Origin of the sequence: Bradyrhizobium sp. Gha, from assembly GCF_900113735.1 — a bacterium.
Classification (GTDB): domain Bacteria; phylum Pseudomonadota; class Alphaproteobacteria; order Rhizobiales; family Xanthobacteraceae; genus Bradyrhizobium.
In genome coordinates this window covers 1-57,671 of record NZ_FOQM01000023.1, presented here as the reverse complement: position 1 = coordinate 57,671, position 57,671 = coordinate 1, and the positions used below count along the sequence as shown (strand labels likewise).

Annotated in this window: 45 protein-coding genes and 9 pseudogenes; 28 read left to right on the top strand and 26 right to left on the bottom strand. The window is 61.6% G+C overall.

Going from position 1 to position 57,671, the window contains the following annotated elements; translation table 11 throughout:
• The first annotated feature begins 61 nt into the window (after positions 1-61).
• From BM222_RS24980 to BM222_RS24965, 4 genes are all read left to right on the top strand, one after another.
• Positions 62-613, top strand: a complete 552-nt coding sequence (locus BM222_RS24980; protein ID WP_177243444.1) for a carboxymuconolactone decarboxylase family protein — start codon at positions 62-64, stop codon at positions 611-613.
• Positions 614-655: 42 nt separating this feature from the next.
• Positions 656-1,240, top strand: coding sequence for a HutD/Ves family protein (locus BM222_RS24975; protein WP_177243452.1), 585 nt, complete (start codon positions 656-658; stop codon positions 1,238-1,240).
• Between the two features lie 106 nt (positions 1,241-1,346).
• Entirely contained in the window at positions 1,347-2,552 is a 1,206-nt protein-coding gene (locus BM222_RS24970; protein ID WP_177243443.1) for an adenylate/guanylate cyclase domain-containing protein, read from the top strand.
• A gap of 95 nt (positions 2,553-2,647) precedes the next feature.
• Complete coding sequence (locus tag BM222_RS24965; RefSeq protein ID WP_092233787.1) at positions 2,648-3,445, top strand: adenylate/guanylate cyclase domain-containing protein; 798 nt, start codon at positions 2,648-2,650, stop codon at positions 3,443-3,445.
• 101 nt (positions 3,446-3,546) lie between these two features.
• Here BM222_RS24965 and BM222_RS24960 read toward each other — a convergent pair whose 3' ends face one another.
• From BM222_RS24960 to BM222_RS24950, 3 genes are all read right to left on the bottom strand, one after another.
• Positions 3,547-3,873 (bottom strand): hypothetical protein, encoded by a 327-nt coding sequence (locus BM222_RS24960; RefSeq protein ID WP_092233597.1) that lies wholly within the window; start codon positions 3,871-3,873, stop codon positions 3,547-3,549.
• Positions 3,874-3,969: 96 nt separating this feature from the next.
• Positions 3,970-4,986, bottom strand: coding sequence for an alpha/beta hydrolase (locus tag BM222_RS24955; RefSeq protein WP_092233784.1), 1,017 nt, complete (start codon positions 4,984-4,986; stop codon positions 3,970-3,972).
• Positions 4,987-5,003: 17 nt separating this feature from the next.
• On the bottom strand, positions 5,004-5,918 hold the full coding sequence (locus tag BM222_RS24950; RefSeq protein ID WP_244547233.1) for an MBL fold metallo-hydrolase: 915 nt from the start codon (positions 5,916-5,918) through the stop codon (positions 5,004-5,006).
• Between the two features lie 241 nt (positions 5,919-6,159).
• Between BM222_RS24950 and BM222_RS24945 the strand changes: the two genes are divergently transcribed.
• Complete coding sequence (locus BM222_RS24945) at positions 6,160-7,107, top strand: LysR family transcriptional regulator (RefSeq protein WP_092233594.1); 948 nt, start codon at positions 6,160-6,162, stop codon at positions 7,105-7,107.
• 51 nt (positions 7,108-7,158) lie between these two features.
• On the opposite strand, the gene BM222_RS24940 is transcribed toward BM222_RS24945, so the two are convergent.
• Complete coding sequence (locus BM222_RS24940; RefSeq protein ID WP_092233592.1) at positions 7,159-8,187, bottom strand: hypothetical protein; 1,029 nt, start codon at positions 8,185-8,187, stop codon at positions 7,159-7,161.
• 253 nt (positions 8,188-8,440) lie between these two features.
• On the opposite strand from BM222_RS24940, the gene BM222_RS24935 reads away from it, so the two are divergent.
• The gene (locus BM222_RS24935; RefSeq protein ID WP_092233590.1) at positions 8,441-9,760 is read left to right on the top strand and encodes an O-antigen ligase family protein; all 1,320 of its coding nucleotides are present in this window, start codon (positions 8,441-8,443) and stop codon (positions 9,758-9,760) included.
• A 3-nt stretch (positions 9,761-9,763) separates the two neighbouring features.
• Here the strand turns inward: BM222_RS24935 and BM222_RS24930 are convergent, their stop codons facing one another.
• On the bottom strand, positions 9,764-10,255 hold the full coding sequence (locus BM222_RS24930; RefSeq protein WP_092233587.1) for a nuclear transport factor 2 family protein: 492 nt from the start codon (positions 10,253-10,255) through the stop codon (positions 9,764-9,766).
• Positions 10,256-10,325: 70 nt separating this feature from the next.
• Between BM222_RS24930 and BM222_RS43370 the strand changes: the two genes are divergently transcribed.
• Entirely contained in the window at positions 10,326-10,469 is a 144-nt protein-coding gene (locus tag BM222_RS43370; RefSeq protein ID WP_092233584.1) for a helix-turn-helix domain-containing protein, read from the top strand.
• A gap of 17 nt (positions 10,470-10,486) precedes the next feature.
• On the opposite strand, the gene BM222_RS24920 is transcribed toward BM222_RS43370, so the two are convergent.
• Together BM222_RS24920 and BM222_RS24915 are read right to left on the bottom strand one after the other, a co-directional pair.
• Complete coding sequence (locus tag BM222_RS24920; protein WP_092233579.1) at positions 10,487-11,335, bottom strand: IclR family transcriptional regulator; 849 nt, start codon at positions 11,333-11,335, stop codon at positions 10,487-10,489.
• Positions 11,332-11,730: an acyl-CoA thioesterase gene (locus BM222_RS24915; RefSeq protein ID WP_092233576.1), complete on the bottom strand. Its 399-nt coding sequence runs from the start codon at positions 11,728-11,730 to the stop codon at positions 11,332-11,334. Before BM222_RS24915 ends, BM222_RS24920 begins: the two co-directional genes overlap by 4 nt.
• A gap of 168 nt (positions 11,731-11,898) precedes the next feature.
• Here BM222_RS24915 and BM222_RS24910 point away from each other — a divergent pair, with 168 nt between their 5' ends.
• The 5 genes from BM222_RS24910 to BM222_RS24890 all read left to right on the top strand — a co-directional run bounded on the left by BM222_RS24910 (position 11,899) and on the right by BM222_RS24890 (position 17,942).
• Positions 11,899-13,050, top strand: a complete 1,152-nt coding sequence (locus BM222_RS24910; protein WP_092233573.1) for an FAD-dependent monooxygenase — start codon at positions 11,899-11,901, stop codon at positions 13,048-13,050.
• A gap of 13 nt (positions 13,051-13,063) precedes the next feature.
• Entirely contained in the window at positions 13,064-14,719 is a 1,656-nt protein-coding gene (locus BM222_RS24905) for a benzoate-CoA ligase family protein (RefSeq protein ID WP_283810260.1), read from the top strand.
• Between the two features lie 70 nt (positions 14,720-14,789).
• Positions 14,790-16,145, top strand: coding sequence for an MFS transporter (locus BM222_RS24900; RefSeq protein ID WP_092233569.1), 1,356 nt, complete (start codon positions 14,790-14,792; stop codon positions 16,143-16,145).
• A gap of 14 nt (positions 16,146-16,159) precedes the next feature.
• Positions 16,160-17,236, top strand: a complete 1,077-nt coding sequence (gene gtdA, locus BM222_RS24895) for a gentisate 1,2-dioxygenase (protein WP_244547232.1) — start codon at positions 16,160-16,162, stop codon at positions 17,234-17,236.
• On the top strand, positions 17,229-17,942 hold the full coding sequence (locus tag BM222_RS24890; protein ID WP_092233566.1) for a fumarylacetoacetate hydrolase family protein: 714 nt from the start codon (positions 17,229-17,231) through the stop codon (positions 17,940-17,942). Before gtdA ends, BM222_RS24890 begins: the two co-directional genes overlap by 8 nt.
• An 84-nt stretch (positions 17,943-18,026) precedes the next feature.
• On the opposite strand, the gene BM222_RS24885 is transcribed toward BM222_RS24890, so the two are convergent.
• The gene (locus BM222_RS24885) at positions 18,027-18,770 is read right to left on the bottom strand and encodes an outer membrane protein (RefSeq protein WP_092233563.1); all 744 of its coding nucleotides are present in this window, start codon (positions 18,768-18,770) and stop codon (positions 18,027-18,029) included.
• Positions 18,771-19,068: 298 nt separating this feature from the next.
• Between BM222_RS24885 and BM222_RS24880 the strand changes: the two genes are divergently transcribed.
• On the top strand, positions 19,069-19,353 hold the full coding sequence (locus BM222_RS24880) for a hypothetical protein (protein WP_092233560.1): 285 nt from the start codon (positions 19,069-19,071) through the stop codon (positions 19,351-19,353).
• Positions 19,354-19,905: 552 nt separating this feature from the next.
• Here BM222_RS24880 and BM222_RS24875 read toward each other — a convergent pair.
• On the bottom strand, positions 19,906-21,345 hold the full coding sequence (locus tag BM222_RS24875; protein WP_092233557.1) for a DUF1254 domain-containing protein: 1,440 nt from the start codon (positions 21,343-21,345) through the stop codon (positions 19,906-19,908).
• Positions 21,346-21,524: 179 nt separating this feature from the next.
• Positions 21,525-21,896, bottom strand: a complete 372-nt coding sequence (locus BM222_RS24870) for a hypothetical protein (protein ID WP_092233554.1) — start codon at positions 21,894-21,896, stop codon at positions 21,525-21,527.
• Between the two features lie 991 nt (positions 21,897-22,887).
• On the opposite strand from BM222_RS24870, the gene BM222_RS24860 reads away from it, so the two are divergent.
• The 4 genes from BM222_RS24860 (at position 22,888) to BM222_RS24845 (ending at position 28,847) form a co-directional block, all read left to right on the top strand.
• Positions 22,888-25,569, top strand: a complete 2,682-nt coding sequence (locus tag BM222_RS24860; protein WP_092233547.1) for an arylsulfatase — start codon at positions 22,888-22,890, stop codon at positions 25,567-25,569.
• A gap of 77 nt (positions 25,570-25,646) precedes the next feature.
• Entirely contained in the window at positions 25,647-25,925 is a 279-nt protein-coding gene (locus tag BM222_RS24855) for a hypothetical protein (RefSeq protein ID WP_177243441.1), read from the top strand.
• Positions 25,926-25,959: 34 nt separating this feature from the next.
• A complete protein-coding gene (locus BM222_RS24850) occupies positions 25,960-26,412 on the top strand; it encodes a DUF2721 domain-containing protein (protein ID WP_092233544.1) in 453 nt (150 codons plus the stop codon).
• 329 nt (positions 26,413-26,741) lie between these two features.
• On the top strand, positions 26,742-28,847 hold the full coding sequence (locus BM222_RS24845) for a tetratricopeptide repeat protein (protein WP_349509869.1): 2,106 nt from the start codon (positions 26,742-26,744) through the stop codon (positions 28,845-28,847).
• A gap of 207 nt (positions 28,848-29,054) precedes the next feature.
• Here BM222_RS24845 and BM222_RS24840 read toward each other — a convergent pair whose 3' ends face one another.
• Complete coding sequence (locus BM222_RS24840; RefSeq protein WP_092233541.1) at positions 29,055-29,873, bottom strand: alpha/beta fold hydrolase; 819 nt, start codon at positions 29,871-29,873, stop codon at positions 29,055-29,057.
• 230 nt (positions 29,874-30,103) lie between these two features.
• Positions 30,104-30,208, bottom strand: a pseudogene (locus tag BM222_RS43075) (alpha/beta hydrolase); the annotation flags it as partial.
• Positions 30,209-30,316: 108 nt separating this feature from the next.
• Between BM222_RS43075 and BM222_RS24835 the strand changes: the two are divergent.
• On the top strand, positions 30,317-31,243 hold the full coding sequence (locus tag BM222_RS24835) for a LysR substrate-binding domain-containing protein (RefSeq protein ID WP_092233538.1): 927 nt from the start codon (positions 30,317-30,319) through the stop codon (positions 31,241-31,243).
• A 139-nt stretch (positions 31,244-31,382) separates the two neighbouring features.
• Here the strand turns inward: BM222_RS24835 and BM222_RS24830 are convergent, their stop codons facing one another.
• Entirely contained in the window at positions 31,383-32,384 is a 1,002-nt protein-coding gene (locus BM222_RS24830; RefSeq protein WP_092233536.1) for an ABC transporter substrate-binding protein, read from the bottom strand.
• 270 nt (positions 32,385-32,654) lie between these two features.
• Positions 32,655-33,509, bottom strand: coding sequence for an ABC transporter substrate-binding protein (locus BM222_RS24825; RefSeq protein ID WP_177243440.1), 855 nt, complete (start codon positions 33,507-33,509; stop codon positions 32,655-32,657).
• 334 nt (positions 33,510-33,843) lie between these two features.
• Here BM222_RS24825 and BM222_RS24820 point away from each other — a divergent pair.
• Positions 33,844-34,325, top strand: a pseudogene (locus tag BM222_RS24820) (IS5 family transposase); the annotation flags it as partial.
• Positions 34,326-35,011: 686 nt separating this feature from the next.
• On the opposite strand, the gene BM222_RS40205 reads toward BM222_RS24820, so the two are convergent.
• Genes BM222_RS40205 through BM222_RS24810 form a run of 3 tightly spaced genes read right to left on the bottom strand, consistent with a single transcriptional unit; the run spans position 35,012 to position 37,048 of the window.
• Positions 35,012-35,347 (bottom strand): hypothetical protein, encoded by a 336-nt coding sequence (locus BM222_RS40205; RefSeq protein WP_143106032.1) that lies wholly within the window; start codon positions 35,345-35,347, stop codon positions 35,012-35,014.
• Positions 35,283-36,518 carry a ThiF family adenylyltransferase gene (locus BM222_RS24815; RefSeq protein WP_092233530.1) on the bottom strand — a complete coding sequence of 412 codons (1,236 nt, stop codon included), beginning with the start codon at positions 36,516-36,518 and terminating at the stop codon, positions 35,283-35,285. Before BM222_RS24815 ends, BM222_RS40205 begins: the two co-directional genes overlap by 65 nt.
• On the bottom strand, positions 36,515-37,048 hold the full coding sequence (locus tag BM222_RS24810) for a Mov34/MPN/PAD-1 family protein (RefSeq protein WP_092233527.1): 534 nt from the start codon (positions 37,046-37,048) through the stop codon (positions 36,515-36,517). Before BM222_RS24810 ends, BM222_RS24815 begins: the two co-directional genes overlap by 4 nt.
• 214 nt (positions 37,049-37,262) lie before the next feature.
• Here BM222_RS24810 and BM222_RS24805 point away from each other — a divergent pair.
• From BM222_RS24805 to BM222_RS24795, 3 genes and pseudogenes are all read left to right on the top strand, one after another.
• Positions 37,263-37,550, top strand: a pseudogene (locus BM222_RS24805) (DUF3363 domain-containing protein); the annotation flags it as partial.
• Between the two features lie 41 nt (positions 37,551-37,591).
• Positions 37,592-39,574, top strand: a complete 1,983-nt coding sequence (locus tag BM222_RS24800) for a conjugal transfer protein TraG (RefSeq protein WP_177243439.1) — start codon at positions 37,592-37,594, stop codon at positions 39,572-39,574.
• Between the two features lie 7 nt (positions 39,575-39,581).
• Positions 39,582-40,018 (top strand): annotated as a pseudogene (locus BM222_RS24795) (CopG family transcriptional regulator).
• 477 nt (positions 40,019-40,495) lie between these two features.
• Here the strand turns inward: BM222_RS24795 and BM222_RS42220 are convergent.
• From BM222_RS42220 to BM222_RS24765, 4 genes and pseudogenes are all read right to left on the bottom strand, one after another.
• Positions 40,496-40,788 (bottom strand): annotated as a pseudogene (locus tag BM222_RS42220) (ISL3 family transposase); the annotation flags it as partial.
• Positions 40,789-40,991: 203 nt separating this feature from the next.
• Positions 40,992-43,652 carry a hypothetical protein gene (locus BM222_RS24785; RefSeq protein WP_177243438.1) on the bottom strand — a complete coding sequence of 887 codons (2,661 nt, stop codon included), beginning with the start codon at positions 43,650-43,652 and terminating at the stop codon, positions 40,992-40,994.
• A gap of 484 nt (positions 43,653-44,136) precedes the next feature.
• Positions 44,137-44,409: pseudogene (locus BM222_RS24770) on the bottom strand (hypothetical protein); the annotation flags it as partial.
• A 46-nt stretch (positions 44,410-44,455) separates the two neighbouring features.
• Positions 44,456-44,851, bottom strand: a complete 396-nt coding sequence (locus BM222_RS24765) for a hypothetical protein (RefSeq protein ID WP_177243451.1) — start codon at positions 44,849-44,851, stop codon at positions 44,456-44,458.
• 141 nt (positions 44,852-44,992) lie between these two features.
• Between BM222_RS24765 and ku the strand changes: the two are divergent.
• The 3 genes and pseudogenes from ku to BM222_RS24750 all read left to right on the top strand — a co-directional run bounded on the left by ku (position 44,993) and on the right by BM222_RS24750 (position 47,177).
• Positions 44,993-45,926: pseudogene (gene ku / locus BM222_RS24760) on the top strand (non-homologous end joining protein Ku).
• A gap of 286 nt (positions 45,927-46,212) precedes the next feature.
• Positions 46,213-46,716, top strand: a complete 504-nt coding sequence (locus BM222_RS24755; RefSeq protein ID WP_092233516.1) for an NUDIX hydrolase — start codon at positions 46,213-46,215, stop codon at positions 46,714-46,716.
• Complete coding sequence (locus BM222_RS24750) at positions 46,713-47,177, top strand: metallophosphoesterase family protein (protein ID WP_092233513.1); 465 nt, start codon at positions 46,713-46,715, stop codon at positions 47,175-47,177. Before BM222_RS24755 ends, BM222_RS24750 begins: the two co-directional genes overlap by 4 nt.
• Before the next feature lie 74 nt (positions 47,178-47,251).
• Here the strand turns inward: BM222_RS24750 and ligD are convergent.
• Positions 47,252-48,196: pseudogene (gene ligD / locus BM222_RS24745) on the bottom strand (non-homologous end-joining DNA ligase).
• A 244-nt stretch (positions 48,197-48,440) separates the two neighbouring features.
• Between ligD and BM222_RS24740 the strand changes: the two are divergent.
• Positions 48,441-48,629, top strand: coding sequence for a DUF3606 domain-containing protein (locus tag BM222_RS24740; protein WP_092233510.1), 189 nt, complete (start codon positions 48,441-48,443; stop codon positions 48,627-48,629).
• A 25-nt stretch (positions 48,630-48,654) separates the two neighbouring features.
• Here BM222_RS24740 and BM222_RS24735 read toward each other — a convergent pair whose 3' ends face one another.
• The 4 genes from BM222_RS24735 to BM222_RS41260 form a co-directional block, all read right to left on the bottom strand.
• Complete coding sequence (locus BM222_RS24735) at positions 48,655-48,933, bottom strand: hypothetical protein (RefSeq protein WP_092233764.1); 279 nt, start codon at positions 48,931-48,933, stop codon at positions 48,655-48,657.
• Between the two features lie 1,467 nt (positions 48,934-50,400).
• Positions 50,401-51,564 (bottom strand): IS110 family RNA-guided transposase, encoded by a 1,164-nt coding sequence (locus tag BM222_RS24730; RefSeq protein ID WP_092233761.1) that lies wholly within the window; start codon positions 51,562-51,564, stop codon positions 50,401-50,403.
• Between the two features lie 183 nt (positions 51,565-51,747).
• On the bottom strand, positions 51,748-52,395 hold the full coding sequence (locus BM222_RS43070) for an HNH endonuclease (RefSeq protein WP_349509870.1): 648 nt from the start codon (positions 52,393-52,395) through the stop codon (positions 51,748-51,750).
• The gene (locus BM222_RS41260) at positions 52,364-52,855 is read right to left on the bottom strand and encodes an RNA-dependent RNA polymerase family protein (RefSeq protein WP_177243436.1); all 492 of its coding nucleotides are present in this window, start codon (positions 52,853-52,855) and stop codon (positions 52,364-52,366) included. Before BM222_RS41260 ends, BM222_RS43070 begins: the two co-directional genes overlap by 32 nt.
• Positions 52,856-54,439: 1,584 nt before the next feature.
• Between BM222_RS41260 and BM222_RS24715 the strand changes: the two genes are divergently transcribed.
• Together BM222_RS24715 and BM222_RS24710 are read left to right on the top strand one after the other, a co-directional pair.
• Positions 54,440-55,402 (top strand): ArdC family protein, encoded by a 963-nt coding sequence (locus tag BM222_RS24715; RefSeq protein ID WP_092233502.1) that lies wholly within the window; start codon positions 54,440-54,442, stop codon positions 55,400-55,402.
• Between the two features lie 96 nt (positions 55,403-55,498).
• Positions 55,499-57,379: pseudogene (locus BM222_RS24710) on the top strand (ParB/RepB/Spo0J family partition protein); the annotation flags it as partial.
• Positions 57,380-57,671: the final 292 nt, after the last annotated feature.

Genomic DNA, 57,671 nt, shown 5'->3' with positions numbered 1-57,671 from the left:
GACTAGCGAAACGATCGGTCGTTAGTCAACAGTCATGGCTGTCCACCCAAGGGAGAAAACCGTGGCAAGGCTGCCCCTGATTGATCCGGAGACGACGGGGGGCGACATCCGCGCCTCGTTCGACCGCATGCCGGTCAAGCTCAACATCTTTCGGATGATGGCCCATGCCGAGGCCAACATGATCCCCGCGATGCGTCTCGGCAATTCGATCCTGCACAAGCAGAAGCTCTCGGCCGTCAACCGCGAGCTTTTGATCTTGCAGGCCGCCCAGCTCGAAGGCGGCGCCTATGAGTGGCGCCAGCACGTCCCCATCGCGCTCGGCGTCGGCTGCACGCAGGCCCAGGTCGATGCGGTGGAACGCGGCGATTACGAGGCGGTCGCGCTGAACGAGGCGGAGCGAGCCTTGCTGAAATTCGGCCGCGAGGTGGTCGAGAACGTCCGCGTGCCCGACGCCATCTTCGCCGCTGCTCGCGCACATTTCAGCGATCAGGAGATCGTCGAATCCATCGTCACGCTCGGCTTCTACATGATGATGGCGCGCGTTACCGAGGCGACTGAAACCGATCTCGATCCCGCGGCCGGCATGAAGGTCTATGACAGCGGCAGGAAATAGCCGGCTGAGATGACGGAGGCATTCGTTCGCTTGGGCGTTCACATGAAGACCACGCTGCTGAAATCCGAAGACTACACCCGCTCGCCATGGAAGAACGGTGGCGGCATCTTGACCGACATCGCCGATGCGCACCGGCCCGGTACGACCGAGAAGGATTGGGACAGCCTGCTGTGGCGCTTTGCTGCCACGCCGATCGTGGCGCCGGGCCCGTTCTCCCACATGCCTGGTATCGATCGCCTGCAGATGGTGGTCCGCGGGCGCGGGCTGGTGCTGAAAGCGCCGGGGCAGCAATTCGACGAGCGCGAGCCGTTCACCACCGTCCGCTTCGCAGGCGAGATGGAGATCGTGACGGAGCTCGAAGCCGGCCCGGTCGAGGTCGTCAATCTGATGGCGCGGCGCGGTGCGGCGGAGATCGAGCTTTTGGCGCTCCGTGAGCCCTGCGAGCGGCCGCTCACCGCCGGCACGCATCTGGTCTATGCGGTATCAGGCGATTGCGGCATTCGTCTCAATAGCGAGGCATTTGTCATTCCCGGCGGCAACACGCTGAAGATCGAGCTCACCGCGGCGTCCAGGTTGACGCTCGTTTCGGGGCTGACTGTGCTGGGGTCGATCCGGCTGGTCGGCTAGACGACGATCCTTCGAGTGCGCACAATCCGTGCAACTGGCCAGGTTGACGCGGCCGATCCGGAACACGATATCTGCGGGGATCAAGATCGCCGCTGAAGGCCAGGATATGAACGCGCCAGACAGGATTCCCTCCGCCACGCAAGCCGCCGGCGTCGTCGATTGGCTGACCAACGGTACGCGCGACCAGCGCTTCATCGACAACATCTTTGCCGAGATGTGCATCCGCCTTCAGCAGGCCGGCATTCCCCTCAAGCGGGCGACGCTTCACGTCCAGATCCAGCATCCGCAATGGCTGGGGGCCCGCATCATGTGGTCCGATGGCATGCGCGAGGCCGAGATCGGGCGGGTCGACTTCGATGTGAGGGAGCGCTCGGAATATATCGGCAGCCCCGCCAACGAGCTGATCGATGGCGCCACCGAAGTGCGCGAGAATCTCGAACGCGATCCGGCGCTCGGCCGCAAGCATGCGCTCTATGACGAGATGCGGGCCAAGGGCCTCACCGACTACGTCGCCTGGCCGCTCTATCACACGCTCGGCAAGCGTCATCTCATCACGTTCGCGACCGACCGGCCCGGCGGTTTCGGCGATTCGCACCTCGCCGCTCTCAAGAGCGTGCTGCCGGTGCTGGCGCTGGTCAGCGAGATCCGCATCAAGAACCGCTTGGCGCGCACGCTGCTGGAGACCTATGTCGGATCCCATGCCGGCGAGCTGATTCTCGCCGGTGCCACACGGCGCGGCACCGGCACAACGGTAAGCGCCGCGATCATGATCTGTGACTTGCGTGATTTTACGAAGATTTCCGACAACTGGCCGCGCGACGACGTCATCGATCTTCTCAACGACTATTTCGATGCGATGTCTGACCCGATCGCGCGGCATGGCGGCGAGATCCTGAAGTTCATCGGCGATGGCCTGCTCGCGATCTTTCCGCTCAGTCAGCCCAATGCCTGCGCCAATCTCTTGCGCGCCGTCACCGAGGCCCGTCAGGCGATGGCCGCGCTGAACGAGCGCAACCAGGGCACCGGCCGTGCGCCTTTGAACTACGGCATCGGCGTCCATGTCGGCGACGTCATGTACGGCAATATCGGTTCGACCAGCCGGCTCGACTTCACCGTGATCGGTCCTGCCGTCAACATGGCCTCGCGGCTCGAGGCGCTCACCAAGCAGGTCGGCAAGCCGGTGCTGCTGTCGCGCGACTTTGCCGAGCTGGTCACGCCGGAGTTCGCGCTCGAGCGAGTCGGCCAGCACGCGGTCCGCGGCTTCAGCGAGCCGATCGAGCTGTTTGCGTTTGAGCCCGGCGCGGGAGCGTAACCGTCGCACTGCTCGAGCGCGCGCTGTTGCCAAGGCGCGAGCGTCCAACTACGCTCCAGGTCCGCGAAATGGTCCAGCGGTTGGCCCGCAAACTCATGCCCAAATTCCTCCGCATCGGTCTCCATCAGTCGAACGTCTCAGGATACACGTCGAAGGCGTGGTGTGTGCGGCGGGTCGGCTCGGCGGTGTTCCTGAAATGGGGCGCCGTCGAAGTTCAGGGCGCCGGGAAGAGCCGCAAGGTTTACTGGACGCGCCTGCCGCAGGAGAAGACGATCCGTTGTGGTACCGCGCAGCGCGCCCAGGACTACACCAAATCCGCGATCGCGCGGCGGCGCAGCCATGACTATGAACCGCTAAGCGGTGCCATCGTGGCCCGGCGCAAATCCGCCAATGGCAGCGCCGAGCTCAAGCAGGCGCTCGCCACGATCCTGATCGTCGACATCGTGGGCTCCACGGCAAAGGCCGCCAAGCTCGGCGATGCGCGCTGGACCAAGGTGATGGGCCTGTATTACGCCGCGGTCCGCAAGGAGCTGAAGTCGTCGCGCGGCAAGGAAGTCGTGACGACCGGCGACGGCGTGCTCGCGACCTTCAAGGTGCCGGCCGCCGGCATCAATTGCGCGACCGCGATCCGGAAGGCCGTGCGCACGCTCGGCCTCGACATCAGGGTCGGCCTGCACGCCGGCGAATACACGATCAGCGGCGGCGAGATGGTCGGTCTCGCCTTCCACATCGGCACCCGCGTTGCCGCCAAGGCGCGTGCCGGCGAGGTCCTGGTCTCGAGCGCGGTGAAGGACCTGCTCGCGGCGCAATCCCAGATCCGCCTCACCGATCACGGCAGCCACCAGCTCAAGGGCGTGCCGACGCGGTGGCGGTTGTATCGGGTGGAAGGTTGACGGGAGCCATCCCCACTCGCCAAGACCCTGGCCCCTAAAGCCCGGTGCTGTCCTCGTTCAAAGAAAGAGACCGCCTCGACGGCGGCCTCTCTCCTCTCTTCTTACCAGCGATCGGGACCGACGCCGATCGTGACGCCCGGGCCGTCATATCCATATCCGCGATCGTAGTAGCCGCGGTCATAATAGCCATAGCCGCGGGCCGGCGCCTGATAATAGCCGTAGCTGTCGCGCCACCTTGCGTGGCGATGGTGGCGACAATCTCCGACGCCGGCCATCAACTGACCGCCGCTCATGGCGGGCCCCTCTGCGCCGACGGCGTAGCTGCCTGAGCTCGTGCAGGGACCCGGGCCTTGCGCGAAGCTCGGGGTCGCCACGGCACTCGCCGCGATGGCCGCTGCGATGACGCCAATGCTTGGAACGATCTTCATGTCTGTCCTCCAGTTTTGACCACGGACCAACGACGCCCCGCCGTTGACGTTCCCCGCAGCGGGCTCGGTTCCAGCGACGTTCTGGGTCGCGCTGCATCAACTGGATGGCGGAGTTCCGTGGATGTCGCGCTCGGCCAGGAACTGACTGATGGCGTCGAAGGCCTGCATACGGTTCTTTTCGAGAAGCACCATATGGGTGCCTTCGCCGATCTCGACCCACCGCCGGTATGGCGCCCGTGTGAGCGAGCGGAAGAAGTCCTGGGTCGACGCCGTGGTCACGTCGCGGTCCCATTCGGCGTGAACGAGCAGCACCGGAACGCGAATGTCATTCGCGTCATAGAACGCTTTGCCCGCGCCCCAGTAATCGCGGATGTCCTGGATCGGACCGTTCACCGCGCGCATCACGCGAGGGCGCTCGGCGTTGCCCTGTGGATCCGTTGCGAGCGAGGCCTCCGCCCAACGCTCGAACCAGCCCTCCGGAATCAGGCTCGCGCGGGCGGCTTCCGGCGCAGCCGCGAGCCAGCGCTCCCTGAAATCGAGCACGGGGACCTTGCGGTAGGCGCCGAGCGCGCCGCCGGAATCGATCGGAGCGGGGGCGTTCAGCAGCCACAGCGGCGCGATCAGTGCGAGCTTCTGGACCTTGTCGTTATTGTCAGCGGCATAGGCACCGGCAACCGATCCGCCCCAGGACATCGCGACGAGATTAAGGCGCGGGATGCCGCGACGTGCAAGGATATGCTCGACCGCGCTGGCGAGGTCGCGCACCGCGACGTCGGTGCGAACAAGGGGCGCCGAGTCCTGCGCCGGCGCGTCCATTTCCGGCGGCCGGGTCGATCCGCCATAGCCGCGCACGTCGAGTGCGAAGACATCGTAGCCCTGCGCGGCGAGATGATCCATGAATGAGCGGCCGCCAAGCGGCACATCGAAAAGGCTTGCCGAGGAATAGGTCGCGCCATGAACCAGCAGGACGGTCCGCTCGGCAGGGAAAGTCTTGCGTGCGCTCGCGCGCTTGTTGCGAAGGTGAAGCGAAATGCCGACGGTGTCGCTCGGGATCATGAGATCCTCGACCACGAGGTCGGGTTTGTATCCTTGTGCACGAACGGTCTGGTCCATCGTCATTCTCCTTTCTGTCAGAGGAATTGCCAGCCGAAGCGCTCGCCGCTGCGCGTGATGCGGCCGGCCGAGGACTGCGCGAAATGAGTGGTGAACACCGTCGCCCCGCTCTCGGCCGCGTCTTCGAGCACGATGCTGCGCGAGCGCAGCGCGGCTTCCGGGAATTCGCAGAAGCAGGAATTGAGCGACGGCTCATAGACCTGGAGTGGGTGGTGCATCACGTCGCCCGCGAACAGCGCTCTCTCGCCACGCGAGACGAGACGGATGGAGGCGTGGTCGACGCTATGGCCTGGCGTCGGGATGAACGAAATTCCCTCGAGAACCTCGCTGCCATCGACCGTCACCAGCCGTGCCAGGCCGGCATCGATCACCGGACGCACGCTGTCGTCATAGACGCGATCGGCGGGCTTTCGCAGGGCAGGGCCCAATGCGGGATCCGCTGCCGGCTCGTCGCCATCAGCCAGGCCTTCGCCATAGGCCTGCTCGATACGAGAGAAGATGTAGCTCGCGTTGGGGAACGTCGGCATCCAGCGACCATCGACAAGCCTCGTGTTCCAGCCGACATGATCGGCGTGGACGTGGGTGAGGAGCACGTAGTCGACATCTTCAGGCGTGATGCCCGCAGCCGCCAGCCGCGCGAGGAAAGGTTCGTTGAGCCGGTGCAGCGGCGGTATGTCGGGCCTGTTCTTGTCGTTGCCGGTGGCCGTATCGATCAGGATCGTGTGGTGCGGCGTTTTGACGAGCCAACTGTGGATACTCTGGATGAATGTGCCGGTCGCAGGATCGAACGAGCCGGCCTCGAGCCGCGCCTGCTGGCGCTGCAGTGCCTCCGGGTCCGCGCCGGGATAGAGCGCGTCGAACTGAAACGCTGCCAACGCCAATTCGTCGATCCGCGTGATGGCTGCATCGCCGATATGATAAGTCTTCGTCACTGAGGCGTCCTCCGCTTCGATCGGCGCCCGGCGCGGCGTGATTGCCGACGTCCCGGACCTGCCGCCGTGGCCGTGAGGTACGAGCCGGCCTGCGCTCGCGGGAGGGCGGTGGGCTCGATACGTCCCATCGATGCCGGTGATATCCGGTCTTCCAGCGGTCTGCCTTTTCATGGCCGCGTGAAGGCCTTAAGCCTTTCTCATCGCGGTTCATTCGGCCGCGCCCTCAGACGGAGATGCCTCGATGGCGGATGTCGAACGCAGTCCGGGCCGGCCGGCCGATGATTCCGATCTCGCCGAGATCGACCTCGGCCTGCTGCTCGCTCTGGAGGCGCTCCTGCGCGAGCGCAACGTCACCCGCGCGGCGTCGCGGCTGAACATCGGGCAGCCGGCGCTGTCGGCCCGGCTGAACCGGCTGCGGCAGGTGTTCGCCGACCCGCTGTTCGTACCTGCGGCGGCGGGCCGCGGCGTGGTGCCGACGACGAGGGCAGTGGAGCTGCAGACGGAACTTGCCGAGGTGCTCGGCAGGCTGCGCCGGATGGTGGAGGGACCGGCCGCCTTCGATCCCGCGCGAGACCAGCGCACCTTTGTCGTGGCCATTCACGAGAATCCGGCCGTGACGCTGGCGCCAGGCTTCGTTGCGCAGCTAACGGCGATGGCTCCGCGCACGCGGCTCGCCCTCGTCCACCCCACGCCCGACATCGTCGATCGCCTCGAACGTGGCGAGATCGATATTCTGGTGACGGGGCCCGACCGGATCAGCGGCGAGCTGATGCAGCGACCGCTCTTCGAGGACAGCTTCCTCACCGCGCAACGGAAGGGCCACCCGCGCGGAACAGGCACGCTCGATCTCGACACGTTTTGTGAGCTCGACCATCTGCTGATCTCCGCGGACGGCGGCGGCTTTGCTGGTCTGGTCGACGACGCGCTGACCGCGCTCGGCCGCTCCAGGCGCGTCGCGGTCTCGATTCAGACCTATGCGCTGGCCCCGGTCATCCTTGCGCACAGCGATTGCATCTGCACCCTGCCGCGGCGATTTCTGATGCGCTTCGCCCACGAGCTCGATCTCATCCCTCCGCCGCTCGATCTGCCGCCCGCACGCATCGTCGCGCTGTGGCACCCGCGCAACCAGGAGGACGCAGGTCATGCCTGGTTGCGCGACCGCCTCTATCAGGCGGCTGCCGCCAATTGAGTGCGAGCCGATATCACGCCGCTACGTTCGGTCGCCCGCGAAGTGTGATGCTCAGCTCGACAGCAGCGCACGTGCGGCGCGGGCAAGGCGGCGACCGACGGTCTTCTGCCGAAGTGCCTCCGTCCAGTCGAACATGCTCGAATTGACATCATAGTCGCCGCGCTGGGCGTCCGGTATCGCGCCGGCCACGATTCGGGCGATCAGATGTGGCAATTCCCGATAGAATTTATCCGTGCGATACGGTGGATGGAGCGAGTAGAGCCCGGCTCCTGAACCGAGAAAGTCTACGCGGGAAAGCCCGTTGCGGATCATGGCCGCGGAGATGATCTCCTCGGCCGGCATCGTCAGTGGCGACTGGCGAAACAATTTTGCGCGGATCCGGCGCCGGAGATTGGGACGCACCAGGCCGAGTGCGCCGATCGATGCATCGAATTTGTTTTGATCCAGAACGAAGATCCGCGTGCTCACGGTGCGGAAGCGGTAGGCCGGGTAGGCGGCGGCGAGCCGCTCGGGCGGTTGGATATCGGTCAGCCCCGGGAACGCTCCATGCAAATCGCCGAGCGTGCCGTCAGCGCGGGGCGGACCAGGAAGTGGTCCGGCGAACAGCGCGTCCGGCGTCGTCTTCAGCCAGCCGATCGCCTCCTCAAGCCAGACCTGGCTGCCGCCGCCGAACAGCATGTCGCTATCCATATGAACCACATAGTCCGCGTTCGCCTTCAGCAGGCCGTAGAAATAGGCATGGAACGGTCCGCCATCGAAGGCCTTTTCGGGATAGGCACGACTTGCCGAGAAATAACGCTGCCGCACGGACTCGAGCGCCACCGGCGAATAGTCCACCTCGGAAATTTCCGCCTTCGGCGACTCTCGTGCGATGGCCTCCAGCAGGGCAAACAGGCGTCCGCGGCTCGCCTCGTAGGCGTCGCCGGTGTAGCGTCCGCTCTTGCTCTGCCTGGTGTCGACGGTGAAGACGATGCGATCGACCTGATCGCCCCAGACCTCGAGTTGATGCGGAAGCGTGTGGACCGCATGGCGCACGTCCAGCGGATGCAAATTGATCTGAAGCGCGGATCTGACCTGCATCTCATCTTTCCTTGCCGCCGAACTGATCGACCACCTAATTTTATCAAGGAAGGCCTTCTGCAGAAGCCAATTCGCACTGCTTCGTTAATAAACCGCGGCAGATCGCCAACCTGGTTGGAGTTGCTCGACGGGCGATCGCCGGGCCGTTCAATCCGCTCGGCGCCGAAAAGATCAAAAATTGACGTTCGGTTAACAAGGCTGCGGTAACCATCGATGTCTTTACCCTGATCGTGACCGAGAGGAACCGCAGCGGATGCAAGGCGCCGAACTGGCTGACGGGCACGATCGAGGCTTCGCTGAAGCCGTGCGGACGGCGCTGGCAAAGCTGGATGTCCTCGATTGTCTCCGCTGCGCCGTGGTCGTGGCAACCTTGCTCTGTGTGCTGGTCACACTCGAGCCGTTCAAGGATTTGACTGTCATCGACGATGCTTCCGGCAAGCTCGCCGCCACCTATCTTTGCTTCGCCGCCCTCGCTGTGACGGGTGTGCTGCTGTCAGTACCGCGAAATGTCGCGGCCTTCAGGACGCTCTGCACGGCGCTGCATCTATGTTTTCTCGGCTGGATGGCACTCAATATCCTTCTTTCCGAAAATCCGGCGATCTCGCTGCAGCGATTTGCCTTGACTGCGAGCGTCATATCGCTCGCCATCATGATGCCCCTGCTGCCCCCGAGCCTCAGGTCCTTCAATCGATGCTTCGCGGTGGCGGCAATCGGCCTCCTGCTGCTCTGTTATCTCGGGGTGATGCTGGCGCCCGTTGTTTCAGTCCACAATGCAGCTGATGCGGCAGAGCCGGGGCTCGCAGGCGACTGGCGAGGAACTTTCGAGCACAAGAACGTCGCCTCGCCCGTCATGGCGATCCTGGTTTATTTTGGGGCGTATCTGATCTCGGCGGGAGCGTTTCTATCCGGACCGGCAATCCTTGTTCTTGCCGCCGTCTTCCTGTTTTTTACGGGCGGGAAGACGGCCAGCATGCTTTGCCTGGTCGTCTGGGCCGTGGCGTCGGTGGTCGGGGCAACGAAGGGTTTGTGGCAGAAATGCGTGATCTGCTTCGTGCCGCTACTTCTGATGAATCTGCTGACCGTCGGCAGCGTCGCCATCCCGCAACTGATACCGCTCACCAACGCGCTTCCCATCGATACGACCTTTACCGGGCGCACCGAAGTCTGGGAGTTCGCCCTCGGCGCGGTCGCCGCAAGGCCCTTCGCTGGCCACGGCTATGCGGCTTTCTGGGACGGCGTGAAGGACAAGAAGACCGAGCAGGGGTCCGAGTGGGTGGCCACGGCGGCCCACAGTCATAACAGCTACCTCGATCTCGCCGTCACCATCGGCTTGCCGGGGTTGATTCTCGTCGTTCTCATCTTCGTATGCGCGCCCCTGAAGAATTTCCACGTGGTCCAGAGCCGTGGCACCGGCCAGTCCCTCGCCAGGTTTTGCCTGGTGGTGTGGCTGTTCGGACTTTACTACGGGACGACGGAAACGTTCTTGCTCGACCGCCAGAATCCGATGTGGTTCATGTTCGTGGTCGCGGTCGTCGGCTTGCATTTTCTCGCGCGATTTGGCGTGAGATATTGAACCCTATGCTGTCTTGCCCGCCGCTGCGGCTTCCCAACCTGGTTCGACGGGGACCATGTACCAGGTCGTCAACACGACCTTGGAAAACAGCCACCGGCCGTTCTCTCTGACGTATTCGTCGTCGAAGCGGCCGCCGACCAGGATGCTTTTGCCGTTGAGGACGGGACGGCCGTCGAGATGGCTATAACCTTTGCCGCGGTCGCCATCGATTTCCACGACGTGCGCGTGGATGAACTGGCGTGCCCATTTGATCGGAAAGTTGATGAAGAAGGACCGGATCGCCTCGCGGCCGGTGACGGATGGCCGGCCGCCGTAGGAAACGGTGGCATTCTCCGAAAAAAGATCCGCCAGTTCAGCTACCCGGTGCTGATTGACGTATTCGTGGTAGGTGCAGCGGAGCGTCCGGATGGCCTCCCGATCGTCATGCTGGGCCAGGCGTAGCTCGAGCGCGTGGATCCTTGCCCGCAGGTCAGCCACATCGTCTGAATTGGTCATGGTCCATCCCTTGTCGTTACGAGGTTGTCCGGCTTGTGGCGACGGTGATCACCGATGATGTCGCGGAGCGATCGGGGTCGGCCGTCAGACCATCAATCGCTTGCTCAAGAGCCTCGAACAGGATGGAATCGCGACCGCGAGGTACACGTCCGTTACGATTCACGACCTGGAGGCCATCGAGCGTCTCGGCTCGAGCGAGGATGTCGACGGCTAGGCACGGAATGACCGTTGCTAGCGCGCTCGCGCGTCGCGCGGCCTATCCAGCTGAGCCGGCGGGGCGATCGAATGGCGGGAGGCAAAGTCGATCAAGGCGGCCCGCGCCGGACTATCCGGTTGCAGTAATTCCCTGTGCGTGCCGAACAGGGTCACGGCGAGCTCGATCTCGCCTTGCCAGTTCGTGATCGCGGATGAGATCGCGATCAAGCCCGGAATGTAACGGCCATCGACATAGGCGATGCGTTCGCGCCGGATCTTCGTCGTCAAGGCTTCCACGCTTTCCAGGTTGGGCTCGAGATCCGGCCAGCTCAGGCCGGCGGAAGCGGTACGCTCGAGTTCGTTCTGCAGCCGCGCGCTGAGCTGTGGAGACGGCAGGTAAGACAGGAAGACGCGTCCGGTCGCGGAATCCAGCAAGGGAAACGTGCTGCCAAGACCGATCGAGGTGGTCGTGAGATGGGGACCTCGCTCCATTCGGACCACGGTCGGGCCATTGTGGCTCCAGACGGCCAGCAGTGCCGCTTGGCCCGTCGCTGTCGCCAGCTCCTCGAGTTCGTCGGAGGCGCGGACGACGAAGTTGTTCCGACTGATGGCCGCAACACCCAGCTCGGCCGCTTCGCGGCCGAGGTCGTAGCGGCCGGAGCGCTCCTTCTGCACGGCAAGGCCCGCATGAATGAAGCTCGCGAGGTAGCGATGCACCTTGCTCGGTGGCATGCCGGCTTCGCGCGCGATGTCCGACAAGGTCGCCGGCCCATCAAAGGACCTGAGGACTCGCAGGACCGAAAGCGCGGCGTCGAGAGCCTGGATGCCGCCGGGGGCCGTGCCGCCGCTCTCGTCATCGGTATCTTTCGCCTGCGTCCGTTTCATCGCAACAAATCCTTGAACTCCTGCGGCACGCTGGCGCCGCGGAGTGCGCCCGTATCCGTGACCGAGGCCCAGGCGCGCTGTTCGAAGCCGCTCGCAACCTGCAAGCTTCCGACCGACAGCTTGTAATCGATTCGAAACCGCCGCTCCTGCCACTCGGCCACCTCTGCGCGGATCGTCAGCTCGTCGTCGTAGCTGGCGGGCGCCACAAAGTTGGCGCCGACATTGACCAACGGCGTGACGCTGTTGAAGCGGCGCTTGAGCTCCCGCTGGCTCAAGCCGAGCTTCCGCAGCCAGCGCTGCCAGGTGCAGTCAAACCAGTAGAAGTAATTGGGATAAAAGACGATTCCGGCTTCGTCGCAATCGCCCCACTCGACCGTAAAAGCTGTCTCAAACATCCGACTCCTCCCGCGGCGCGTCAGCGCGACGTCTGGCTGCCCAGATTATATTTTGCATATAAGGAAATTAATTTCGTGACGTGCAAGAAATATATTGCGTGAAATGAAATCTGTTGCATAATACGTAAACATAAGAGGTCAGCAAAGCGCAACAGGGAAGGAAACGTCATGCGGCTCAGTCGCATCGCGGTGATGGGAGGCGGTCCCGCGGGCCTGTATTTCGCCGCGCTCTGGAAGCGTCGGCATCCCGAGGACCACGTCGACCTGTTCGAGCAGAATCCGGAAGGCGCGACCTGGGGCTTTGGCGTCGTCTTCTCCGACAAGGCGCTGGACTTCCTTCGCGCCGATGATCCGGAAACGGAGCAAGCCGTGTCGGCGCGCATGGAGACCTGGCGCGACATCACGCTCGTGCATCGCGGCGCACGTGTCGTGCTCGACGGCGTCGGTTTCTCTGCGGTCGGCCGGCTCGATTTCATCACCCAATTGACCGGGCGCGCACGATCGGCCGGTGCAAATCTGCACTTCGGCAAGCTCGTGCGTTCCGTCGACGAACTCGCGGGATACGATCTGATCGTCGCCGCCGACGGCGTGAACTCGCTGGTGCGACGGAGCCATGAAGGTGACTTCGCCACATCGCTGTCCTACGACCACAACAAGTTCGCCTGGTACGGCACCACCAGGCGCTTCGAAACCCTGACCCAGACCTTCGTCGAAACCGAGTTCGGCTGCTTCAACGCCCATCACTATCGCTACTCGCCGACGATGAGCACGTTCATCGTCGAGTGCGATCGGGCAACCTGGCTCCGCGCCGGCTTTGCGGAGAAATCCGAGGAAGAGAGCAAGGCGCTTTGCGAGACGGTGTTCGCCGATACGCTCGACGGGCATCCTCTGGTCAACAACAAGTCCGTCTGGCGCAATTTTCCATGGCTCTGGAACGACCGCTGGTCACACCGCAACATGGTCCTGGTCGGCGACGCGCTCCACACCGCGCATTTCTCGATCGGCTCCGGCACGCGCCTCGCGCTCGAGGACGTCATCGCCCTCGTCAATGCACTCGACGGTGAGCCCGGCAATCTCCGTCGTGCGCTGGAACACTATGAGGCCGCGCGCCGCCCGGTGGTGGAGAAGCTGGTCAAGGCCGCAAGGACCAGCGCAGCCTGGTACGAGCGCTTCGCCGACCACATGAAGCTGGCGCCGCTGGATTTCGGCTACAGCTACATCACCCGTTCGGGTCGAATCGACGACAACCAGCTCCGCGCGATGTCGCCGCACTTCATGGCGCGGTACGACGCGAAGTCAATGACCCCCATTCATTCGTGATGATGAGGACGCCATGCTGACGGAAGGAATGGATCTCGCATTCGTGGACCCGATCGTGGACCGGGTGCCCGATGATGCGCCCGGCGCGCGGGAAATCGGCTTCGAGATCTCGGAGCGCTACAATGCCAGCGAGATCCTGTTTGACAACCTCGGAGCGGGTCGTGCCGACAAGGTCGCGATCTACACGGCCTCCGGCAACACCAGCTATGGCGAGTTGTGCGCCAACGCCGCCAGATGCGGCAACGCCTTCACCTCGCTCGGGCTCGTCCAGGGCGACCGCATGCTGCTCCTGCTCAACGACACTGCGTCCTATCCCGCCGTGTTCTTCGGCGCGGTCCGCGCCGGCCTCGTGCCGATGTTGATCAACACGCTGTCGCCGAAGGACCTCATCGGTTTCTACCTGCAGGATTCCGCTGCCCAGGTCGCGGTCGTCGACGCCGAGTTTGCCCATTTGTTCGATCGGGAAACGACCGGGGGATCGCGGCTGCACACGCTGATCGTGGTCAACGGCGAGGCTGCGCTCGAATCGCCCGCGGTCGAGGTGCTGAACGGCGATCGGTGGTTTGCCGAATTTCCCGGTGAGATCGAAGCTGCCCCCACGCGTCGTGACGACATGGCGTTCTGGATGTACTCTTCGGGCAGCACCGGCCGGCCGAAGGGCATCGTGCATCTCCAGCACGACATGGCTTACACGGCTGACAGCTTCGGGCGGCACATCCTCGGCATGACGGAGAGCGATGTCTGCTTCTCCGTGCCAAAAATCTTCTTCGCCTATGGTTTCGGCAATTCGATCACGTTCCCGTTTTCGGTCGGCGCCAGCACGATCCTGCTCGCCGGCCGGCCCGAGCCCGGCGCCGTTCTGGACCTGATCGAACGGTTCAAGCCGACGCTCTTCTTCGGCCTGCCGACGCTCTACAACGCGCTGCTGCATCATCCGCGCATCGAAACGGCCGATCTGTCGAGCGTGCGCCTCAGCCTGTCGGCCGCCGAAGTGCTGTCGCAGGACATCTTCAACGACTGGAAGCGGCGCTTCGGCCTCGAGATCGTCGAAGGGCTCGGATCGACCGAGGTGCTGCACATCTATCTCTCGAACACGCGTGCGCAGAAGAAGTCCGGCACCGCCGGCAAGCGCGTTCCGGGCTACGAGATCCGCCTGACCACGCCCGAAGGCGAGCCCGTCGTGCAAGGCGAACCGGGCGTGATGTGGGTCCGCGGTCATTCCAACGCGCCGTGCTACTGGAACAGGCCCGACAAGACCGCGCAGACCATGCGCGAGGCGGGCTGGATCTGGACCGGCGACAGGCTCGTCGAGGACGCCGACGGCTTCTTCACCTTCGTCGGCCGTGTCGACGATCTCATCAAGGTGAGCGGCCAGTGGATCTACCCGGTCGAGATCGAGCTCTGCCTGTCGGACCATCCCGCCGTCCGCGAATGCGCGGTGCTGGGCCTCGAGCTTCCTGATCGCCGCATGACCACGAAAGCCTTCGTGATCCTGCGCGACGGTCATACCGCGAGCGAGTCGTTGACGCGGGAACTGCAGGATTACGTCAAGGCAAAACTGCTTCCCTACAAATATCCCCGCCTGATCGAATATCGGCCCGATCTGCCGAAGACGGGAACGGGCAAGATCGACCGGCAGCAGTTGCGCAGCGCCCCATTGGTGGCCTGAACGCGCAGCCGCCTTCCCAAAACCTGCTGAAAGTCACAGCCCAAGAAAACCACGCTCACTGGAGTTCGTGATGTCCGCTGCTGATATCGTCGACGTTACCGAGGTCATCGAACAGGCGCGGTTCGGGCGCCTCCAGCTTCTGATCCTGGTTCTTTGCGCGTGGATCGCACTGCTCGACGGCTTCGACACCCAGGCGATCGCCTATGTCGCGCCTGTCATTGCCGAGCAATGGGGGATCGCCATGGCCGGCTTCGGACCGATCTTCGGTGCGGGCCTGGGCGGGCTCGCCGTTGGTGCGTTCGTGCTCAGCCCGGCGGCCGACCGGTTCGGACGGAAGAGCGTGATCCTGCTCTCGGTGTTGCTGTTCGGCATCTTCGCAGCTGTCACGGCGCGCGCGACCACGCTGAACGAGCTTCTGGTCTATCGCTTCCTGACAGGCCTCGGCCTCGGCGGCGCCATGCCCAACATCGTCGCGCTGACCAGCGAATACGCGCCGAAGCGGATGCGCGCGCTGCTCATCGCCATCATGTTCTGCGGCTTTCCGCTGGGCTCGACGATCGGAGGCGTCATCAGCGCGCCCCTGATCGGTGCGTTCGGCTGGCAGGCGGTGTTCGTCGTGGGCGGCGTGCTTCCGCTGCTCACGCTGATCGTGCTGTTCGCGTGGCTGCCCGAGTCGATCCGCTATCTCGTGACACGCGACGTTGCAGACAGCAGGATCGCGAAATTGCTCGCAAGGCTCGATCCCGCCATCTCGCCTGCGGCGGCGAGCCGCTATGTCGTGCCCGGTTCGCACGCGTCAGGCTTTCCCGTAACCAAGCTCCTTGCCGAGGGCCGCGCATCCATGACGGTGCTGCTCTGGGTCGCGTTCTTCATGAACCTGCTCGTCATGTACTTCCTCGTCAACTGGATGCCCTCACTGCTCAAGGCGAGCGGACTGCCTCTCAACGTCGCGATCCTCTCGACGGCGGTGTTGAACGCCGGAGGCGTGGTCGGCGCGATCGTCCTCGGCCGCTTCGTCGACCGGCTCGATCCCTACCTGGTGCTCGGCGGCGCCTATCTGGCTTCGGCGCTCTTCATCGCGGGGATCGCCTTTGGTTCGGCCAACGTCTGGACGTTGATGATCTCGACGTTCCTCGCCGGGTTCGGCGTCGTCGGTGCGCAGATCGGCATGAACGCGCTTGCCGCCGGCCTCTATCCGACCGCGATCCGCTCCACCGGCGTGGGCTGGGCGCTGGGCGTCGGCCGCATCGGCTCGATCATCGGTCCGGTCGCAGGCGGCGTGCTGCTCGGCTTCGGGTGGACTGCGCAGTCCGTCGTCCTGACCGCGGCGGTCCCGGCGTTGCTGGCGGGCCTCGCGGTGATCGCGCTTCGTAGACGAGAGCCGTCGCTCAAGCTCGTGCCCTCGACCGCGACGCTCCATCACTAACAGCGAGACAGGCTATGTCCCACGATACGATCATGGCGCCCACCGCCGACACACCGGAACGCCGGGCGTTCTACGACAAGATCGACAAGAAGAACCTCACGGCGCTGTGGCTGTCGCTGGCCGATCTCGTCACGCCAGAGCCGAGAAGCGCATGCCGCCCCGCATCCTGGCGGTTTGACGAGATCCGCGCGCACATGCTCGAGGCCGGAAGCCTCATCACCGCCAAGGAGGCGGAGCGGCGCGTTCTCGTCCTGGAAAATCCAGGCCTGCGGGGGCAATCGAAGATCACGACGGATCTCTACGCCGGCGTGCAGCTCGTCATGCCGGGGGAGGTTGCGCCGGCCCATCGCCATACGCAATCCGCGCTGCGCTTCATCCTCGAAGGCGAGGGTGCCTACACCGCCGTGAACGGCGAGCGCACCATCATGCATGAAGGCGATTTCATCATCACCCCGCCCTGGGCGTGGCATGATCACGGCAACCCCGGCTCCAATCCGGTGTTCTGGCTCGACGGTCTCGACATTCCCGTCATCCAGATGCTCGATGCCTCCTTCGCCGAGCATCTCGACGTCGACGAGCAGCCGATCACACGGCCGGTCGGCGACAGCGATGCGCGCTACGGCCACAATCTGCTTCCGGTCGATCACAGGGGCGGCGGCGGCACCTCGCCGGTGTTCAACTATCCCTATGCACGCACGCGCGAGGCGCTCGAACGGCTGCGGCGCGCTGCTGCCTGGGATGCCTGTCACGGGCTCAAGATGCGCTACACCAACCCGATCACGGGCAATCACGCCATGGCCACCATGGCGACCTTCATCCAGCTCCTGCCAAAGGGCTTTGCGACCGCCTCGTACCGTTCGACCGATGCCACCGTGTTCGTGCCGATCGAGGGCAGGGGCCGCAGCGTCATCTCGTCTCGGACAGGCGAGGAGATCGTGGTCGAGTGGGGCAAGCGCGACATCTTCGTCGTGCCCTCCTGGCATCGCGTGCGTCACGAGGCGATCGATGGTGACGCCGTGATCTTCTCCTATTCCGATCGACCCATTCAGGAAGCCCTGCATCTATTCCGAGAGGACCGCGGCAATGCCTAACGTTTTTACGCACTCCGATTTCGTTCTGCCGCCGCCGCCGCAAGCCTCCGTCGCGGTCCACAATTCGGCGGCGCGCTTTCCGCTGCGCCGGATCATCTGTGTCGGGCGCAACTACGCGGCGCACGCCCGGGAGATGGGGCGCGATCCCGATCGCGAGCCGCCGTTCTTCTTCATGAAGCCCGCCGACACGGTCGTCGACGATGGCGCGAGCGTTCCCTATCCGCCGCAGACCAGCAACTTCCACTACGAGATCGAGCTGATCGTCGCGATCGGGCAGGGCGGCACCGACATCCCCGTCGCGCGCGCGCTCGATCATGTCTGGGGCTACGGCGTCGGCATCGACCTGACCCGGCGCGATCTGCAGCTTCAGGCTCGTGAGCAGGGCCGTCCCTGGGACTGGGGCAAGGGTTTTGATCTCTCCGCGCCGATCGCTCCGCTGCGGCCTGTCTCGGAGGTCGGCCACCCCGGCGCGGGCCGCATCTGGCTCGCCGTCGACGGCGCGCTCAAGCAGGACTCCGACATCTCGAAGCTGATCTGGCCCGTCGCCGATATCATCTCGATCTGCTCGCAGTCGATGGCCCTCAAACCCGGCGACATCATCATGACCGGCACGCCCGAGGGCGTCGGCCCCGTGCAGCGTGGGCAAGTGATGACGGGCGGGATCGAGGGGTTGGGGGAGATCAGGATAGCTGTCGAACGGGGCTGATGAAGCCGGGCGTGCTCGAGCGCACCCTCGACAAAAAAGCCCCGCAAAGCGGGGCTTGAAGTTGATGGCGGGATTGATGTCGGCTCAGTAGCGCGCGACTGCCGGTCCGCCGAACCGATAGTTCAGACGGCCGAGCACCAGATCGGTGTCGCCGCCGGTGCTGAAGCCGGCCAGGGCAACGCCGCCCGGAACGTTGAAGGTCGCTCCGTGACGGTTCTCGAAGATGTGGTCGTACTCGACGCCGAGCGACCAGTTCTGCGCGAACGAGAACTCGAGGCCGGCGCCGACCGTTCCGCCGAGACGCGTGGCGTAGCCGGTTTGGGCCGTCACGACGCCCGCCGTGAGGAACTGATAGTTGCGATCGGTGATCGCCGCACCGCCCTTGACGTAGAGCAGGACGTTGTTCCAGGCGTAGCCCAGCTGACCGGTGAACAGACCGAAGGCGTCCATTTTCGAGCGGAGCGTGTCGCCCGGCGGCGGCAGCACCAACGCAGCCCGGCTGCCCGAGATGTCTGCCCAATTGCCCTGCGCTTCGAGGCCGAACACCCAGCCCGCGGTCTGCCACCGATAACCGATCTGGCCGCCGACGGTACCGCCGTTCGCATCATAGCTTCCGACGAGAGTTCCCGTGGGATCGAACGTGCGGCGATCGTGGGACTGACCCCAGCCGCCGTTGATGCCGATATAGAAGCCGCTCCAGTCAAAGACGGTCGCGATCGCGGCCGGAGGCGCTTTGGTGTAAGGACGCGCGGCGAGATCGGCGGCAGAAGCAGCCGTTGCCCCCAGGAGCAAAACGCCGAAAGAGGCCGAAGCCAAAAGCTTGTTCATTCAATTCCATCCCACGTGATCTTGAGAATCCCTGCCCTGAGAGAAAACGTAACGAGTTTGGCGACGGCTTGCTGTAACTGACGCGCCACACTGATGGTGGTGAAAATCAAAACTCGACTTAACCAATGTTAGTCGGTTCCAGATCGGGAAACGGTGGCAGAGAGCAGAGAAATCACGACGAGAGGGCGATCAAAGGTAACTCTCGATCGGAATTTTCATTGGGAAAAATAGGCAGGTTCCCGGAACGTGGCGATGGAGATCGCTGTTCTGCCTTTGGGGCCTACACAGAGGACGAGGCATGAAAATCCAAGCGATTATTCTTTCCGTTGCACTCGCATTGACCTTCGGCACCGCGGCGTCCGCGCAATCGGTGAACGGAACGACGAACGCGACGATCGGCTCGAAGGGGGCTGCGACCGGCACGAACGGCAGGCTTCACTCCTCAGCCAATGCCCGCCTGAATGGCGGACACAAGAGCATGAACGGGACCGCGAACTCGACGGTTGGTTCGGCGGGTGCGCATGCCGGCACGAACGGCAAGCTTCACTCCTCCACGAACAGGACCTTGAACAGCAGCAAATAGCATTGCCGACGAGAGAGACGGCGCAACGAAAGAGGCCGCCTCGAAGACGGCCTCTCTGCCGTTCTCACCGGCGATCGGGACCAACGCCGATCCGGACGGCAAACTCCGGACGCCCGCCCGCGAGCGGCGACCCGGCCGCAGTGACGGCGCCGCGTGCTAGCCACCCCATCGCTCAAACGGATTATGACCTGGCTCAGGTTGATCATCGTAGTGCGGAGCCGGCTGAGGGCGGCCAGGCGCCGCCGGTGAATAGGCCCAGGCCGCAGCGGGGCCTGTCGTTAAAACACGGGCAGAACGAGCAGTTGCATGATGCCGATGTCCCTGCGCTGCCATGGCGCTGCTGACAGATGCCGAAAGGACAATCAAAACGCTCAAAACCAGACCCGATCGCATGGTCATTTCTCCGATGGACCTACGGTGAGGAGTTAAGTGAGCCCCGGTCCACGTCCTCGCAATCCGCGACCGCCGCGCGGGGCGGTCACATCCGCGGCATCATGCGCGGGCAGTGAGCCCGATGTGCGCTTCGACCTGCTCGGGCTCACAGGCTTGGGTTTAGGTGCCAGCTACTTTCTGAACGCCCGGCGGCGACCAGCTGCCGTTGATGATTGATGGCGACTTCTCGTTCGGCCAGTACATCCGCAACATCAAGACGAACTTGCCGGCCGGCGCCGGCAGCCAGTTCGATTCCTTGTCAGGGCCGGGCGAATCTTTCTGAATGTAGAGATCCGTGGAACCGTCGGCATTGGGCTTGAGGCTTTGCCGGGCACTGATCGAGTAGCGGTTGATCGGATTCGCCACGAAGAAATAGTTCTCGTCGTACATTGTGAGGGACCAGAAGCCGCCAACGGGCGGAAGTTGTCCCTTCGGAAAACGCAGGACATACCTGTTGCTTCCGACGTAAGCCTTACCATCGGCCCCTTTCTGAGACGTCGGATAGCAGGCGTCCTGAATGCGATTGGCACCGAGACCAATGGCCGTGAGGAAGGCGCGATTGAGATACTCGGTGCCGTAGATGCCGGTTTCCGTGTCGAACATCCAGCCATTGACGTTCTTGACCGCCTTGTTCGCCTTGAACTGCAGCATGATCCTGTCGAAGGCGACCTGCGGAATGCGCTTGGCAAATGCGGCGTCGAGCTTGCTGGCATCGAAATCTTTGCCGGGAACCAGGCCGATCTTCGCGAATTTCGCCACTTCCGCTGCATCAGCCGGGGCGGGTGGATTGCGCTTCATCAACTGAGCAAGAAGCGTGAAATAGGCAACAGCGTCCATGCGGTTCACCTGATCGCGCACTGCCGTCTTCATGTCGATGGAAGGATCGACCTTGCCCGCTGGCGGCGCGAACGTCTTGCCATAGGAGCTCAACGGCACGAGCTTGAACTCATCCTGCGCAGCATGAACGGCCGCGTAGTCTTCGGGTGTGCCCGTGCAGTAGATACGCCCCAGAATCCAGACGATGCTGGTCGGCGACTTGTACTCCTTGACGCCCGCCGGAAGCGTCCCCTTCCATCCGGGGCCGGTGATTGCGTACGTCTGAGCCTTGGTGCCGGTGGTTCGTTTTCCGGGGACCTGGAAGACGTTCGTCCATCCATCCAGCATCGGAAACAGGAAATAGCGGTCCTTCATGTCGGGCATGCTCAGGACCCACGGCTCGTCTCCGACATCGAGCCATGCCGTGGTGTAGAGGGTATCGGCGTTCGGCGCGGTGACATCCCGGAAGCTGGCATCGGGATAGGAGCGGAGCTTGATGAATTGCCCCATCGGACCTCTTGTGCCCTCGACCGCGGAGACGTTCGTGATCACCCGGCGAGTCAGCTCCATCGTCACCAGCGGATAGCCATAGACATAGGCATCGGTGGCGAGCCAGAAGTCTTCACCCCCTTCGATCGCACGAAGGAGCGGACCTTCAAAGTCGGCGCGGCTCGAGGATAGCGCGAGAGTGGAAAGCGCGGTGCCCAAAGCAGCGGTCATAAGATGGCGGCGTGTGAAATGCATCAGCTTGCTCCGGTGTTTTGACTATGGATACGGCATGAGAGATTTAGACCCGATGTGTTCGCGCGCTTTCATTCTCGTGTAAGCGCGCGTTCACCTGACGCAGCGGCGCACCTGCGGTAAAAACCTGCTCAACGCGAAAGACGGGTGATGACCACGATGTGGCTCCTGGAGCAGGCTCGCTACTGCTTGTTTCGCTTTTTGCTGGCGCCTCTCAGAGGCGGTGCTGATGCCAGGGTATTCGCGGCGTCCGCCATCTGAATGCAGGTGAGCAGATCGACGTAGCTTTCGATTCCGCCTGAGGTCGCTTCACCCTCGCAACTTTCGCGGACAGCAGGCTTCGTCGACGACCAGAGTGTGACGAGTTGCTGTTGTGCCGAGGTCTCGTCGCGCATGCAGTCCGAGAAGCTCTGGGCCAACGCGAGCCCCATCGCCGTGTCGGTTTCAGAAGTCGACTGGCACAGCGCCTCTACCTTCAGCGCCGGAACGCGGTCGGACACCGGTATCAATGAATGGCTTCCGAGCATCGCAAGCGAAAACAATATCGCTTTCATCTATCTCTCCATGGCTAAAACTGTCCAGGCTGAGCCGGCGGCGCAGGCCAATCGGACCTCAGATTGTTGGGATTGCCGCGATCGAATAGATCTTGTCGCGTGAGGAAGTGTCGCTTGGCCTGACCATCGGGAATTGGCGAACGTCGTTCGTGGGCTTTCTCGGCTGCGTGGTCATGTCGGCTTGCGCCCATGACAGTTGTCGCAAGGACAGCCTCGAAAATCGCCAACAGGGCAAGCAAGCTAAGCCTTGTCATGATCAAACCTCGACCAGCCGAGTGCACGTGCAGTGATGGTGCCCTTCGACTTCGCAGGACGAATACGAGTTGCAACCGCATGCGGGTCACGCATTGTAAGGGCGGTGTGAGCCATGACGTCGGGAATAGCGCGTTGACTCAAATCAAGGAGCTCGTGAGGACGACCACGAGGCGCATGATCATTCGGGACAAGAGACGCCAGGACCCCGGGCTCCGCCGCGTCGTCGCCGGCGAATGTCTTCTCGTCAGGCTGTCCGCGACAGGAAGCTGCCAGCCGCACCCAAAGGCCGAGCGACGTGCGAGCAGCCTTTATCTCGATACTCCTGCTTAGGTAGGCGTTGCTCGAGACGATCGCGCCTTGACGGTAATTCGGTCCTCTGACGCATGCTGCAGCCAAACGACGAGCGCCCGCACCACGAGCACGCCGATGGCTGGCGCGGTACCAGCAACGGGTTGATTCGGCTTGTGAACGAACAAGAGTCGCCGCGCAGGACACCGCTGATTTTGATATTGCCGCTTCATCAGCTTCTTCTGTTGATCCGGCTCAAGATGTTTCGCCTCTGGTTCTTATCAACGCGCCCCAAGTCTCCAGCGTATTCCAACGGGGCAATCGAATACGAGCCGGCCCTGACACTCGTTACATCCTTTCGTTGATTTGCATCAACGCGGGGCGCTGCGGAATACTCCAAACGACAGAATTCGTAGTCTTGCGTTCGCCTCTTTGGGAGGGTCTGGCAATGAATTTCCGCACAACTATTGCCGTGCTGTTTTTGACCTCTGCAATCTCAGCTCCCGCGCTTGCGCAGCAAGCCGCACCGACCGCGGCGCCGTTGGGATCTCCGGCCGCGACCATCACGATCCCGGGCGATCAGCTCCCGCCACCGCCGCAGAAGTTCGGCGGCAAGATCGAGCGCGACGCCAAGGACTCCAAGCCGTACTGGCCGTCGCGCGTCGTGCCGCCGAAAGGCGCACCGAACGTGCTGCTCATCATCACCGACGACGCGGGCTACGGCGTGCCGAGCACGTTCGGCGGCGTGATCCCGACCCCTGCGCTGGATCGCATCGCCAACAATGGATTGCGGTACACCAATTTCCACTCGACCGCGCTGTGCTCGCCGACGCGCGCGGCCTTGATCACGGGGCGCAATCATCACTCGGTGGGTTATGGCGTGATCGCCGAGCAGGCCACCGGCTATCCCGGTTATGACAGCGTCATCACCAAGGACAAGGCGACGATCGGTCGAATCCTGACCGACAACGGCTATCACACCGCCTGGTTCGGCAAGAACCACAACACGCCGGAATATCAGGCGAGTCAGGCTGGCCCCTTCGATCAGTGGCCGACCGGCATGGGCTTCGAATATTTCTACGGCTTCATGGGTGGCGACACCAACCAATGGGAGCCAGGCAATCTCGTTCGCAACACCACGCCGATTCACCCCTACGAAGGCAAGCCCGGCTGGAATCTGGTGACGGCCATGGCCGACGATGCCATCGACTATGTCAACCGGATGAACGCGCTATCGCCGGACGCGCCGTTCTTCGTCAAGTTCGCGCCGGGCGCCACGCATGCACCACATCATCCGACCCCGGAGTGGACGAAGAAGATCAGCGACATGCATCTGTTCGACCAGGGCTGGAACAAGCTCCGCGACACCATCTTCGAGAACCAGAAACGGCTCGGCGTCATTCCGCAGAATGCCAAGCTGACACCGTGGCCGAAAGATCTGATCAAGGAATGGGATCAGCTCACGGCCGACGAGAAGAAGCTGTTCATCCGCCAGGCTGACGTCTTCGCCGCCTATGCCGCCTATGCCGACAACGAGATCGGCCGGGTGATCCAGGCGATCGATGACATGGGCAAGCTCGACAATACCTTGGTCATCTATATCGAGGGCGACAACGGCACCAGTGCCGAAGGCCAGCCGAACGGAACGCCGAACGAAGTGGCGATGTTCAACCAGATCAATCCGTCGGTCGAGGATCAGCTCAAATATTTCTACGACGTCTGGGGCACCGATCGCACCTACAACCACATGTCGATCGGCTGGGCCTGGGCGTTCGACACGCCGTTCTCCTGGACCAAGCAGATCGTCTCCCATTTCGGCGGCACGCGCCAGGGCATGGCGATCTCCTGGCCGGCGGCGATCAAGGACAAGGGCGGCATCCGCCACCAGTTCCACCACGTGATCGACGTCGTGCCGACCATCCTCGAGGCGGCGCAGATCAAGCAGCCCGACATCGTCGACGGCATCAAGCAAAGTCCGATCGAGGGCGTCAGCATGATGTACACCTTCGATCAGAACAACGCGAATGCGTCGTCCACGCACACGACGCAGTATTTCGAGATGTTCGCTGATCGCGCGCTCTACCATGACGGCTGGATCGCCAGCACCAAAGTGCTGCGCCCGCCATGGGTGACGATCGCGAAGCTGCCGGCTCCGGGCGACTACCCTTGGGAGCTCTACGACCTGCGAAATGACTGGACCCAGGCCGAGGACGTCGCCGCCAAGTATCCGGACAAGCTGAAGGAGCTGCAGGCGCTGTTCTGGAAGGAGGCGGAAAAATACCAGGTGCTGCCGCTCGACTCGTCGGTGGCGACCCGGCTCATCACGCCACGTCCGAGCCTCAGTGCCGGCCGAACCAGCTTCGCCTGGACGCGGCCGATGACCGGCACGCCGAACGGCGACGCGCCGAGTCTGCTCAACGCCTCCTACACCTTCAAGGCCGACGTGGACATTCCGCAAGGTGGCGCAGAGGGTGTGCTGGTGACCCAGGGCGGCCGTTTTGGCGGTTACGGTCTCTATGTCCTGAAGAACAAGCCCGTGTTCACCTGGAATCTCGTCGATCTCAAGCGGGTGCGCTGGGAGGGACCCGAGCTGACGTCAGGGCAACACATGATCGAGTTTGATTTCAGGTATGACGGCCTTGGTCCGGGCACCATGGTGTTCGGGAACTATAGTGGAATCGGACAAGGCGGCACCGGCACGCTGAAAGTCGACGGCAAGGTGGTGGCGACGGAAAAGATGGAGCACACGCTTCCGTTGATGCTGCAGTGGGACGAGGCGTTCGACATCGGCTCCGACAGCGGTACGCCGGTCGATGACAACGACTATCAAACCCCGTTCGCCTTCACGGGCAAGATCAACCGGATTGCGCTGGACATCGATCGACCCAAGCTGAGCCCGGAGGATGTCAAGCGGCTCCAGGAGGCGGCACGTGTCGCCGGCGACGGTCCATCGGCCGACGACGGAAAGATGGCTTCGGCCGAACCGCAAGTGGGCACCATCGGCCTCAGCCTCGTCGACAAGATCCAGGTACGGATCGACAAGCGCGAGGGCTGCCGCAAGCAGGCCGAGGCAAAGGCTCTCGGCGTGGTGGATCGCATCAAGTTCATGCAGGAGTGCGTGCAACAATAGTTCGGGCACGAAACCGGCGGGAAGCCCATCGGCTTCCCGCCGGCCGCAGTTACATGATGTCGCGATCGGAGAAGCTCATGAAGCACGGTCTTTCGATCCCCCTTTCAATGCTTGCACAAATCGCCGCCTTGGCTCCCGGCAGCAGCTTGGCGCAAGGTGCGGCAGAGACGGTGCAGACGATGCTCGCCGCACAGATCCGCTCGCAGGGCTTTGCCTGTGACAAGGCACTCGGAGCAACGCAAGACACGAAGCGCTCGCGCTCCGACCATGCGGTCTGGGTGCTCAAATGCAGCAACGCGAACTATCGGGTGAGCCGTGCGCCCGACATGGCCGCGAAAGTCGAGCCGCTTCGGTGACGAAGTTGGTAGCGTCGCATCGATCGGTCGAGACATGCACAGCGTAACCGATTTGATCCCGGTCACCCCCTCGATTGACCAGCTTGCCCGCATCATCGCCAACGTGGCGGCGCCGGCGTTTTTGCTCGGTGCCGTCGCGGCATTCATTTCTGTCGTGATCTCACGGATCAACCGCGTGATCGACCGCTCGCAGTTCATTCACGGCATTCCCGCAGGCGACTCTGCAAGGGCGTTCCTGAAAGCCGATCTGCCGCGGCTTCGGGAAAGAGCGCGGCTTCTGAACCGGTCGCTGTTCTGCTCCATTGTCGCCGCGATCCTCACGGCCCTCATCATCTTCGTTGCATTCGTCAGCGCGCTCCTGCAGATCGCGCACGAATACGGCGTGGCGATCCTGTTCATGGCGGCCATGCTGATGTTCAGCGCCGCCCTGGTCGATCTGGCGCGCGAAACCAGAATTGCACTTCACGACAATGACCTTCACTTGTAAGCCAGGTGGCGGCGAACGGCTGGAGCTGTAAGCGGAACGTGGCACCGGGGTCGCGAAAGAACCGCAGGCGCGACAAGGTCCGCAAGGCTCGGACACCCGAGCCGGATCGGTCCGCCCTGCAGCCGCTGACCACCCACCGCACCAGGAGGCGGCGGATCATTGGCGCGCTTGTTGTTGCGATCGCCGCTGGACTGCTTTGGTTCGAGACAACCAAGAGTTTCGTCCAGCCTTCGGAGCCGGTCCAATTGGCTTTTGCCGGCAGCAATTCCTGTATGGGTTGCCACCAGACGGAGACACGACTCTGGCAGACGTCGCAGCATCGCCACGCCATGGATCATGCGACCGCGCAAACTGTCCGCGGCGATTTCAACGATGCAGCATTCGACTACGCCGGCACGCGCTCGCGCTTCTTCCGCAAGGGCGGCAAGTTCCTGGTGGAAACCGACGGACTTGACGGCAAGCTCGCCGTCTTCGAGGTGAAATACACCTTCGGCATCGACCCGCTGCAGCAATATCTGATCGAATTTTCGGATGGTCGCATTCAGGCGCTGTCGATCGCCTGGGATACACGCCCGCGGGAGCAGGGCGGTCAGCGCTGGTTTCATCTTTATCCCGACGGCGCCGTCACGGCCGCCGATCCCCTGCACTGGACGAAGCTGAACCAGAACTGGAATTTCATGTGCGCGGAGTGCCATTCGACTGACGTGCACAAGGGCTACGACGCCGACAAGGACAGGTTCTCGACCACCTTCTCGGAGATCAGCGTCGGCTGCGAGGCGTGCCACGGCGCGGGTTCGCGGCATGTTGCCTGGGCGCGCGGCGAGCCGGCTTCGCGCGGCCCCGACGACGGTCTGCTCGTCCGCTTCGACGAACGGACCGGCATCGTCTGGTCGGCTTCCGCCGGAACGTTGATGCCTGCACGCAGCGGGCCGGCGCCGGGCTTGCGCAAGGAAGTCGAGACCTGCGGACGCTGTCATGCGCGCCGCGGGCAGCTTTCCGAGGACTGGACGCCGGGACGGCCGCTCTCGGACACGCATCGCGTGTCGCTGCTGGACCGCCAACACTTTCATGCAGACGGGCAGATGCGCGACGACGAGGAGACCTACAACTACGCGCCGTTCAAGCAGAGCAAGATGTTCGCGAAGGGCGTTACCTGCAGCGACTGCCATGATCCGCACAGCGCCGCGCTGAAGGCGCCCGGGGATGGCGTATGCGCGCAGTGCCATGCGCCCGACAACTACCAATCACCCGCCCACCGCCACCATGGCGATGTCTCGCCGCCACTTGGCTGCCCGTCCTGCCACATGCCGGAGCGGCGCTACATGGTCGTCGACCGGCGCCACGACCACAGCTTCCGTATCCCGCGCCCCGATGTCTCGGTGCAAACGGGCACGCCTAACGCGTGCAACGACTGCCATCGCGACAAGTCCGCGGCCTGGGCGGCCCAGCAGGTCGAGACTTGGTTCGGGCCGGAGCGGCATGGCTATCAGACCTATGCCCGTACTTTTCATGCGGCCTGGACCGAGGCAGCCGATGCGCAAACTCTTTTGGCCGCGGTCGCCGCATCGGGCGATGTCCCCGGCATTGTCCGCGCCAGTGCGCTCGCCGAATTGCCCGCCCCCGATCTCGATCTGATCCGCCGCGGGCTTTCGGATCCCGATCCACTCGTCAGGTTGGGAGCGCTCGATGGCCTGGAAGGGGTGCCGACCGATCAGCTCTGGACACTCGCCTCAGCGCAATTGAACGATCCGGTACGAGGTGTCCGAATCCGCGCCGGCGAGCTTCTTGCGACTGTACCTTCCTCTCAACGGCCTGCCGTCGATCGCGACAGGTTCGAGCGAGCCGCCGCCGAATTCGTCGCCGCACAAAAGCTGAACGCCGACCGGCCGGACGCGCATACCGCACTCGGCAGTTTCTTTGTGCGACAAGCCAACGCCAGCGCGGCGGAGACCGAATACCGGGCGGCGCTCCGGCTTGATCCCTCGTTTGCGCCGGCCGCCATCAATCTGTCCGACCTGTTTCGCCAGCTTGGACGCGACGGCGATGGCGAGCGGGTCTTGCGGGAGGCTCTCGCCGGAGCAGCGAAGGGCGCTTCGCTCCATCACGCGCTCGGCTTGACCCTGGTTCGCGAGAAGCGCCCCGAGGCGGCGCTCGATGAGTTGCGTCAGGCAACCGCGCTCGACCCCGGTCAGTCGCGCTACGCCTACGTATATGCCATTGCTCTGCATTCGGCAGGCCGACGCGAGGAAGCGCTTGCGGTTCTGAGGGACAGCTTGCAAACCCATCCCAATGATCGAGACGTCCTTTCTGCAGCAATCAGCCTCAGTCGGGAACAGGGAAATGCCGCAGCCGCGTTGAGCTATGCCGAGCGACTTTCGCGCTTGATGCAAGGCAATCGCGAGATCGATGCCCTGATCAAGCAGCTCCGGCACTAGGGTGCGTACTCATAAAATCTGCCGCTGAGAGTAGGCGTACCTGATGTCCGCTTGTCCTCCAACAGCGGCGCGAAAGTGGACGTTCTCGGACTTCCGAGAAGGGGCCAAAAGCGGCTGTCGTATACCGTCTCCTGAACTGGAAGGAGAGGCCGCCTTGCAAACGGCATCTCCTTCGTGCGGGAAGGCGATGATGGATGAGAGATGTCGTCAAGATCTGATGAACGAAAGCAGGTCGGAGTTGAGGACATCCGCATGCGTTGTTAGCATGCCATGGGGGTAGCCGGGATAGGTCTTCAGCGAGCCGTTCTTGAGCAGGTCGACCGCACGCGGCACTGAACTTGCGAACGGGACGACTTGATCAGCCTCGCCATGCATCACCAGCACCGGCACGGTGATCTTCTTGAGATCTTCGGTATAATCTTCGAGCCAGGAGTCTACGGTTGCGTAATGAGCGAGGGCACCGCCGGCCATGCCTTGGCGCCACCAGTTCGCAATGATCGCCTCCGAAGGCTTGGCTCCATCTTGGTTGTAGCCGTAGAACGGATTCTCAGGGACGAAACGGTAGAACTCCGACCGGTTGCCCAGCACGCCTGCCCGGATCGCTTCGAACCACTCTGGCGGCTGTCCGGACGGGTTGTCCTTGCCCCGGTACAGGTTCGGCGTCAGTGAAGCGACCAGCGCTGCCTTCGCGACGCGCTCCTGGTGGCGAGCGACATAGCGAGCCACCTCACCGCCACCTGTGGAGTGGCCGACGTGGATCGCGTCGCGCAGGTTGAGGTGTTCAGTCAGGTCCGCGAGGTCGGCAACCCAGTGGTCCATGTCGTTGCCGGTGCTGGGCTGGTCGGACCGGCCGTGGCCGCGGCGGTCATGGGCGATCACCCGATAGCCGTGTCGAAGGAAGAAGGTCATCTGGGCGTCCCAGTCGTCCGCTGTCAGCGGCCAGCCGTGGCTGAAAACGATCGGTTGGCCTGAGCCCCAGTCCTTGTAGAAGATGTTTACGCCGTCGGTAGTCGTGATCGTGGGCATCGAGTCGCTCCATCTGCGCTGTTAGATCTTTGTTGAAAAGTTTGCGGACGGGGGGTCTAAAAAAATTAGGCAGGCCCAAGCTGATCAGGGCACAGATCGCGCCCCCTGTCTTTCCAGAAGAAACGATGTTCAGCGGCCTGGCCGGCGAGCCTTTGCCGTCGTAACACCCGACCGCCGACGCGTTATCGCCGGCGCGGCGCTATTCGTCGCTCCTGCGCATTCGCGCGCGTTTCATTTTTGTCGAGGCCGTACTGAATTGCGATCACGCCGTGCCTATCGGCCTGGAGTGCTGGGATCACTTTGCTGAAGACGATACTATGTTTCGGCGAAGACATTGTTCGTTGTCCTTTTTTGTTGAAGACTGCGAAACGGTAAATCCCTCTTTGGCTCCTGACCAATACCTTGTAGGCTTCAAGCTATGCCTGAAAGATATACGAGGGATCATGGAGCTCCGGCACCTGCGCTATTTCGTTGCCGTCGCTGAAGAAGGCAGCCTGCTGAACGCCGCCGAACGGCGACTGAACACCTCCCAGCCGTCCTTGAGCCGGCAAATTCGCGATCTGGAAGCCGAAGTCGGCGTCCAGTTATTGGAGCGCCAGGCGCGAGGCGTGACGCTGACCGCTGCCGGACGCGTGTTTCTCGATCATGCGCGGCTGGCGCTGCTGCAGGTCGAGGCCGCAACGGAAGGGGCCCGGCAGACTGCCCAACCGCAAAGGCCCGTCCTCTCGATGGGCTTTCTCGTCGGGCTGGAGGTGATGTGGCTCCCCCAGTTGCTGCGCATCCTCCGCGAGGAAGCCCCCGATGTCGACGTGACGCTCAGCACGCAATCTTCGCCAGAACTCGCACTGGCATTGGTGCGGGGAAAGCTGGACATCGCTTTCCTTCGTCCGGAGAAAGACAACGATGACGTCGTCTTCAAAATATTGGCGAAGGAGCCCTTGATTGCCGTGCTGCCGGCCGAACACCGCTTGGCATCACGGAAGAAGATTCGTCCGCAGGATCTCACCCGCGAGATCTATGTCAGCTCGGCAAGAACATCGCCGGTCTTGCAAGAGGTCATACAGAATTACACATCTCGGATCGGCATTACCCTCAAGGCGAGATATGAAGGCGAAAACATATCATCGGCCATGTCGCTCGTGGCTTCCACAGGCGGAATTAGCCTCGTCCCGCTCTATGCGCAGAACATGCTTGCACCGAACGTCGTCGCCAGAGCTCTCGAGGGCGGCACGCCCACGGTCGATCTGGCGTTGGGATACAATCGGACCAATCCGTCGCCCCTGCTCCGCCGTCTTTTGTCCCGCACGGATGAATTGGTAGCAAAGGTTCAAAATCAGAGCATCATTCGCTACGTTGAAGCTGACTCGTAGCCGATGCGAGAGTCCGCTTCGGGTCAATCGCGACGGTTTAGACCGGTTTTAAATCAGGTCCGGTCTACCCCCTGACAGCCGACATATCCCCGGTCGTGGGATGCGGCAGCGATGGGCTATGAGGCGATCTGGTCGCCGGTCATTCAATCAACTCGTCGGCACGCAATGCTAAGGACGCCGGGACTGGTAGTCCCAGACGTTCCGCGCTTTTTGTGTTGATTACTAGGCTGAGCTGCGACGCTTGATAGATTGGCACCTCGCTGACCTTACCTCCGCGCAGTAATTCATCGACGCAATGGGCGGCGCGACGCCACAAATTTTGAATGTCGATCGCATAGGCAATGAGCCCCCCTTCCTCAACAAAATCGCGATACGGAAACATCGTCGGAAGACGAAGCTCGTTCGTAAGCGCCACGACATCGCGACGAAACGTATAGTTGGGAGCAGCATCACCCACGATAACGCCGTTAGCATTATCCAAGCGCATTTGGTTCAGCACACGCCGATATTCGGGAGGACGGACGGGATCGTCGAGTGGAGGGCCAATAATACTAATTCCGATGTCGCGTCCCGCACGGGAGATGCTTTGCCCCTGTGGCCCCTCCCATGAAGCTCTTATCGTAAGGAAGCCCACACGGGACGCTGATGGGACCAACTCCCGTAGGATGGCCAAGCGCTTTCCCCAAAGTTCAAGACCAGCATCAACGCTGACCCCAGTAACGTTGCTATCCGGTCTGGACAAGCTGGTCGTCAGACCATAGGCGATGGGATCAGCCGTGATGCCGACAATAGGGATGGTTGAAGTCGCCTTCTTCAACGCCAGGACAAACGGAGACGTGTTTGCAACAATCACGTCAGGACTACTTTTTATGATCTCGGTAGATAGCTCGGCGAAGTGATCAGTGCGACCGTCTGCTGAAAAGCGAACAATTTCAAGATTGCGCCCCTCAACACGTCCTAGTTTTGACAGCTCGTCAAAGAACGCATTTACCAGCGGGTTATCGCCGTAGATCTGCAAATCCTTTAGGGGGCTTGAAGCGTGAGCGATTGCAACTCGCCTCTTTGCAAGAGATTGCCCAATAGCGGCTTTGGGCAGTATCGCCGTGAGAAAGAGACCAGAAACAAACCCCCGACGTCTCATTCGATCCTCTTCGGCCGTTCATGATCGAGCATAGCAGCTTGTGGCGTTGCTCGGCGGTAATCGATGCCGCAGCGAGCCTCTTTTTATTGTCCACATGCCTGCATGCGACAATCAATCGGGGGCATGACTGCGACGCCAATGTCCGCAACGGCTCAGTCGCGACGGTTTGGTACGGTTTAAGTTAGGTCCGGTCTACCGCCGATAGCCGACGAATCCTCAGCAGTGGGATGCGGCAGCGATGGGCCAGAGCACACAACCAGACATCGGCGGCTACTCGATCACCTCGTCAGCGCGGGCCAGCATTGCGGGAGATACGTCCACCCCAAGCAAACGTGCAGTCTTCAAATTGATCGTGAACTCGAATTTAGTGGACTGCAAAACAGGAAGCTCGGCGGGCTTGGTACCTCTAAGGATCGTGCCCGCGTAGACTCCAACTTGGCGAAACATGTCGCCGAGGTTGGTGCCATAGCCAATCAGAAGGCCAGCTGCGGCCATCTCGCTCGAAAAAGTGCTCGCTGGCAGGCGATAGCGTTCCGCAAGCATCCCAAACTGCGTGCCGTGGCTTGTGAAAAACGCGTCAGGCGCGATGAAAAGGGCCTGCGCTCCCGAACCACCGATGGCCGCAAAGGCGTCTTCGATCTCAGCGGGCGTGCTTGCTTTGAAAAAAATCAGTTCAAGGCCAAGGCCGGGAGCGACTTCTCTAAGGGCTTTCGCCGTCGCATCGGCAGTCGTAAGATTAGTTGGATTAGTGAGGACTGCAAAGTAGGTCGCGTTAGGCAACAACTCGTGCATCAGCCCGAGCCGTTTGCTGTCGATCTCGCTCGCGAAAAAATTTATCCCGGTCGCATTCGTGCCCGGCCGCGCGATGCTTTTTACTAGCCCTAGCGTTACCGGATGTTCGGACACGCCAAATACAATCGGGATTGTTTGGGTCGCCGCTTTGGCGGCAAGGGCGCTGGGCGTGCTCCCAGGCGTCGCAATGACGGCCACACCCCGACGAACAGCATCACCGATGATCGAGGAAATCTTGTCGTAATGACCGTCCAGCCAATGGTATTCGACGAGGACATCTGTCCCGTCAACAAAACCTACCTGCCTTAAGCCCCGACGGAATTCGTCAGCCAAAGCGCCGCTGTTCTCGCTGCTTCTGCCATTTAGTAGGCAAATTACCGGAGGGGCCGAGGACTGCGCATGTAGCCAACGCGACCTCGAAGCCGCTGTCGCGCCTAAAAAGCCAAGGAAATCACGACGTCTCATGATCTTCGCCTTGAGCCGATGCCTAACCCTACCACAGGATCAAACAAGACACTTCCACATTCAGACGCGCAAAGATGACCGCTGCGGGTCATGAACGACAAAACTCAAGGTGAGCATAATAAGCCCGCTTTCGGGTGCATAACGACCAGTTGAGCCCGACAGCCCAGCCATGATTCAAGCCACCCAACGGAGGTGCGGAATCATGCGCTACGAACTCACGGACTATGAGTAAGCCGATGCTGCCGAATACATCGCGCGGCGTGCCACGAGTGAATGACCGTCGTGTCCTCAACGGCATCTTCTGGGTCTTGCGATCCGGAGCGCCATGGCGCGACCTGCCAGAAAACTTCGGTCCGTACACGACTTGCTACAATCGATTCGTTCGCTGGCGACGGGCGGGCGTGTGGGCCAAGCTCATGAGCGCACTGGGCCCACGATGCTGCCGTGCAGATGATCGACACTTCTATTGTTCGCGTACATCAACATGGGGCCTGCATCACAAGAAACCGGCGTCAATCGATGGGAAGGTCACGCGGCGGTCTGACGAGCAAAATTCATGCGGTGGTTGATAGCAATGGTCTACCGGTACGGCTTGCGTTGAGCCCCGGCGAGGCGCACGACGTTCGACGTGCCGGAAAACTGCTGTCTCGTCTCAAATCCGGATCAATGCCGCCGGCCGAGCGATCGCCCGTCTTCGCGTCCGCTTCGCTCCAGCTACGCCGGACACCACGCTTCGCGCCTATCGGCCCAGCCCGCCTTCGCCCGTTGGGCTCCGGCGCGGCAGCCTTCGCTCGCTTCGCTTCTGATGTGCAGCACCGGCTTGCCTGGCCGAAGCTCGCGAAGCGAGCGAAGGCTGGTGGGCCCGGCAGGACTCGAACCTGCAACCAGACCGTTATGAGCGGCAGACTATCGACCAGCCTCGTTGATTTTGCAGCGTTTTCGCTCGAGTTTGATTGCGTTCGTCGTGGTTTGTTCACGTCGTTTCTGGTGCGAAACTGGTGCGGTCGGTAAATCCAAGGTAGGCAGTTTCACGACGCTACTCGGCACGTTGGCGCAGCCTGTCTCATGATGGGTTGGAGGGGTGCATCTCGAAAACGAAGCTCCGTCACGACTTAGGCCCGTCGCAATTAGACATCTCGCGGCAAATGTCATACCGGCGTTTTTCCGCGGCCGATAAGGCGATATCGCGCGTCCGCGTTTGTTCGATGGCCATGGCGTAGACAGCCAAGGCTGATCAGCTTGGCGACCGCCGCGGCGGGGCCCCACATTCGCCCGATTGCCCAGCAACATGCTACCCCAGAAACGCCACATGGGGCGAGTGACTGGGATTTTGAACGTGGCGAGGGCCCGGCTAGGCTGTTTGGATTCGGTTAGAACCGACGCCTTTCCTGACATCCCCATTCACAATGCTCGTCAGGAGCCAAAAACGAATCCCCATATCCGCAATTCTTGAAGTTAAATGAGGTTACATCACCGCGCTTCGACTTTTTCTCGAACAGCAGCTGTTGAAGCAACTTTGCCGCCAGGAGAACGGCGGCGCCGAGGGACACAAATCCGACCGAGAACTCGGACGGGGCTCGGGTGGCGAGATCACGCAGAGCTGCCTCACCAAGGCGGCCGCACTTCGGGCTGCTAAGAAACTCATCGACGATCTGCGGATCGATCCCTTCGTCGCAGAGAAAGGCGACGCGTTCGGTCTGCTTCATGTCGCGTAGTTTCTGCACCAAAAGCTCGCAGTTTGTCGCCGTCGCGTTCGGCTGGATTGAAGCATGAGAGGCACGCGGCACCCGGGCGATCGGCGTAAAAATTAGCGCGGCACGTAAGGCCGAGCGTGCTTCCGCCAAACAGCAGAGAAGGCGACAGGCCCTGTACATGCTGCCGTGAAACACCACGATCCACGCAAGAGACCACGACTTCGAACGTGAGGTCGCCTACCTGACTGGCAACGTCCGGCCGCAGTCCTGGTCGGTCGGAGTCCAGATACTGACTGACCGTTCCGGGAAAGGGGGGCGCGCCGATGCCACACCTCTTCAACGTAGCGGCGACAGCCTCGATTTTAGGATGCTTGAGATCCTCCCAGCCTGCGAGAAGGCAGCGGTTTAGGCTAGTATCGTCATAGTGGTCGTCATCGATGATGACGGCGTAAGCGTCGCCCAATCTCGCGTTCGCGAGAATGTAAGCAAGCCCCTTCCCGACAGCGCCCGCGCCAACAATATGCGCTGGTGGAAGGTCCGCGCCCGTAAGTTCAGGGCCATCCTCAAGCGTGTTCCAATCGGCCGAGGTTTGACCGGACCAAAGCGAATAACCATCGGCCTCGACGAACCGTCCCCGCAAGAGACCGCGGCAACGCTTGAAAACTTCACCCGCGGCGAGCGCCGCTGCGAAGAAGGGTCCAAGAGGATTTTCGCTGTCTGGGACGACATCGGCAGGTGCCACACTGGGATCGCCCACCCACGCCTTCCAGCCATTGCCGACAGCGAAGATCACGATACCAGCGGTAACGGGTGCCCGTGCGCCGATCAACACGGTGATATCGGCGTCACCGTCGGGAGCCTTTGATATCGACACTGGAATATGGTCTTTGATTGCCCAGGCTGCAATTTGCGTCAGGCAAACCGGAAACCGCTCACCCGCTTCACAATTGGGGAGTGGAATTGTGTTATTGGCTTCGGGAGCGACGATGTCGATAGCGCTCACCATTGTCACTTGGCGGACCAGGAGATTGACGAGGCATGACGTGAGCAACTGGCCAGCGCGCGAAGCGGCCCATTTGTTGGCCACCACGATGCGAACGCGTTGGGCCGGATGCATCGGCTTCTCGGCTAATCCCTCAGCTTGCAACAGGTGGCGATTCGCGATGTCAGGGGCGTCCGTCATCGAAGATCCTCGACCGTGAGGGGGCCCTCGGCAACAATCACGCGCCGCGCGGCCAAGTTGTCATCCAGCAGATACCAACAATCGATCTGCCACTCGTGTATCCCCACCCCCTGAGGAAAGACTGTATTTGTCCGGCCGTAAAAAGGAAAAACAAGCGAAAGAGCTCGGCGGCTACTCAACATTTTGTCGTCATAGTTTGAATGTTCGACGCGCTGGCCCGGACGGCTATGCACTTGCGCGAGCGGCTTCCAGCCGTCAGGGAGCCGGTGGACGATCTCGGCCAGCGCCGCGGGCGAGACGTGGTAGTTTCCCCAACTCATCCGCTGGCGGGGAGCCGCGATGTACTGAACTTGGCCGTTGCCGACCGCGTCACGCGGCCCATACCAGAATAGCCCGCTTTCGAGCTGTCCAGCGCGCTGAAGCAGCGCAAGAGTCGCGCGGAGGCCCTCGGCTGGAATCCTTAGTTGCGCTTCGACCGGTTGGTACGGCCGCTTCGGCGGCGGCCTGAAGAGATCGTCTTCGGCATCCATCTAAAATGTCCCTCCATACGACGAGGCGAATGCCCGGCGGATCGTTATAATGGTCGTGTAGAATGTGTTGGTTTCGCGCCAGATGTGTTCTTCCTTTACATCGTGCGAGACCTCATAGAATTCGCGCACCGCGGAGCAGCAGATCAGCTGCAAGGTGCCTCCGTCTGGCTTCGGATAAGCCGTGTGGCTATGACATTCCTGGCTCGTCAGCCGTGGCACGCTGCGCCGCCGCGAGTTAGAGGCTCTCGGTGAACGGCTCGCTGCCGAGACGGGTCATCCGTTTAATCTGTCGGCCGCCGGCGAATATGTCGCCGGGACCTATCGCCAGCGCTTCGCGCTTGCCTCCGGCCGCTTCGCGACGATCGACGACGGTCTCGGCTTTCAGCTTGTGCCATGGACGCCCTCACTCGAAAAGCAGCTCGGCCGGCACGTCTCCGGCGTCACCCGCGATGACGGTGGCGTCGATTGGGGTTTTGGGCGGAGCCGGGGGATCGGACTGTGAGCGATCCTTCCAATCACGGACCTCAAGAAAGGGCGGCGACCATGTCCGCAGCCAAGATTCTCTGGGGCCAAGTCGTCATTGTGTTGGCGATCGTCCTGCTGACGTTTTGGACCGCGACGCAATGGACGGCCTGGCGGCTCGGCTTCCAATCGCAACTCGGGCAGCCCTGGTTCGAACTGCTCCATTTTCCAGTCTACCTGCCTCCCGCCTTCCTCTGGTGGTGGTACGCCTATGATGCTTATGCGCCCCATATCTTCATTGACGGCGCCTACATCGCGGCCTCCGGCGGCATCATCGCCGCCGCCGTCGCGATCGGCATGTGGGTCTGGCGCGCCCGCGAAGCTAAGAATACGGAAACCTATGGCTCCGCACGTTGGGCCGAGGCCAGGGAGATCGGGCAGGCTGGTCTGCTTGGGCCGGACGGCGTGGTTCTCGGCCGGTTCGAGCGCACCTATCTCCGTCATGATGGACCCGAGCATGTGCTGTGTTTCGCGCCGACCCGGAGCGGCAAGGGCGTCGGGCTCGTCATTCCGTCGTTGCTGACCTGGCCGGGCTCGGCAATCGTGCACGACATCAAGGGCGAGAACTGGCAGCTCACCGACGGCTTCCGCGCGCGGCACGGACGCGTTCTGCTATTCGATCCGACCAATGCGAAATCGTCAGCCTACAACCCGTTGCTGGAAGTCCGGCACGGCGAATGGGAGGTGCGCGATGTCCAGAATATCGCCGCCATCCTCGTCGATCCCGAGGGCAGCCTGGAGAAGCGGAACCACTGGGAGAAGACCAGTCACGCGCTACTGGTCGGCGCCATCCTCCACGTCCTCTATGCCGAGGAGGACAAGACGCTCGCCGGCGTCGCGGCTTTCCTATCCGATTCCAAGCGGCCGATCGAATCGACGCTCGCCGCAATGATGCGCACCGCACATCTCGGCGAGGCCGGCGTGCATCCCGTCGTCGCCTCGGCCGCGCGCGAGCTGTTGAACAAGTCCGGCAACGAGCGCTCTGGTGTTCTCAGCACCGCGATGTCATTCCTCGGCCTCTACCGCGATCCGGTCGTGGCGGAGGTGACGCGGCGCTGCGACTGGCGGATTACCGACATCGTCGGAGGAGAGCGGGCGACCACGCTGTACCTTGTCGTTCCGCCATCGGACATCAACCGGACCAAGCCGCTGATCCGCTTGATCCTCAACCAGATCGGGCGCCGGTTGACCGAGGATCTTCAGGCCAAAGCCGGCCGGCGGCGGCTCCTCCTGATGCTCGACGAATTCCCGGCGCTCGGCCGGCTCGACTTCTTTGAATCGGCGCTGGCTTTCATGGCCGGTTACGGCATCAAGAGTTTCCTGATCGCCCAGTCGCTGAACCAGATCGAGAAGGCCTACGGACCCAACAACTCGATCCTCGACAACTGCCACGTTCGGGTCAGCTTCGCGAGCAATGACGAAAGGACAGCCAAGCGGGTGTCCGACGCTCTGGGCATGGCGACCGAGATGAAGGCAATGAAGAACTATGCTGGCAGCCGGCTGGCCCCTTGGCTCGGTCACCTCATGGTATCGCGGTCGGAGACTGCCCGCCCGCTGCTCACCCCCGGGGAGATGATGCAACTGCCGCCGTCCGACGAGATCGTCATGATGTCGGGCCTCCATCCGATCCGCGCCAAGAAGGCGCGCTATTACGAGGACCGACGCTTCCAGGAGCGCATCCTGGCGCCGCCGGCGCTGGCCAGACCCAATGACAGCCGCCCGGACGACTGGAGTGCAAGGCCACGGCCGCCGCGCCCCAAGGTGCCCCCGACATCGACCGACGACCAGGCCGACGTAGAGGATCCGAAGACGGCTGACCGCCGGCAGCAGCCTGAACTGGGTCATGAGGCCGTGGAGAAGAAGGAACCCCTCGACAACGAGTTCGCGCCGGACTTTGCCGACGAACTCGATGAGGATGCCCCGCGGATCAGGCGCATGAACGACATGATGCAGGGCGTCGCGCGCCAGGCATCACTCGATCCTGGCGACGATCTCGGATTGTGAGGCAGGCATGACCGCGCCGAAGAAGAAAGCCCAGATATCGGTCTATCTCGATCCGGAGGTCATGAAGACGCTGTCGGCCTATGCCGCCCGGCGCGAGCAGCCGATGTCGCTCATCGCCGAAGCCGCGATCGCGTCCTTCCTGTCGCCGGACGCCGACGAGCGGCGGGAGGCCGCCATTGCCAAGCGACTCGATCAGGTCGATCGCCGCATCGCGCGGCTCGAACGCGACATCGGGATCTCGGTCGAAACCCTGGCGTTATTCGTTCGGTTCTGGCTCGCGACGACACCGCCACTCCCCGAACCGGCTGCAAAGGCGGCGCGGGCGCAAGGGGGGCGCGGTGGGACAATTTCGTTGCGGCGCTCGGGCGACGGCTTAGTCAAGGGCCGAAGCTGCGACAGGAAATCCCGGAAGATATTCAGGAGAGCGAGCCGACGGGAGGATAGCCGGTTATAGCCCGATGATCGCTCACCGCGTGGACGAAAATCCAGCCACGGTGGAGATTCAAGACCGAGCATCGCAAACGGTTCCTGCGCGAGAACCGACAGCCCGCAGCCGATCTCTTCAACGCACGCGGACGCATCGTTTTTAACATCGGCCGGAGAGAATGCGACGACAGGAATCCCGGAGACAATCATTGGTAGTCTATGCTCTTTGGGCGGTGCGGGCCGAAATTCGGGATCGATCGGGAAACGACATCGATCTACACAGGTTAATGCCCGGTCGCACTGGACGGTCGCCGGACGAAGAGGAAGGATTGGAGAAAACGGGACTTGCCTTTTTCCGGGGCGTGATGATGCCAGCCCACGTCGTAAACGGTATGCACGTGCGTGTGCTCGTCGGGCAATACCTCCGGCAAATAAACTCATTGGTGTCAATCGGTTTGCAAATTGTGCTCTGTCGCAGTTTTGGTGCAGCTCCGATTATTCTGCGCCGATTAGTCTGGCCTGAAGCAGATCGATTTTCCCGCGGCCATACATCTGAGGCCTGACGAGCTTGAGGCGCGTGATCTGACCTTCAGTCTGTCCGTTGGACCAGGGCGAGGTGATTGCCGCCCGAACCGCCGCTTCGTCCCTGACGACGCCGCTCGGAACGAGGCGACGAAACTGATGCGAGCGCGCTCGATCCATGCGGTAAGCCCTTCCTCAACCTTTCGCCGGATCATCACGTGGAATTCGGCGATGATGTCGCGGGCCTCGACCAAGCTTGGAGTGCCTGCTGCATGGCGCTGATTCTCCCCCAATCAAAGCGCCAGACATCCCCCAAACTGCATCAAAAGTGAGTCAGAGCCAATTTTGGACGCCGATCCCCCGGCTTAGGGGTCAATATTGCAGGCCGAATGACAAATGGTCGAGGGGATCGTGTCCGGTAATGTCTCGCCGATCATTCGCTACATACATGGATGACATTTCGCCTTTCCTAAAGCTCCTCTGCGGGCTCTTCATCAAGTAGTCGCCGAAGCTCCCCCGGAGAGAACCGCTCGAGATCAAAAGTTAGGTCTTCCTGATCGACAGAAAATGACAGAGCAGGATGATTGTCTCCAAGTCCGTGAAACTCGTCACGCAACTGTTTTTCCAGACGCTGAAGCTCATTCGAAGCGACGGAGGCTGGCAACGGCATAGCTTCATCCTCCAGATGATCCAGCACTCGCCGAAGCGCCGCCTGAGGAAGCTGCTCTGAGTGGGATGCGGCTTGCGCCTGCATGAAAGCCGACGGCGCGGGTTGATCATCTCGGCTTTCCTGAAGCTCCTCTGCTGGCTCGTCGGAAAGCGGTCGCAGGAGCTCCTCTGGAGAGAACAGTTCGCGATCTAAAGTGAGGTCTTCCGGATCAGTCGGAAACGACAAAGCAGGATGATTGACTCTTGGCTCGTCGGGAAACTGTTTTTCTATTCGCTGCAACTCCTCTAAAGCAAAGGAGACTGCCGACGGCACGGCTTCATCACCCAGATAATCCAGTAGTCGCCGAAGTTCCCCCTGAGGGAGCTGCTCTGAATCCAATCCGGCTTGGGCGGAAGCTGACGGGGCCAGTTGATCATGTCGCCTTTGCTGAATCTCCTCTGCCGGCTCGTGATCAAGTAGTTGCCGAAGCTCCCCTGGAGAGAACTGTTCGAGCTCCAAAGTAAACTCTTCCGGATCGACCGACGGAGCTGGATGATTGGCTCCTAGCGCGTGAAGCTCGTCATGCAACTGTTTCTCCAGACGCTGAAGCTCCTCTGCAGGTTCGTCATCAAGCGGTCGCAGAAGCTCCTCTGGAGAGAACAGCTCGCGGTCCAAAGTAAACTCTTCCGGATCGATGGAAAACGAAAGAGCAGGATCATTGTCTCCAGGCCCGTGAAGTTCGTTATGCAACTGTTTTACCAGCCGCTGGAGCTCCTCTGAAGCCAGGGAGGCTGGCGGCGGCATGGCTTCATCATCCAGATGATCCAGCACTCGCCGAAGCTCTCCCTGAGGGAGCTGCTCTGAATCCAATGCGGTTTGCTCCTGAATGAGAGACCAGGGGGCGTGTTGACCGTCCTGTCCCTCCCCAAGCTCCTCTAGCCGAGTACTCGCTTCGTGCGGCGCGCTGTGCTGCGCAGCGGCGTCGTCGATGCGCCGCGGTACCATCTGCACAGCGCTTTCGGGATTGAGCGCCACGTTCTGGTCGGAAGCATTAAGCTTGGCGCTTGCGCGACCGGGTTGCTTGGGCACGACCACTCCCGTGGTCCGAAAGGTGTGGAAATATTTCAGGGCTTTGAGGAGAATGGTATTATTCCCTCCTTTGTGCTTAAGTATGGCACCATCGTCGCTCAGCGCCTCGCGGTCCAGCCGAGCAACAATGCTCGATCTGTTGTTTTCGAACAGCCAGCGGCTAAAGCCAACGAGGCTGCTTCCAAGCTGCCCTGCCCATCTGGAGGTCATGCCGCCCTTGATGAGCGCCTGCTCAAGCTCCGAGACGGCGGCAGCATCCTCGGAATAAACAGGCCGCCTGTCCGACTGCCCCCGGATTATGACGCCTCTTGAGTCAACCTGCGGCGCTGCGCTACTTCCTTCTGAAGCGACGTTTGCACTTGATTGTCGGTATACCACAATCTCTTCCAGATCGTTCAGCGTCCTCAGTCTCTTCGCTGCTCTCGAAGGAGCGGCGTTATCATCGGGGGCATAATACTTACGAAGGACTCCTACCACTGACCTCATCTGCCCGTTTTTCGGAAAATAAGAATTTGCGTATTCGAGCAGGGACTTGTGGTCCGCTAAATCGGTCGTTTGGCCGCGACCGCGGAAATCATTCGCGAGTTGACGAAGCGCTCGAGTATAACGTTCAACCGTTTCAGGTTTTGGGTTTTTCCGAGCCGCAAATTGAGTAATGACGCGATCGATAACGTTTCGGTCCTCTGTAGACAGATTGGGATAGGCGGGGTCACGGCCATAATATGCAAGAAGGACGCTTAGCCCTCTCTTCATATATTCGTCTTTCGGGAAGTAAGTATTTGTGTGATCGAGCAGGAACTTGTGGTCCGCTAGATCGATTGTTTGGCCGCGAGCGCGGACGTCATTCGCCAGTCGACGAAGTGCCGTAGAGTACTGTGTAGCCGTTGCAGGTAGTACGTTTTTGTGAGGCGCATATTGAGTAATTATTCTATCGATAAGGCTCAGGTCCTCCGGAGACAGACGGGGGTAGTTGGAGTCAATGCCATGATACGCACCAAGAACCCTCAGCCCCGCCTTAATATTTGAGTCGTTCGGAAAGTAAGTATTTGCGTATTCGAGCAGGGACTCATGGTCCGCTAGATCGGTCGTTTGGCCGCGCGTGCGAAGATCATTCACCAGTCTATGAAGTACCTGCGTATAGTGTCTAACCGTTCCAGGTGTTGGCTTTTTCTGATCCTTATATTGAGTGATCACGCGCTCGATAAGGTGTTGGTCTTCTGTAGACAGATTGGGATAGGCGGGGTCCCTGATGGCGACGGGAGCGGCTTGGCTTGCCTCGGCCAAGTGCTGCTCAAATTGCACGGCCTCGTCCCTCTGCGGCGCTTCGGAGACCGCGTGCTGCACGTGCGACGAAGCTGGTACATTAAATGCATTAAAGTGTTGCGGGTCCACGCTAACCTCACCTTCAGGATCATCCGAACAAGTCACTGTAGTCGGGCAAACTTTCGAGAGCCTGACGGGGCCGCTGGTCACGTACGGGTCGCACCGGCCAACCTCTGAAACGACATCGCTCGGGATCAGCGTCTCCTCATGATCTGGGCTCTTCGCGCCTACTGGCAGCTTCGAACATTTCGCAGAGTTGTAACACTTTGGGAACTACGAGGCCCTTCCCCACGCGGGTGGCGTCCCCACCCCGGCCTGCTCAGGATCAGCGCGCCGCAGTACCGGCGGACGAGTCATGAACGGGATCGTGTCAAACATTGTCGCGCCGATCATCCGCTACATACCCGGGTGGTCATCTCGCCCTTCCTGAAGCTCCTCTGCGGGCTCTTCATCGCGTTTGAGCTGCTGAGCTTGTATTCGGCTTGGACGGCAGGATCGTCGTTGCTGCCTCGAACAGTAGGTAACTCGGCCCAGAGGGTATTGTCAGTCAATTGTGCTTCCGGTTTCGGTAATCCGCTAGGCTGCTGGGGGAAGGGGCTCTTGGTGTCTTAGATGCAATCCACGGGTAGCCGTCACTCCACATCCGCTCGTTCCAGCTTTCGCACAGCAGCCTGTCGGCTTGCTGGATCATTGCCTCGCCTTTGGCCCGCATCTCCGCCGATTGGGTAGCCAGGATGTTAGCCATCGCGCGTGCTTTGCCGAGCTCTTTCGCCAGAGCCTTGCGATCGCCGCCCGATAGGGGCGTAGGGAGATACTTCGGGGCCATCCGCACATCCAGGCGCAACGAGATCGGATCGGCAAATGCAGAGCGACTACGGCGTCTCGAACGCGGGCCAGCACCCGTCTTCTTCATGCCTGCCGGTGCGCTGCTGGCAGGTGTTGTCGAGCAACCGCTGCGCCACGTCGTTCCAGACTGCGTTGGCGCCGTACAAGCGGACGGCATCGGCGGTCTGGATTTCTACGGACCGCTTGCAGCGGCGGCAGGAGACGCGCAGCACGTGGGCCTTAATTTCCGAGAGGCGTCGCTCTCGGGCATGGGTCCCGGTCGCGCCGGCGCGAGGATCTTTGAGCACCGATTCCCAATATTCGGCCGGGAGGGGGGCATCCGGACCCGTAGCGGACGGCGCTCGTCTACGGTCCGCTTCAGCGGCCAATTTTTCCAACTGTTTCGGGGTCGGCATGCGCCAGCTCGCGGGTCGGTCGGTCATGCCTGAATTAGAACATAACAAGATGTCGAGTGCGACCGGGCCGCCGCTGAGAAAAATCCTCCTGTGGGACGGGGTCGCCATGTCGGAACCAAGCGTGTTCGTTCGTCTTGAATCCGGTATCAGTATCGGAGTTCCCCCGGCATGGCCGCCCGCGCTAACTGGAAAGGCTTCCTGCGTCTTTCCCTCGTCACCTGTCCGGTCGCGCTCTATCCGGCCACCTCGGAATCCGAAAAGGTGTCGTTCAACCAGCTGAACCGAAAGACCGGCCATCGGATCAAGTACGCCAAGGTCGACGCCGACACCGGCGAGGAGGTCGACAAACGAGGACATCGTCAAGGGCTACAAGGTCGACACCGATACCTTCATTGAAGTGACCAAGCAGGAGCTCGAGAACGTCGCGCTGGAATCGACCCGAACCATCGAGATCGACGAGTTCGTCGACCGCAGCGAGATCGATCCGCGATATCTTATTCGCCCCTACTACCTGCGTCCCGACGGTAAAGTCGGGCACGATGCCTTCGCCGTCATTCGGGAAACCATCCGCGAAATGAACAAGGTTGCGATCGGTCGCGTGGTGCTGACCAATCGCGAGCACATCATCGCGCTCGAGCCTCTCGACAAGGGACTGATGGGCACGTTGCTGCGCTATCCCTACGAAGTCCGTGCTGCGGATGAATATTTCGACGATATCCAGGATGTCAAAGTCACCAAGGACATGCTCGACCTTGCCAAGCACATCGTCAATCAGAAGGCGGGCCATTTCGAGCCGGATAAGTTCGAAGACCAGTACGAAACCGCCCTCATCGATCTCATCAATCAGAAGCGCGCTGGCAAACCCATCACCGCGAAAGCGCGCCCTCGAGGCGAGAACGTCGTCGATCTGATGGACGCGCTGCGCAAGAGCATCGGAAGAGAGGGGGCGGCCGCGACAGAGGCGCCGAAGAAATCAGGAAAGAAGCCGCGCAAGGCGGCGGCCGGGCAGAAGGAAATGCTGATGCCGATCGCAGGCAAGAAGCCGGCGAAGGAGGCCTCGGCGAAGAAGCCGGCGGCCAAGCCGCAGCGGAAGTCGGCTTAGGTGTCGTGAAGCATCCGGTGACGCCGGACGGCCACTCCTTCGTCGTCCGCGACAGGCTCTGGCGGATGGCAAATCCCAATCTCCACGAGGTAACGCGAGATCATCTCGTCGGCAGTCTAATGGCGGCCCGGCGAGCGGTGCGCGACGCCAGGAAGGCTGGCGACCGCGAGGCCGAAATAACGGCGGTAGGACCGTGGACGAGGCTAAGCAGGCGCTCGGCGAGCGCGGTCCGGTATGCCGAGCGGCGGCTCGCCGGCGCTCGATTGCTCTGCAAAGTAGGAGCGATATGGCTGCGGTGAAAGAGACTTCCAGGAGATCGACCTTGAGCGCGGGCATTCTCGCATACCGCAAGGGCGCTCGTGGGCTCGAGGTACTGCTGGTTCATCCCGGCGGTCCGTTCTGGCGCAAGAAGGATGATGGCGCCTGGTCCATCCCAAAGGGCGAAATCGATGCCAATGATGCTCCGGAGAACGTCGCTCGACGCGAATTTGCCGAAGAACTCGGCCCAAGCGCTTCGATTGGCCCACTCAAGGCGCTGGGGGAAGTCCGACAGCGAGGAGGGAAGCGCGTCATCGCGTTCGCCGGCGAGGGCCACTTTGATCCGGCAGTGCTGACCAGCAATACCTTCGATATCGAATGGCCGCCTCGAAGCGGTCGACGGCAGAGCTTTCCCGAAGTCGATCGGGCGGAATGGTTTGATATCGAGCTCGCGCGGACCAAGATGCTGTCCGCTCAGGTAGAGTTTCTCGATCGTCTTTTGCCAATCGCAGTTGAGAGCGCCGGGAAATGATGTTCAGGATTGGAATTATTTCGGACACACACGGCCTGTTGAGACCCGAGGCGGAACGAGGCCTGACGGGCGTCGATCACATCATCCATGCCGGCGACATCGGGCGCCCCGAAATCGTCGACGCGCTTCGCCGGATTGCGCCCGTGACGGCCATTCGTGGAAACGTGGATGGTGGTGAGTGGGCTCGCGACTACCCCGACACGAAACTCGTGCGCCTGGCGGGTAAGTCGATTTACGTTCTGCACGACCTGAAGACGCTGAAGGTCGATCCCGGCGCCGGCATCGATGTCATCGTCTCCGGGCATTCCCACGTGCCGAAGATCGACACGGTCGGTGGCGTTCTCTATCTGAATCCCGGCAGCGCGGGACCCCGGCGTTTCAAGCTGCCGATCACGCTTGCAACGCTCGAACTCACGCCTGACGGCATGCGGCCGGAAATCCACGACCTTGGAGGCGACTGAGTGCCCACCGCGGAGCGCGGAGGAGGCGAGTGCGTCAATCCTTCCGTTTGCCGGGTTACGCCCGGAGGGAAGCGCTATTTTCGCGGAGGTTCTCGCTCACGCACGACGTCCTTCGCCCGCTTGTCCGACCTGAGCCCAAGGTAGACAGGCTGGCGCAGCTCGCCCTTGCTCGTCCACTCCGCAAATTTGACCTCGGCAACCAACGAGGGCTTGACCCAGGTCGTGGCGGCCTCGTCCTTCACTTTGGCAGGGAAGGGTGACTTCGGGGTCGTCAGCTTCACGAGCTTGGCGTCGAGGTCTTCCAGGACCTTGTGGCTGAAGCCAGTGCCGACATGTCCGATATAGCGCCATGTGTCGTCTTCCCGCACGGCGAGGACCAGGGCGCCGAAGAACGGCCTGGTGCGCCTCGGCGCCGTGAAGCCCGCGATCACCACTTCCTGCCGCTTTGCTGTCTTGATCTTCAGCCAATCCGCCGTCCGGCTTCCGGACGCATACACGCTGTCGGCGCGCTTCGCCATGACGCCTTCCAGACCCCTCCGCTCGGCCTCGGCGAAGAATTTCGTGCCGTTCGCTTTGCGGTGGCGGCTGAAAGCGATCAACCGGTGGCTCGGCAGGATCGCTTTCAGCCGCTCCTTGCGCTCGAGCAGAGGCTGTTTGCGCAGGTCCGCTGTGCCCTGAAACATGAGATCGAAGGCGCAATACAGGAGCTTTGCTTCATGGCGCAGCGCGTTCTGAAGCAGCTGGAAATGCGAGACGCCGTCCTTTCCGATCGCGACGAGCTCGCCATCGATCACCGCGTCGCTTCACGCCCTCCAGCGCTTTGGCGACCTCGACATAGCTGCGGCTGATGATCTTGCCGTTGCGGCTATACAGCGAAACCTTGCCCCGCCGGATTTCCGCGATCATCCGGAAGCCATCGTATTTATCCTCGAAAACCCAGTCGGGTCGTCGAACGGCGCGTCGGTGAGCGTAGCGAGCATTGGCTGTAGGCGCTTGGGCAGGGTCGACGTCCGGCTCATTCAAGGGCCATTCCTTCGGAGCGTGTTGCGTAATGCATGGACGGCACCTTATCGCTCAAGGTGGCCGGGGCCGGTCCGATGAAGCCGGGGAAAAGCGCCTTGACGCCGATAGCCGCCGGCCTTTTACGCGCGAAACGCCACTGAAGAACTCCACGCGACAGCGATTCAAATTGGCACAGTTCAAATCGTTCCGGAACCTGCGAATCCTTGCAACGTTGCTTCGATGTCACAACAGGAGGCACCGATGGCGGTAGCGAAGAAGAGCAAGACGGCGCGCGGACGAAAACAGGACCGGGCGCGGGTGGCTGGCGGGCAGCACGACGAAGTGCAGTACGAGGCGAAGAAGACGCGAAAGTCGGCATCGGCGGTGAAAAAGGCAGTCAAAAAGGTCGCCAATTCGCGCAAGCGTGTGGAGAAACGGCTGGGCCGCTGAGTCGGAGACGTGTCGACGTCGGGGGTTAGCGCCGGTCCTGCTCGACAGAGGGGCATTGTGGGCAGGTATCACCAATCGAGTCCAGCACGGCGCGAAGCGCGGCCTCCGCTGCTTGACGGGATACGCCTTCCGGCAGGTCTCGACGGGCGATATCGAAGGCCCGCTCTCGGGCATGCGGATCGGCGCGGTCCTGCATCCAACCGTGCTCCTCGCACTCGCGGATGGCGCCGGCTTCGTTCAGCACGTTCATCGCCCAACCCCGCAGGGTGCGAATCACTGGCCGTCTCTGCCTGGTCATCAGCATTGAAAGGTTCTCCCACGCTGAGACGAATCGCTTAGTCCCGCAGATGTTCCCCATCGCTAACACACGACTGGGATTCCGGATTGTGGGATCTCGTGTGTTTTTCGAAGGCCGAAGTTTCCGCCCGGCCAGGTGCCAAGGCGGGCAAGAATGAACGAAGAACTGCTTTTCCGATACTTCAGACGTCCGAGCTCAGGTGGTGCTCCTTGTCCGTTTGCGCGTGCGGCTGTCGACGCACCGGGCTCTCCTGAACCGAGCCGCGGAGCGTCCCGGCCCTGCGGCTGCGATCCCTCGCGCACGAGCAGATCACGCCCTAGCGGGACAGAAACGAAAAACCGGACCTTTATGCAGCAGCCACCTGCACAAAGGTCCGGCCTTATCTCAGCGTGCCGCGATACCGAACGGCTGCAAAGGACGCGTTATATCCTTTGGGAGGTCTCGCTTTTCATCCGGGTTGCGACCCGGAAGCGGCAATAGATCAGTAGCCGATACGACTACTTCTTTTTCTTTGAAGTCTTCTTTCCCACCTTCTTTGTGGCTGCCTTCGCCGTCTTCTTTGCCTTCTTCGCTTTCTTGGCCATGTCGTCCTCTGTAAGAATTGGCTCTCAGTGAACATGCCCACGCCGTGCATAGACATGCGCACGGGTGAGACGATATCACAAAAGCAAAATTGATACCAAGCAGACATGAATCCGCCTTGTGTCGCTCGCCGGAGGCACTCGCCCTCGGGCCCGCCGTCATTGCATGCCGGCCTCGCTATCACTGCCCTTCGGGTCGGGTGCCTTCTTAACCGGTCTCGGTCCGAGTCCCGCCGCTACGCGTCGGCGCTATGCTGACTCTCCTGCTGGTGCCTCTTTCGCTGTGCCCCGCTAGCGGTCTTCCCTTTCGCTCCGCCCACAGGCCTCTCTTCCACAATTGCGAGACTCCTGTGAAAATGCCGGGCGGTTCTCGTATCATTTGCCTGCATCCCGTTCGTTCAGGGTTTGGCGCGTGCGGCAAGAGCCGCACCGGGCTTATAGAGTGTTTCTGTCAAGTCTCGTTGGTTTGATCACAAACCTCCTTTCATCCCAACGGAGGGCGTGCAAAGCGCCGCGCGCAAGCGCTGTCAAGACTGGCCATCGGCCACCGGCGATGCCGGCGCGAAGCGGTCTTGACGGCGCGAGCACGGCGCGGAAACTACAGCCCGGGGGAAAATCACATCGGTTCTAAAGCGTCTCCATCATATTTGCATTTTCATTTTCATGCTCGGAGCTGGAGCCCGTCATCGCATGCAGCTGAACCACCGCATCAACTTATATCCGGTCGGGCCGTTTACCCTAACCACAATCCCTCATTCATCGGAGGAGGGCTCCAAGGAGGATGGGACTCATCTCTCGTGAGGCATCTTACAGCCAACCCGGTTTGCCCAGTCACACATCCGTCCCGGCATTCGGGCTAGGGGCACCAGCCCGATTCCTGCTTTGGCTTTTCTCAGGTCTCGATAATCGCGCCGGTCGGGACGAGTCCCGTGCTGACATAGCGCCAAAGCGCGATCACCAATTTCCTGGCAAGGCCGACAATTAGGATGCGCCTGATCCGCCCCTCCATTGTCCCAACGCGGTTGCGATACCACTGGGACAGCGCGCTGTTGGGCTGATAGCGAAGCCACATCCACGCCATCTCGATCGCGGCGGTTCTCGCGCGAGGATTGCCAGCCTTGCTGATTCCTTGGTCGCGCCGCGAGGATCCGCTATTGTACGGACACGGAGCGAGGCCAAGATAACTGCCGACCTGCCGCCGGTTCGAAAAGTGTCGATAGAAAACTTCGCGGGCAAAGATCGTCGCGAACTCAGGTCCAATGCCTTTAAGCTTCGCTAAGCGTTGGATGTTCCCAACGCTCTGGTCTGCTCCTGTGTTGCCGCGCAATAGCCCATCACGCTCGGCCTCCACCTGTCGCCGCATCTCTTCCAGCAGCATGAGCCGTCGCCATTGCCGCGCGATCTCAGCGCGAAGCTGCGCTGGAAGTGGACGGCCGTCCCCGGTCCGTAGCCGACCAAGCCGATTGAGCCAAGTTTTATCGGTGATCCGGAGCGCTCGGATGCCTTGCGCCGACAAGAGCGCTTTTATGCGGTTGATGTGACCGGTTCGCTCACGGACCAGGCGCTGCCGTTCACGATGCAAACGCCGGGCATCTTCCTCATCAACCGTCGGGACTCGAACCGCTCGACAGCCATACGTATCGCCTTGCGATAGTCCGATCAACGCCCGCAGCAAACTACGGGCATCGAGATGATCGGTCTTGGCGCGTTTTGCACGTCGATCAACGAGAAGACTTGCAGCATCGAGAACGAAATTCCGAATGCCATGAGCGAGGAGCAAGCGGTGCAACCAAAATCCGTCATAGCCAGCCTCATAGCAGCAATAAGCGATCGGCTCTGCGTGCCCGGTATGCGCAACTTGCCGGCATACTCGATCGATAACTGATAGAAGATGCGCGACGTCGCCACCGGCGAGCTGATGACTGCTTACCTTGTCACCAAGCGCCGGCGCATGAACGGCGACAATCCAATTTGAGCGGCTAAGCTCGACGGCGACATAAACATTCGCACAATTGGTTGGAAGACTATCGGCTGGCAGAGGCACAAGCTGGGCCATGTGTATCCCTCCCTTGATATGCGTACTCATCGTTTGGGTTGGTAGTGAGTTGCAACCGCTTGCTTGAGCGGCGTGCACTGACGATTGCTCCTTTCTGTGAGGGTGCACAATACTCATAGAATCTCTCGTGAACCGAGCCGCGAGGATATCCCTACGCCCCCCTCCAAACCGTGCGGGCACCTTTCAACGCACACGGCTTTCCGTACGCGCATGCTTTCGACCAGAAACGGTTGTTCGGCACGACGGGCACAGGACAATGGTCTTGCGCCGCCAACCGGACTGTTTCCAAACCGCCAGCACGCTTTGCAGATCTCCTACGCGGCGGAGGTGATGCATCTCAAATGGTCCGCTCGTGCCGCCGCACGCTTCGCACCTGCGAGCGCTAAGTCGATCGATCAGATCATTTGGGTTTTTGACCCACCACGCACCTGCCGTGACGTTGTCCACAACAGGACTCGGCCAGAAGGTTTGAGTGAGATGCTTCAGTCTCCACAGTTTGATGCTGCGAAGCTTGCCACGAACTACAGAGCTAACCTCGTAGTCCGTCCCATTCCACAGACGCCTCATGGTTCTCGCTGTCGTCGTCCGATGTCGCATCGCCAGCGTCTTCACGGGACTGCGGAACACGACAAGCTCCAGCAGTCCCAAGGCGCTCTTGTTGTCGTCGGCCAACGAATTGTAGTTCGCGAATCCACGGAACTCTGAGTTATAGGCGAGGACGGTTGCGACGTCGCTGGTAACAAGGAACTGTGCGCGATGACGGCCAGTCTTCCTGGCGAGGTCGCCATAGCCGTGTCGCTTACAGAACTTGGTGACTTCGTTCCGCGGCACTCGCAAGCTGACATTGTCGGTGGTCGGGCGGCGTACCACGCGCCATGTCCGTCCATCCGGTCCCGTGCGGCTGGTTTTCCGTCCTGCCCCGTGGATGTGTATGTCGAGATGCGATCTCACACGCTTCCCGCTTGCTTCCGATCACGCCGATGAGGAAGTCGTCGGCGTAGCAGCAGTAGCGGAGCCGTTTGAAGTTGGGGTCCATCGGATCGACGGACGGCACTTTCCGCCTCTCCTTGTTGACGGCTTTGATCTCTGCAAGTGCAGCATCGATCTCGGCCTGATCCGCGACGTCGGCACGGAGCCGTTCAATTTTTCGGCGGAGACGGAGCACGCTCCGTTCCAGCGCGGCATAGCGCGGGAATGGGCGCCGCACGCGGCCTTTGTCGAAGTCCGCTTTCATTATCTGCATGTGCTGATCGAGCTCATGCAGATAGATGTTGGCGAGCAGGGGCGACACAACGCCGCCCTATGGCGTACCACTGTACGTGCGTCCGTAGATCCAATGTTCCATGTAGCCTGCTTTGAGCATTCATCGATCAGGCCGATGAACCTATCGTCATCGATCCGCTTCTTTAGAAGCCCAAGCCGGATGTCATGGTCGATGTTGTCGAAGAACCCACGCACGCCAACTCGACCAGCCACTTGCAGCCTGCCAGGTCTTCTTGATGGTCTTGAGAGCGGTATGGCAGGATCGGCCCGGGCGGAACCCATGCGACTCATCGAGGAACACAGGTTCGTAGATCGCTTCGAGCAAGATCCTGACCGCCTCCTGGACGAGCCGGTCTTCCACCGTGGGATACCCAGCGGTCTGTTTTGCCGTTGTCCTTCGGGATATAAACCCGCCGGACTGGCCGGAAGCGATAAGTACCCTGTGCTACCCGCCTGGCAATATCGTCAAGCTTCTCCAGCGACATGCCGTCGAAAGTCTTGCCATCTACACCGGGCGTCAGGGCTCCCTTATTGGAGACCTTTTCGTAGGCCCGCTCGAAGAGATGCGGAGATCTCATCAGGCGATGAAGGCCATTTACGCGCTTACCCGACCGCGACAAAGTCGACAGTGATTCAATTCTTCGCTGGATGGTAGCGGCCTGTATCAGCAGAACCTCTCCGTCGAAAAATCTCTTCTACGCATCATGCAAATGCCGTTTTTGGCGGCATCGTCCTTCCCCCGGGTCGGAGGCGCTTTCGGTCCGGTCGCCCGCCTTATACGCATGATCGTCCACCTCGCGGCGGCTGTCCCCGGCCATTACGCCGGGCATTTGGGTACTATGACGGCTCCGTCACCATACAGGTTCTCGAAAGAACCTGCTGTAGGCGATCCCGTAGTTACGTGCGTGGGGAGTTGCGGCATGTTTAGGTGTCCCGTTCGTCTCCTTGATCCACTGACGGTGGTCGTCCCACGCGGACTGGTGGCAGTTCGCACTGGGAGGTGCGATCCGCCCCGCGTGGCATAGCGTGTAAGCCGCGTTCGCTACGGCCAGCCCTTTGGCAACCGTCACCAGGCATACCTTACTCTGTGCTCTCCACCAGGCTGCGGGGCCCGACTTCGAGACGTTTCCCCGGCATGCTCTGGTCCCGTTCCCCTTTCGGAGTTTCAGTCGTTTCCGACACCGGTAAGCCGGGCAAGTAAGAGCCATAACCAGCAGGCTCCGTTCTTTCGAACACTCCCTTCTTCTCCACGCCTCTACGGCGCGCGGCTCGCGGCTTCGATCCCTCGCGCTAGGCCTTTGGTGCTCCTCGCCGGGGGCACTCGGGAAAGAGGCTCGCCTGCGGCGATCGCTATCACTGCCCCGTTCCCGGGTGCCGCTATTGAACCGGTCTTGTCGCTACACTGGGACCCGCGTGCCCCTTCGGGTCGCTATGCTCACGCCCTCCGGGTGCCATTTTCCGTTGAGGCGATGCGCCCCTGGCGCACGCCTGACCGGGCCGGCGGCCCAGATAGATGGCGCTAGAGGCTGAGAGTAAGAGTGCAGGCTGGGTTTTTCCGTGACGGGTTACAAGTTGCGAGAGAGGCTTGCGGCGCCCGTCGCGGAGACCCGCGATGTCAAACCCTAATGCTTGCGCGCGCGCCGGCCAGGACCGCGCGAACCTCTATAACGAAATCACCGACAAGATCATTGCCGAGCTTGAGGCTGGACGCGTCCCCTGGGTTCAGCCCTGGCGTACGGCCGCGGCGAAAGCGCCGCTGGCCATGCCGAAAAATGCGTCGACCACCCGGCAATACAGCGGCGTAAACATCCTCATTCTCTGGGGGGCCGTAATCGAGCGGGGATTCACCGGGCAAAGTTGGCTGACCTTTCGCCAGGCGCTCTCGGTTGGCGGCCACGTTCGCATGGGAGAGCGCGGCACCACTGTCGTCTACGCTGATCGTTTCGTGCCGAATGACGAAAAACGACGCGCCGCCGAGACCGGCGAAGAGGCTCAGGCAATTCCATTCCTCAAACGATTCACCGTTTTCAACATCGATCAGTGCGCGGAACTGCCTGACGACATTGCCACCGCTGCGCCGCCACCTCCGGCTGGGCTCATCGAACCCACGGTCGACACTCTGATCAAGACGAGCGGAATTCCGTTTCGGATCGGTGGAGATCGCGCGTTCTATGCAACAGCCGAAGACTTCGTTCAGGTCCCGCCGCCACAGGCCTATTTCGAACCCATCAACTGGCACCGTACGGCCTTGCATGAACTCGGTCATGCGACCGGGCATCCCTCGCGTCTCAATCGCGACCAGAGCGGATCCTACGGAACGAAGAAATATGCCTTCGAAGAACTGGTCGCCGAGTTGAGCTCCGCGTTCAGCTGCGCGTCGCTCGGGATCGTCCCGACCGTGCGCCATGCCGACTATATCGGCTCCTGGCTTGAAGTCCTGCGCGAAGACAATCGGGCCATCGTGCGTGCCGCCTCGCAGGCCAGCAAGGCGGCGGACTATTTGCTCGGCTTCATTCCCGAGTCCATTGAGCCCACGTCGCTGGATTCGGTTGTCGCCGATCACGTGGCGGCGTGACGGTTGGCCCGTGCGAGAGTGAGAGGAGGGGAGGCTATTCGCGACGGGTTGGAAGCCGAGAGAGAGTCTCACGGCCGCCCGTCGTGGAGAGCTAAAATGACGAAAGCCGTACAAAAGATCACGCTGTCGCCTTCCCGCACTCCCTTTCAACAAGCTCGTGCTCAGCCAGTCGAACGTTCGCCGCGTCAAGGCCGGTGTCTCGATCGAGCAGCTAGCCGAGAGCGTCGCGCAACGTACCCTTCTGCAAAGTCTGAGTGTCCGCGCCATCGTTGATGCAGACGGCAACGAGACCGGCATGTTCGAGGTGCCGACGGGCGGCAGGCGCTATCGCGCTCTCGAACTCTTGGTGAAACAGAAGCGGATGCCGAAGGCGCAGGCGGTGCCGTGCGTCGTTCGCGAAGGGGGCACCGCCGAGGACGATTCCGTGGCGGAGAACGATGAGCGGGTCGGCCTGCATCCGCTTGACCAGTTTCGGGCCTTCCAGATCCTCCGCGACCTCGGCATGAGCGCAGAAGACATTGCGGCGCGCCATTTCGTGAACCCGGCGATCGTCAAGCAGCGCCTGCGCCTAGCGTCAATCTCGCCGAAATTGCATGACGTCTATGCCGAAGATGGCATGACGCTCGAGCAGCTCATGGCGTTCTCAGTCACTATCGATCACGCTCGCCAGGAGCAAGTCTGGGAGAACGTCAGCCGTTGCGGTTATGACGAGCCATACCAGATCCGCCGCATGCTCACCGAGAACACCGTGCGCGGGTCCGATCGTCGGGCCCAATTTGTCGGCCTCGATGGCTATCAACACGCGGGTGGCGGCGTTCTGCGGGATCTGTTCGAGCACGACGACGGCGGTTGGCTCCAGGACGTCGTGTTGCTCGACCGCCTCGTAACCGAAAAGCTCAAAACAGAAGCTGAGACGATTGCGGCCGAAGGCTGGAAGTGGATCTCAGTCGCCGTAGAGTTCTCCTACGGTCACACTCAAGGCCTACGAGAAATCGAAGGAAAGCCTGTCGATCTCTCGCCTGAGGAGCAGGCCACCATCGATGCCCTGAATGCCGAGCGGGCCAGGCTTGAAACCGATTATCAGGATGCCGACGAGCTGCCCGAAGATGTCGATCAGCGTCTCGGCGAAATCGAAGTTGCACTGGCGGCATTCGAAAGCCGGCCGATGCTTTACGAACCGACCGAGATTTCCCGAGCTGGTGTCTTCATCAGCATCGATTCCGAGGGACGCCTCTCCGTGGACCGGGGCTATGTCCGTCCAGAGGACGAGGTGCCGGCAACTGATCCTGATGTCGGGCAGGGCGCCGATGTGTCGTCGACCGAAGGTCAAGAAGAGGGCCCTTCCGTCCAGCGCACGGTTATCGCGGTCGCGGGTGAAGAAGATGACGACGACGCGGCCAAGCCTCTGCCGGATCGGCTGATCAGCGAGCTGACGGCGCATCGTACGCTGGCATTGCGGGATGCATTGGCAGAAAATCCAGCGGTCGCGTTCCAGGCAGTGCTGCATAACTTCGTGCTGACGGCCTTTTACCGGTTCGCGTCGTCTGGGAGCTGTCTTGAGATCGGCCTTCGCACGCCGAACTTTCCCGCCCAAGCTCCGGGGCTGAGGGACAGCATCTCTGCCAAGGCCGTCGAGGCGCGACATGAGGCCTGGAAAGCACGGTTGCCGAAGACCGAGAACGATCTTTGGGATGCGCTGACGGCTCTCCATGGTGGTGCGCAGGCATCGCTGTTCGCCCACTGTGCGTCATTTGCGGTCAATGCCGTCTATGAGCCGGCCAATCGTTACAATCAGGGCGTCGCGTGTCAGCCCACGGCGTCCGCACGCGCCTCGACCAGGCTGATGTGCTGGCGCGGGCGGTCGGGCTCGACATGGTTCAAGCAGGGTGGAAGCCATCCGTCGACAACTATCTCGGCCGGGTCACCAAGCCGCGAATTCTGGAGGCCGTACGGGAGGCCAAGGGCGATGACCTTGCCCCCTGGACTTAATCCAGATTGAAGTTCGCTCTGGCCCATATGAGGACCAGAGCATGAAGCGCAACCGCTTTACGGAAGAGATGGGGTATTCGGTCCCGATCGCCTGACCGATTTGCCGCGCGGCACGTTTTGGCTGACGATCATAGACCAACTCCATCCGGAAAGGAGAGAAGCCATGATCTACGTCGGCCTCGATGTTTCGCTGAATTCTGTTGCGGTATGTGCGGTGGACGAGACCGGAAAGCTTATCCGGGAGGGAACCACGTTGACGGACGCGCCATCGATTGTGCAG

Coding starts and splice junctions, on each gene's coding strand:
- BM222_RS24750 (WP_092233513.1), top strand. CDS start 46,713: ATGATGTTCAGGATTGGAATTATTTCGGACACACACGGCCTGTTGAGA.
- BM222_RS24965 (WP_092233787.1), top strand. CDS start 2,648: ATGCCCAAATTCCTCCGCATCGGTCTCCATCAGTCGAACGTCTCAGGA.
- BM222_RS24910 (WP_092233573.1), top strand. CDS start 11,899: ATGCGGCTCAGTCGCATCGCGGTGATGGGAGGCGGTCCCGCGGGCCTG.
- BM222_RS24970 (WP_177243443.1), top strand. CDS start 1,347: ATGAACGCGCCAGACAGGATTCCCTCCGCCACGCAAGCCGCCGGCGTC.
- BM222_RS24860 (WP_092233547.1), top strand. CDS start 22,888: ATGAATTTCCGCACAACTATTGCCGTGCTGTTTTTGACCTCTGCAATC.
- BM222_RS24830 (WP_092233536.1), bottom strand. CDS start 32,384: ATGAGACGTCGGGGGTTTGTTTCTGGTCTCTTTCTCACGGCGATACTG.
- BM222_RS24930 (WP_092233587.1), bottom strand. CDS start 10,255: ATGACCAATTCAGACGATGTGGCTGACCTGCGGGCAAGGATCCACGCG.
- BM222_RS24765 (WP_177243451.1), bottom strand. CDS start 44,851: ATGACCGACCGACCCGCGAGCTGGCGCATGCCGACCCCGAAACAGTTG.
- BM222_RS24905 (WP_283810260.1), top strand. CDS start 13,064: ATGCTGACGGAAGGAATGGATCTCGCATTCGTGGACCCGATCGTGGAC.
- BM222_RS24890 (WP_092233566.1), top strand. CDS start 17,229: ATGCCTAACGTTTTTACGCACTCCGATTTCGTTCTGCCGCCGCCGCCG.
- BM222_RS24975 (WP_177243452.1), top strand. CDS start 656: ATGAAGACCACGCTGCTGAAATCCGAAGACTACACCCGCTCGCCATGG.
- BM222_RS24800 (WP_177243439.1), top strand. CDS start 37,592: ATGTCCGCAGCCAAGATTCTCTGGGGCCAAGTCGTCATTGTGTTGGCG.
- BM222_RS24870 (WP_092233554.1), bottom strand. CDS start 21,896: ATGAAAGCGATATTGTTTTCGCTTGCGATGCTCGGAAGCCATTCATTG.
- BM222_RS24920 (WP_092233579.1), bottom strand. CDS start 11,335: ATGAAACGGACGCAGGCGAAAGATACCGATGACGAGAGCGGCGGCACG.
- BM222_RS24855 (WP_177243441.1), top strand. CDS start 25,647: ATGAAGCACGGTCTTTCGATCCCCCTTTCAATGCTTGCACAAATCGCC.
- BM222_RS24740 (WP_092233510.1), top strand. CDS start 48,441: ATGGCGGTAGCGAAGAAGAGCAAGACGGCGCGCGGACGAAAACAGGAC.
- BM222_RS24815 (WP_092233530.1), bottom strand. CDS start 36,518: ATGACGGACGCCCCTGACATCGCGAATCGCCACCTGTTGCAAGCTGAG.
- BM222_RS24835 (WP_092233538.1), top strand. CDS start 30,317: ATGGAGCTCCGGCACCTGCGCTATTTCGTTGCCGTCGCTGAAGAAGGC.
- BM222_RS40205 (WP_143106032.1), bottom strand. CDS start 35,347: ATGAAGCAGACCGAACGCGTCGCCTTTCTCTGCGACGAAGGGATCGAT.
- BM222_RS24730 (WP_092233761.1), bottom strand. CDS start 51,564: ATGGCCCAGCTTGTGCCTCTGCCAGCCGATAGTCTTCCAACCAATTGT.
- BM222_RS24900 (WP_092233569.1), top strand. CDS start 14,790: ATGTCCGCTGCTGATATCGTCGACGTTACCGAGGTCATCGAACAGGCG.
- BM222_RS24885 (WP_092233563.1), bottom strand. CDS start 18,770: ATGAACAAGCTTTTGGCTTCGGCCTCTTTCGGCGTTTTGCTCCTGGGG.
- BM222_RS24880 (WP_092233560.1), top strand. CDS start 19,069: ATGAAAATCCAAGCGATTATTCTTTCCGTTGCACTCGCATTGACCTTC.
- BM222_RS24850 (WP_092233544.1), top strand. CDS start 25,960: ATGCACAGCGTAACCGATTTGATCCCGGTCACCCCCTCGATTGACCAG.
- BM222_RS24755 (WP_092233516.1), top strand. CDS start 46,213: ATGGCTGCGGTGAAAGAGACTTCCAGGAGATCGACCTTGAGCGCGGGC.
- BM222_RS24840 (WP_092233541.1), bottom strand. CDS start 29,873: ATGCCCACGATCACGACTACCGACGGCGTAAACATCTTCTACAAGGAC.
- BM222_RS24955 (WP_092233784.1), bottom strand. CDS start 4,986: ATGGACCAGACCGTTCGTGCACAAGGATACAAACCCGACCTCGTGGTC.
- BM222_RS24715 (WP_092233502.1), top strand. CDS start 54,440: ATGTCAAACCCTAATGCTTGCGCGCGCGCCGGCCAGGACCGCGCGAAC.
- BM222_RS24945 (WP_092233594.1), top strand. CDS start 6,160: ATGGCGGATGTCGAACGCAGTCCGGGCCGGCCGGCCGATGATTCCGAT.
- BM222_RS24915 (WP_092233576.1), bottom strand. CDS start 11,730: ATGTTTGAGACAGCTTTTACGGTCGAGTGGGGCGATTGCGACGAAGCC.
- BM222_RS24960 (WP_092233597.1), bottom strand. CDS start 3,873: ATGAAGATCGTTCCAAGCATTGGCGTCATCGCAGCGGCCATCGCGGCG.
- BM222_RS24845 (WP_349509869.1), top strand. CDS start 26,742: ATGGATCATGCGACCGCGCAAACTGTCCGCGGCGATTTCAACGATGCA.
- gtdA (WP_244547232.1), top strand. CDS start 16,160: ATGTCCCACGATACGATCATGGCGCCCACCGCCGACACACCGGAACGC.
- BM222_RS24735 (WP_092233764.1), bottom strand. CDS start 48,933: ATGCTGATGACCAGGCAGAGACGGCCAGTGATTCGCACCCTGCGGGGT.
- BM222_RS24935 (WP_092233590.1), top strand. CDS start 8,441: ATGCAAGGCGCCGAACTGGCTGACGGGCACGATCGAGGCTTCGCTGAA.
- BM222_RS24810 (WP_092233527.1), bottom strand. CDS start 37,048: ATGGATGCCGAAGACGATCTCTTCAGGCCGCCGCCGAAGCGGCCGTAC.
- BM222_RS24875 (WP_092233557.1), bottom strand. CDS start 21,345: ATGCATTTCACACGCCGCCATCTTATGACCGCTGCTTTGGGCACCGCG.
- BM222_RS24940 (WP_092233592.1), bottom strand. CDS start 8,187: ATGCAGGTCAGATCCGCGCTTCAGATCAATTTGCATCCGCTGGACGTG.